The organism is Methanosarcina sp. DH2 (assembly GCF_020804225.1).
Taxonomy (GTDB): domain Archaea; phylum Halobacteriota; class Methanosarcinia; order Methanosarcinales; family Methanosarcinaceae; genus Methanosarcina.
Genome location: NZ_WJBI01000024.1, coordinates 1 through 48,012, shown reverse-complemented (window position 1 = coordinate 48,012; position 48,012 = coordinate 1). Strand labels below are relative to the sequence as shown.

The 48,012-nt window shown below is 41.4% G+C and carries 43 protein-coding genes and 3 pseudogenes; 27 read left to right on the top strand and 19 right to left on the bottom strand.

Going from position 1 to position 48,012, the window contains the following annotated elements; genetic code table 11:
* From FXV91_RS18810 to FXV91_RS18790, 5 genes are all read right to left on the bottom strand, one after another.
* On the bottom strand, positions 1–350 hold a 350-nt coding region (locus FXV91_RS18810), incomplete at its 3' end, for an IS5 family transposase (RefSeq protein WP_229392324.1).
* A 400-nt stretch (positions 351–750) separates the two neighbouring features.
* Positions 751–1,293, bottom strand: a complete 543-nt coding sequence (locus FXV91_RS18805; RefSeq protein ID WP_229392323.1) for a hypothetical protein — start codon at positions 1,291–1,293, stop codon at positions 751–753.
* 613 nt (positions 1,294–1,906) lie between these two features.
* Positions 1,907–2,743, bottom strand: coding sequence for a hypothetical protein (locus tag FXV91_RS18800; RefSeq protein ID WP_229392322.1), 837 nt, complete (start codon positions 2,741–2,743; stop codon positions 1,907–1,909).
* 258 nt (positions 2,744–3,001) lie between these two features.
* Complete coding sequence (locus FXV91_RS18795) at positions 3,002–4,237, bottom strand: MgtC/SapB family protein (protein ID WP_229392321.1); 1,236 nt, start codon at positions 4,235–4,237, stop codon at positions 3,002–3,004.
* A gap of 378 nt (positions 4,238–4,615) precedes the next feature.
* Entirely contained in the window at positions 4,616–5,272 is a 657-nt protein-coding gene (locus FXV91_RS18790) for a metallophosphoesterase (RefSeq protein WP_229392320.1), read from the bottom strand.
* Positions 5,273–5,534: 262 nt separating this feature from the next.
* On the opposite strand from FXV91_RS18790, the gene trmY reads away from it, so the two are divergent.
* From trmY to FXV91_RS18755, 7 genes are all read left to right on the top strand, one after another.
* Complete coding sequence (trmY, locus tag FXV91_RS18785) at positions 5,535–6,170, top strand: tRNA (pseudouridine(54)-N(1))-methyltransferase TrmY (RefSeq protein ID WP_229392319.1); 636 nt, start codon at positions 5,535–5,537, stop codon at positions 6,168–6,170.
* Between the two features lie 346 nt (positions 6,171–6,516).
* Positions 6,517–7,812 carry a tRNA pseudouridine(54/55) synthase Pus10 gene (locus FXV91_RS18780; RefSeq protein ID WP_229392318.1) on the top strand — a complete coding sequence of 432 codons (1,296 nt, stop codon included), beginning with the start codon at positions 6,517–6,519 and terminating at the stop codon, positions 7,810–7,812.
* Positions 7,813–8,115: 303 nt separating this feature from the next.
* Complete coding sequence (locus FXV91_RS18775) at positions 8,116–8,409, top strand: 50S ribosomal protein L21e (RefSeq protein WP_229392317.1); 294 nt, start codon at positions 8,116–8,118, stop codon at positions 8,407–8,409.
* 472 nt (positions 8,410–8,881) lie between these two features.
* Positions 8,882–9,235, top strand: a complete 354-nt coding sequence (locus tag FXV91_RS18770) for an RNA polymerase Rpb4 family protein (protein ID WP_229392316.1) — start codon at positions 8,882–8,884, stop codon at positions 9,233–9,235.
* 348 nt (positions 9,236–9,583) lie between these two features.
* Positions 9,584–10,321: a DUF655 domain-containing protein gene (locus FXV91_RS18765; protein WP_229392315.1), complete on the top strand. Its 738-nt coding sequence runs from the start codon at positions 9,584–9,586 to the stop codon at positions 10,319–10,321.
* Positions 10,322–10,642: 321 nt separating this feature from the next.
* Positions 10,643–11,500 carry a 16S rRNA (adenine(1518)-N(6)/adenine(1519)-N(6))-dimethyltransferase RsmA gene (gene rsmA, locus FXV91_RS18760; RefSeq protein ID WP_345945541.1) on the top strand — a complete coding sequence of 286 codons (858 nt, stop codon included), beginning with the start codon at positions 10,643–10,645 and terminating at the stop codon, positions 11,498–11,500.
* Positions 11,501–11,503: 3 nt separating this feature from the next.
* Positions 11,504–12,112 (top strand): HemK2/MTQ2 family protein methyltransferase, encoded by a 609-nt coding sequence (locus tag FXV91_RS18755; protein ID WP_229392314.1) that lies wholly within the window; start codon positions 11,504–11,506, stop codon positions 12,110–12,112.
* A gap of 149 nt (positions 12,113–12,261) precedes the next feature.
* On the opposite strand, the gene FXV91_RS18750 is transcribed toward FXV91_RS18755, so the two are convergent.
* A complete protein-coding gene (locus FXV91_RS18750; RefSeq protein WP_229392313.1) occupies positions 12,262–12,426 on the bottom strand; it encodes a hypothetical protein in 165 nt (54 codons plus the stop codon).
* Between the two features lies 1 nt (position 12,427).
* Between FXV91_RS18750 and nudC the strand changes: the two genes are divergently transcribed.
* The 5 genes from nudC to FXV91_RS18725 all read left to right on the top strand — a co-directional run bounded on the left by nudC (position 12,428) and on the right by FXV91_RS18725 (position 17,182).
* Positions 12,428–13,285, top strand: coding sequence for an NAD(+) diphosphatase (gene nudC / locus FXV91_RS18745; RefSeq protein WP_229392312.1), 858 nt, complete (start codon positions 12,428–12,430; stop codon positions 13,283–13,285).
* A gap of 332 nt (positions 13,286–13,617) precedes the next feature.
* The gene (locus tag FXV91_RS18740; RefSeq protein ID WP_229392311.1) at positions 13,618–14,058 is read left to right on the top strand and encodes a hypothetical protein; all 441 of its coding nucleotides are present in this window, start codon (positions 13,618–13,620) and stop codon (positions 14,056–14,058) included.
* A 732-nt stretch (positions 14,059–14,790) separates the two neighbouring features.
* A complete protein-coding gene (locus tag FXV91_RS18735; protein ID WP_229392310.1) occupies positions 14,791–15,699 on the top strand; it encodes a hypothetical protein in 909 nt (302 codons plus the stop codon).
* 16 nt (positions 15,700–15,715) lie between these two features.
* A complete protein-coding gene (locus FXV91_RS18730; RefSeq protein WP_229392309.1) occupies positions 15,716–16,174 on the top strand; it encodes a hypothetical protein in 459 nt (152 codons plus the stop codon).
* Positions 16,175–16,954: 780 nt separating this feature from the next.
* Positions 16,955–17,182: a hypothetical protein gene (locus tag FXV91_RS18725; RefSeq protein WP_229392308.1), complete on the top strand. Its 228-nt coding sequence runs from the start codon at positions 16,955–16,957 to the stop codon at positions 17,180–17,182.
* A gap of 54 nt (positions 17,183–17,236) precedes the next feature.
* On the opposite strand, the pseudogene FXV91_RS18720 reads toward FXV91_RS18725, so the two are convergent.
* Positions 17,237–18,670, bottom strand: a pseudogene (locus FXV91_RS18720) (IS66 family transposase).
* Between the two features lie 513 nt (positions 18,671–19,183).
* On the opposite strand from FXV91_RS18720, the pseudogene FXV91_RS18715 reads away from it, so the two are divergent.
* Positions 19,184–19,402: pseudogene (locus tag FXV91_RS18715) on the top strand (nucleotidyltransferase family protein); the annotation flags it as partial.
* Between the two features lie 36 nt (positions 19,403–19,438).
* Here the strand turns inward: FXV91_RS18715 and FXV91_RS18710 are convergent.
* A complete protein-coding gene (locus FXV91_RS18710) occupies positions 19,439–20,614 on the bottom strand; it encodes a DUF2117 domain-containing protein (protein WP_229392307.1) in 1,176 nt (391 codons plus the stop codon).
* A gap of 235 nt (positions 20,615–20,849) precedes the next feature.
* Between FXV91_RS18710 and FXV91_RS18705 the strand changes: the two genes are divergently transcribed.
* Positions 20,850–21,542, top strand: a complete 693-nt coding sequence (locus tag FXV91_RS18705; RefSeq protein WP_229392306.1) for a metal-dependent hydrolase — start codon at positions 20,850–20,852, stop codon at positions 21,540–21,542.
* Positions 21,543–21,616: 74 nt separating this feature from the next.
* Here the strand turns inward: FXV91_RS18705 and cooS are convergent, their stop codons facing one another.
* Both cooS and FXV91_RS18695 read right to left on the bottom strand, forming a co-directional pair.
* Positions 21,617–23,518 carry an anaerobic carbon-monoxide dehydrogenase catalytic subunit gene (gene cooS / locus FXV91_RS18700; protein ID WP_229392305.1) on the bottom strand — a complete coding sequence of 634 codons (1,902 nt, stop codon included), beginning with the start codon at positions 23,516–23,518 and terminating at the stop codon, positions 21,617–21,619.
* A 448-nt stretch (positions 23,519–23,966) separates the two neighbouring features.
* Complete coding sequence (locus FXV91_RS18695; RefSeq protein WP_229392304.1) at positions 23,967–25,712, bottom strand: hypothetical protein; 1,746 nt, start codon at positions 25,710–25,712, stop codon at positions 23,967–23,969.
* 765 nt (positions 25,713–26,477) lie between these two features.
* On the opposite strand from FXV91_RS18695, the gene larA (FXV91_RS18690) reads away from it, so the two are divergent.
* Entirely contained in the window at positions 26,478–27,740 is a 1,263-nt protein-coding gene (larA, locus tag FXV91_RS18690) for a nickel-dependent lactate racemase (RefSeq protein WP_229392303.1), read from the top strand.
* A 148-nt stretch (positions 27,741–27,888) separates the two neighbouring features.
* Positions 27,889–29,148 carry a nickel-dependent lactate racemase gene (larA, locus tag FXV91_RS18685; RefSeq protein WP_229392326.1) on the top strand — a complete coding sequence of 420 codons (1,260 nt, stop codon included), beginning with the start codon at positions 27,889–27,891 and terminating at the stop codon, positions 29,146–29,148.
* A gap of 149 nt (positions 29,149–29,297) precedes the next feature.
* Here larA (FXV91_RS18685) and FXV91_RS20085 read toward each other — a convergent pair whose 3' ends face one another.
* The 5 genes from FXV91_RS20085 to argH form a co-directional block, all read right to left on the bottom strand.
* Positions 29,298–29,429 carry a hypothetical protein gene (locus tag FXV91_RS20085; RefSeq protein WP_255680714.1) on the bottom strand — a complete coding sequence of 44 codons (132 nt, stop codon included), beginning with the start codon at positions 29,427–29,429 and terminating at the stop codon, positions 29,298–29,300.
* A gap of 172 nt (positions 29,430–29,601) precedes the next feature.
* Positions 29,602–31,257: a sodium:solute symporter family protein gene (locus FXV91_RS18680; protein WP_229392302.1), complete on the bottom strand. Its 1,656-nt coding sequence runs from the start codon at positions 31,255–31,257 to the stop codon at positions 29,602–29,604.
* Positions 31,258–31,350: 93 nt separating this feature from the next.
* Positions 31,351–31,515: a symporter small accessory protein gene (locus tag FXV91_RS18675; RefSeq protein ID WP_229392329.1), complete on the bottom strand. Its 165-nt coding sequence runs from the start codon at positions 31,513–31,515 to the stop codon at positions 31,351–31,353.
* Between the two features lie 516 nt (positions 31,516–32,031).
* Positions 32,032–33,309, bottom strand: a complete 1,278-nt coding sequence (gatD, locus tag FXV91_RS18670) for a Glu-tRNA(Gln) amidotransferase subunit GatD (protein ID WP_229392301.1) — start codon at positions 33,307–33,309, stop codon at positions 32,032–32,034.
* A gap of 228 nt (positions 33,310–33,537) precedes the next feature.
* Entirely contained in the window at positions 33,538–35,013 is a 1,476-nt protein-coding gene (argH, locus tag FXV91_RS18665) for an argininosuccinate lyase (protein ID WP_229392300.1), read from the bottom strand.
* 260 nt (positions 35,014–35,273) lie between these two features.
* Between argH and FXV91_RS18660 the strand changes: the two genes are divergently transcribed.
* From FXV91_RS18660 to FXV91_RS20310, 3 genes and pseudogenes are all read left to right on the top strand, one after another.
* Positions 35,274–35,873, top strand: a complete 600-nt coding sequence (locus FXV91_RS18660; protein WP_229392299.1) for a class I SAM-dependent methyltransferase — start codon at positions 35,274–35,276, stop codon at positions 35,871–35,873.
* A pseudogene (locus tag FXV91_RS20315) lies at positions 35,842–36,351 on the top strand (methyltransferase domain-containing protein). Before FXV91_RS18660 ends, FXV91_RS20315 begins: the two are co-directional and overlap by 32 nt.
* Positions 36,352–36,405: 54 nt before the next feature.
* A complete protein-coding gene (locus tag FXV91_RS20310) occupies positions 36,406–36,546 on the top strand; it encodes a hypothetical protein (protein WP_345945540.1) in 141 nt (46 codons plus the stop codon).
* A gap of 72 nt (positions 36,547–36,618) precedes the next feature.
* On the opposite strand, the gene FXV91_RS18650 is transcribed toward FXV91_RS20310, so the two are convergent.
* The gene (locus FXV91_RS18650; RefSeq protein ID WP_229392298.1) at positions 36,619–37,857 is read right to left on the bottom strand and encodes an AAA family ATPase; all 1,239 of its coding nucleotides are present in this window, start codon (positions 37,855–37,857) and stop codon (positions 36,619–36,621) included.
* Positions 37,858–38,415: 558 nt separating this feature from the next.
* Between FXV91_RS18650 and FXV91_RS18645 the strand changes: the two genes are divergently transcribed.
* The 4 genes from FXV91_RS18645 (at position 38,416) to FXV91_RS18630 (ending at position 40,107) form a co-directional block, all read left to right on the top strand.
* Entirely contained in the window at positions 38,416–38,658 is a 243-nt protein-coding gene (locus FXV91_RS18645; RefSeq protein ID WP_229392297.1) for a hypothetical protein, read from the top strand.
* Between the two features lie 102 nt (positions 38,659–38,760).
* On the top strand, positions 38,761–39,030 hold the full coding sequence (locus FXV91_RS18640; protein ID WP_229392296.1) for a carboxymuconolactone decarboxylase family protein: 270 nt from the start codon (positions 38,761–38,763) through the stop codon (positions 39,028–39,030).
* A gap of 338 nt (positions 39,031–39,368) precedes the next feature.
* Positions 39,369–39,677 (top strand): hypothetical protein, encoded by a 309-nt coding sequence (locus tag FXV91_RS18635; RefSeq protein ID WP_229392295.1) that lies wholly within the window; start codon positions 39,369–39,371, stop codon positions 39,675–39,677.
* Between the two features lie 61 nt (positions 39,678–39,738).
* Positions 39,739–40,107: a putative zinc-binding protein gene (locus tag FXV91_RS18630; protein WP_229392294.1), complete on the top strand. Its 369-nt coding sequence runs from the start codon at positions 39,739–39,741 to the stop codon at positions 40,105–40,107.
* 108 nt (positions 40,108–40,215) lie between these two features.
* Here the strand turns inward: FXV91_RS18630 and FXV91_RS18625 are convergent, their stop codons facing one another.
* Both FXV91_RS18625 and FXV91_RS18620 read right to left on the bottom strand, forming a co-directional pair.
* Entirely contained in the window at positions 40,216–40,992 is a 777-nt protein-coding gene (locus FXV91_RS18625) for an acyl-CoA dehydratase activase (RefSeq protein ID WP_229392293.1), read from the bottom strand.
* On the bottom strand, positions 40,989–42,146 hold the full coding sequence (locus tag FXV91_RS18620) for a double-cubane-cluster-containing anaerobic reductase (RefSeq protein ID WP_229392325.1): 1,158 nt from the start codon (positions 42,144–42,146) through the stop codon (positions 40,989–40,991). Before FXV91_RS18620 ends, FXV91_RS18625 begins: the two co-directional genes overlap by 4 nt.
* Before the next feature lie 617 nt (positions 42,147–42,763).
* Between FXV91_RS18620 and FXV91_RS18615 the strand changes: the two genes are divergently transcribed.
* Together FXV91_RS18615 and FXV91_RS18610 are read left to right on the top strand one after the other, a co-directional pair.
* Complete coding sequence (locus FXV91_RS18615; RefSeq protein ID WP_229392292.1) at positions 42,764–44,419, top strand: AarF/ABC1/UbiB kinase family protein; 1,656 nt, start codon at positions 42,764–42,766, stop codon at positions 44,417–44,419.
* 251 nt (positions 44,420–44,670) lie between these two features.
* On the top strand, positions 44,671–44,877 hold the full coding sequence (locus tag FXV91_RS18610) for a heavy-metal-associated domain-containing protein (RefSeq protein WP_229392291.1): 207 nt from the start codon (positions 44,671–44,673) through the stop codon (positions 44,875–44,877).
* An 87-nt stretch (positions 44,878–44,964) separates the two neighbouring features.
* Here the strand turns inward: FXV91_RS18610 and FXV91_RS18605 are convergent, their stop codons facing one another.
* Positions 44,965–45,522: a protein-S-isoprenylcysteine O-methyltransferase gene (locus FXV91_RS18605; protein WP_229392290.1), complete on the bottom strand. Its 558-nt coding sequence runs from the start codon at positions 45,520–45,522 to the stop codon at positions 44,965–44,967.
* A gap of 700 nt (positions 45,523–46,222) precedes the next feature.
* Between FXV91_RS18605 and FXV91_RS18600 the strand changes: the two genes are divergently transcribed.
* Together FXV91_RS18600 and FXV91_RS18595 are read left to right on the top strand one after the other, a co-directional pair.
* Positions 46,223–47,023, top strand: coding sequence for an EFR1 family ferrodoxin (locus FXV91_RS18600; RefSeq protein ID WP_229392289.1), 801 nt, complete (start codon positions 46,223–46,225; stop codon positions 47,021–47,023).
* A gap of 115 nt (positions 47,024–47,138) precedes the next feature.
* Positions 47,139–47,864 (top strand): TetR/AcrR family transcriptional regulator, encoded by a 726-nt coding sequence (locus FXV91_RS18595; protein ID WP_229392288.1) that lies wholly within the window; start codon positions 47,139–47,141, stop codon positions 47,862–47,864.
* The last annotated feature ends 148 nt before the right edge of the window (positions 47,865–48,012 follow it).

The following is a 48,012-nucleotide window of genomic DNA, read 5'->3' as shown; positions in this document are numbered from 1 at the left end:
CCTAATGGCGCTTTTGTCATAGCACCGTCAATTGCTTGCCATTCCCACTCTAATCCTTTTTTATTATCATACTCAAGAAGACCAGCTTTCCACATAGTCTCAAATAATCCAGCTTTTTGCCATTCCTGAAATCGATCATGGACAGTGCTTGGAGCTCCATAAAATCGTGGCAGAGATTTCCATTGGCAACCAGTACGAAGGAGATAAAAAATACCACTCAGTATTCTCTTATCATCTTTTCGAGGTCTTCCAGCCTTCTTTTTCGGTTTAGAGAGAGGTAATAATGCTTTTATTTTATTCCAAAATTCGTCAGAAATCTCATAGTCTTGTACGTTTTTTCGTCTTACCACTAATCAATATTACCCTAAAATCTAGTTAGTCTACTTTTCGGATAGGCTCTTAATCGGACTATTGATCGGATTATTAATCGGACTATTGATCGGATTATTAATCGGATTATTAATTGGATTATTAATCAGATTAAATCAGATTATTAGCTGGTTTTTTGCATGCCTGTTTATTCAGAATGTGGATGTAGAGAGCTATCAGAAATGGAAAATGAGTGCAAAGTTTAAAATCCAAAAAAGTAAATTTACTGGAAAGTTTTGCTGCCTTTCCAGATAAAGCTGTATATAATTTGTAAGTACTTTGTTCATTAATCCTTTGAATAATCCCTTAAGTGAACCCTTCAGGATTTTTTTGGAAATTCCTTTAGAGAACTTTTTCCGGAAGCTTGTTCGGAGAATTCATTCAGGGCTCGGTCACAGTGATATTAACATTCATTCTGGGCTGCCCGACAACGGTGAAGTTGTAAGCTCCGGTTTCATTGAAAGTATAGGCAAATGAACGCCTGTACACGAGACCTGTGTTCTCAAATAGTTCCTGTTCACTGGTTAAGGTAAAGACTCTCCTCGGGCTGTCCTGATAGTTTATCCAGGCTACTGTTTCGCCTTGTTTAATATCAAGGCTTGAGGGATATGCCCTGTAGTTGTCCAGTCTTATAGTATAGGGAGTTTTCCTTATACTGGACGTGTTAATTGTCGGTCCTTCTTCGGTCTCATTTTCTCCCGTAGTTACTTCTTCTTCAGTTTCAGTTACTACCGGAGTTTCAACTTCCTCAGGAGTTTCAGTTTCTATCGGTGTTTCCGTTTCTTCCGGAGTTTCAATTTCCTCCGGGGTTACTGTTTCTTCAGGTGTCGTGTTTTCTTCCGGGGAGGGCTGATCATTCCCGGTGCATCCCGAGAACAAAACGACTCCTAAGACTAGAAGTAGAACAATAATCTTTGTTTTCATTTTATTCCCCACGTCTTTTTGGTTATGGAGTTAGGAAGTCTATAGAAATAAGTTAAAGTCCAAATAATTTTATTTTAATTTTATTTATGGTATTTTGACTCTCAGATATCTAAATATTTCGAATATTAACTCTTCATTCTTGTTTATTTAATAGCTAATGTTATTTAATCTTAAGTTCTAACTTTAATGGACTTTTTTCTTTTTTAAGCTTTGAAATCTTCATGCATACTTACGTACCTATAAATATATTTTTGTACATTTCTTTTAGTTACCTGCCTGTCAAAGCAAAATTATTAATGAAATTTAAGTGTTTTACTTGCATATAAAGATGTTTTAGACCAGTATAAACACATTTCCAGATAGAATAAAACAGTCCTTTCCTTTAAAATTTTTAATGGCTCTAAACAACCTGCGCAATACCTTCAGGAGAGATAACATCTTCGAATATATTGATTAAGGTAGTTAATATAAAAAAGTAAAGGCTGCCTAAAAATAGCCTATTCTATAAAGGCTTATTCTTCATTTTTACCCGAATTGGCTTTAGTTTGAGCTAGCTTACCAGCAGGAATCGTATTTGCCGTATTTGCCGTATTTGCTCCCCCTGCTGATTCTCTTACTCTACTGTTAGAACTAACTCTGAACCAGGAACCTCTTCCAGCTTAAAAGTGTAGTCTCCGGCTTCATCAAAGGTATATGAAAAGCTTTTCCCGTAACCCAGAACCGGGTCTTCGAAAAGTCCCTCTTCACTTACCAGCGTGAATGAGCGCTTGGGCCTGTTCAGGTTTTTCCAGGTTATAGTTTCCCCAGTGTTAAGCACAAGAGTTTTCGGGTAAAAGTCAGATTCACGTATAAATACTGAATTTTCGGAACTTTGTACTTCTTCTGCCGGCTGCCCGGGAGTTGCTTCCTCAGTCGGTGTAGAAGTTACCTCTTCTTTATCCTGCTGTTCTCTTTCATCCTGTTGTCCTCTTTCTTCCTGCTGTATCTGAGGTTGAGTTTCTCTTTCCGACACCGGAGCTTCTCCTGCAGTTTCCCCGGATTCTCTCACCATAACCGTACCTTCAAGGCCACTTTCCCCCTCTATGCTGAAACCAAAGGTTCCGGTTTCAGTAAAGATATACTCAAAAGACTTACCATAGCCAAGAGAAAAGTCTTCCCATAGATCTTCCTCGCTTACAAGGACAAAAGTCCTTTTCGGCCTGTTCAGGTTACGCCATACAACTGTATCATACTGGTTTACTTCTATTGTTTCAGGACTGAAGGCATTATTTACTAAAACAATATTATGCATCCGAGAAACAGATTCATCCTCTTTAGAGGTGCTGCTCTGATTCATTTTACTGGTTTCGGTAGTTTCCTCCTGAGCCAGGGCCAAAGTTGTCAGGCCCGTAAGCAGGATAAAAATAAGAACTCCCAGTATCCCTAATTTAAATTCCTTATAGGCTACCATCTTTTCCCCCCAATCTGCCATGCTGACGGATAGATATCCGTTTAATGAGTAATATGTGTGGCTTTTTATAAATATCGTATTATTAGAAATCCATTATTTTGCAGAGAGGCAATATCCGACCCGCATTTTGCATAATCACTTCATACACGAAGTACTACACTTATGTTTTTTGCAATCATTTTGCTTTTACAATCATTTTGCTTTTACAATCATTTTGCTTTTACAATCATTTTGCTTTTACAATCGTCCTGTTCTTTCTCACAGGATGTTCCATAAAAGTAAAGCGGCAGTCCCAATGGATGCAATTATACCGAAATTATTTAATGCGAGGGAGAAAAGACTGGCAGAGCCTGAGATTTTTGAAAGCAGTATTTTATTTACAGTACTTATGAGACTTGCAAGCACAGCGGTATTTGCCGCGGTTGCATAAGAGATAGTCCCATCATTCACTGCAAGGAGGGTTACGGAAACTATCACTCCCGAACTGCTGACAAGAGCTCCCAGTGCAGTAACATAAATTCCGACAGTTCCTACGGTGCTATAGGCAAAGTTTCCTATAACGAGGATCAGGGTAAACGCAATGCCGAATTTAAATGCCTGTCCGAGTGAAAAAGGAGACTCAATTTTGAGATCTCCTCCGCCTGTAGGGCATATTTTCTTATTGCGCCTGAGAATTATCACAGCGGATACAAGGATAATTACAAGCTGGGGAGGAAGCATGAGAAGGGTCGTCTGGCCTGTAGGATCAACTATCAGGGCTAGTATAAGGTTCCTGATGAGCATGGAAACATTACAGAGCAGAATCCCCATAAGGATGGGGTCAGCAATACCTTCTGCTCTTTTTGAAAGTCCGGCAAGAGCCCCTGTTGTGGCTTCACTGTTAACGAAACCCCCAAGAAAACCTGAATAGCAGAGACCGCGTTCTGTCCCGAATTTTCTCAGAAGCACATAACTTAAGAAACTGATAAGTGAAACAAGGACTACAATAAGGATCGCTGTCCTCAGGTTTATAAGCCCGAAAAACTGCTTATCCGGCATTACCGGATAGAGAATAAAAGCTATCGCAAGAAACTGAACTGCATTATACAGTTCTTCTTTTGTCAGGTTTCCTGCAAACTGATGGAGAGGCTGTTTCTGAATCAGGAGGAACGATATAACTATGGATGAGACAATTGCATACAGGCCGTAGTCATAGCCGACAAGGACGCCCATAACGAAGATAAAAAAGAGAGTAACCGGGCTTGTTACTCCGATGCGTCGGTAGAGAAATATCTTGGCATAGGTGATTATGCAGCAGATGGCTGCAAAGAAAAGCGTTGCTACGTAAACGAAGCCCTGTCCTGTTGACTCACTCACGAGAGCAACGAGCATACCCGTTATGCAGGTTATGCTGTAAGTTCTTACACCTGCGAAGATCTCATGCTCAATGCCCCTGTGTTCCCTTTCCACGCCTACCATGATACCTATCAGAAAGGCAATGGCAAGTTTTGCCAAGAAATCGACTAAAACCGGATCAAAACCGAACTCGTCAACAACGTTCGTAGCTCAACCTCTCAGATTTCTTTATCTGTACTTCTGCATGCCAGTAGAATAACATCGTTAAATAAATAACAATGTTGATGTAAATTCTATAATACAGGTCAAGACATAATGGAAGAATGCGAAGCAAAAATATAATTCTATAGTAAGGATGTTCTTGCTAATGAATATGCTCCTTAAAGGAGAAAAAGGTTCAGAGTGCATGGAAATTTCAAAAATCTATGCCGATGACTCCGAAAACCTGATCAAACCTGGCTAATAAACAATGGGACAGTTGAAATCTGGCTGATCAAATATGGATAAAGTTTGGGTTAAATCTGGATAAAGCTTACTTTATACTTCCACGAATTCAACCTCGATTGGTTTGTTTTCGGTCTCTTCAATAGTTATAAGAGCGCAAGACCCTTTGCAGGCTTCCCCAGGGTTTACAATAACTGTTTTTCCTACTTTTTCAGTGCCTTTTGCTTCATGGATGTGCCCGCAGACAATGAGGTCAACTCTATCCAGGAACTTCCGGATGGCTTTGCTTCCCACATGCCCGAAGGGGAGTTCGTCTCTGGCTCCATGAGGAGGAGCGTGAGTCAGGAGCACTATTGTCCCGCATTCCTCTGAGTTTTCGGCTGAGCAGACCATCCCTTCGAGGGCGGTTTCGATTTCTTCTTCGGAAAGCTCAAAAGGAGTGTTAAAAGGAGTGGGGTTTGAACCTCCAAGCCCTATAAACCGGATTTTTCCAATCTGCTCGGCTTTTCCATGAAGGCTTACGGCTTTTGACTTCTCAAGGGCTTTGAGAATGCTCCTCTGGTCACAGTTTCCGGGAATTGCAAGCACGGGCTTATCAAACATTTCAGCCAGCTCTTCTACCTTCTCATCGGGTCCGAAATTGGTAATGTCTCCAACTACCACGGCAAGGTCAAAGTCCCCGGCTTTCTCTATGATGTTTTTTATCTTCGAATAGTCCCCATGGGGGTCGGAAATTGCGAGTATCTTCATCCGTATCCCATCCTTATCGTGATCATCTAACTTTATTAACTTTTAATTCCAGGATATTTAACTCTACGATCTTTTAATCTATGATCATTAATTATGATCTTTTAATCTATGATCATTAATTATGACCTTTTAATCTATGATTATTAATTATGATTTTTTAATTTCGGTTGAATTTTTCATACAATATTTTTACATTTTATGTTATGCGTTTTTCTGTGAACATGCACACATGTTTTATATCCCTTACGTAATATACTGCCCCATGCGTGATATCGTTATCATAGGGCACAAAGCAAAGACAAGCGGAGATTTTTCTTTAAATGACCTCCCGGGGTCTGCAGGAAGAATGGATATACTCTGCCGCTGTGTAAGCTCTGCCCTTTTTCTCTCTTTCGGAATGCGCAGGGATGTAAATGTTCACCTGCTTCTTCTGGGGGAACCTGAACCAGGAAAAATTATCAGATTTGAAGGGCTCCACTTGAGATACCTGAACCCCGACGAAAGAAGCAGTGGTTCACTTATCAATAAAGCCCTTCTGAAAAATGCAACCGAACAGGATACCCGGTCCACTCCTGGTGTATGGATCCGCAACGGAGACTTTAAGTCCCTTATAGCTTCTTTTGAAGGGCGTACCCTACTTTATCTCAGAGAAGACGGCGAGGATATCAGGGGACTTGCCAGGGAAATACAGGACCCTGTATTTATTCTGGGCGACCATACAGGCGTTACAGAAGAAGAAGAACAACAACTCCTTGAAGCAGGAGCCAGGATTATCTCGGTTGGTCCCATTTCCCTTCACTCCAATCACTGCATAACCCTTATTCACAACGAACTGGACAGGGTTGAAGCGGAAAGAGGGGAAATTCCGGGAGGAGCCAGCTCTGAAGCTGAAGACTGAGCTGTAGCTTTGTCGTGTTTTAATCCAAAAAGTTATATCTCACTTGCCTGTATCAGGATAGAAACTCATCCTGATGCACCTTTTAGGGCACATGCCTTAAATTTACGCATCTCCTGCAAGACTGCATTTCAGTACTTTCAAATAATCTGTCAATTATCTTCCCTCAAATAATCTGTCAATATTATCTTCCAAAATACTTTCGACACACTCTGTCAATAACTCTTTCAATATAATCTCTCAATACCGTTTTCAACATCACCTTTCAATACAATCTCTTAACATCACCTTTCAATTATCCACTCCAGGTCTATTCCCCGAATAAAGAGCTTAGAGAAAGTGAAACAAAATGGACGTACTTGAAATTTCAAAAAAGATTCTGCACGAAGGCCCTATATGTGACCACTGCATGGGCCGTCAGTTTGCAAAATTATCTACAGGCCTCAGCAACAGAGAACGCGGGCAGGCAATAAAACTCGCCCTTGTCCTGGAAGGGGACCGCATTTACAAAAGTGAGAATGAAGATTCTCTCTTAAAGGAACTTGTTCCCTGCAGCGCCCATGCAAGGAAAACTCTCAGAATTGAGGGTGAGGATGAGCAGTGCTGGGTCTGCCTTGACCAGTTCAAGAAACTGGATTTCTGGGCGGACGAAGCCGTAAAGGCTCTTGAAGGTCTTGAGTACTCAACCTTCCTTGTCGGCACAAAGGTCAGCGGGCTTTTAAGTGAAAACGAAGAGATATTGTGGGCTGAGGCAGGGACTGCCTATGCCGAGCAATTGAAGTCCGAACTTAACCGGGAAGTAGGCAAGAGAATTGCAGAAAAGGTTGGAAAAGAGGTGGATTTTGAAAACCCGGATATTGTAATCACCCTTGACCTTGCAGTAAACAAATTCGAGCTTCAGGTCCGTTCGGTATATGTTTACGGGCGCTACCTGAAAAAGGTCCGAGGAATCCCCCAGACCCGCTGGCCCTGCAGGAAATGCAAGGGTAGAGGTTGCGAGAGCTGCGGGTTTACCGGCAAACAATATCCTGAATCCGTAGATGAGCTTATCAAGGGTCCTGTTATTGAAGCATTTGAGGCTGTTGATACGGCTTTCCATGGTTCGGGCAGGGAAGATATAGATGCCCTTATGCTCGGAAGCGGCAGGCCCTTCGTAGTAGAAGCAAAATCCCCTTTAAAGCGCCAGGCTGATCTTGAAGCACTCACTGCGAAAATTAATGAAAATGCTGCAGGAAAAGTTGAGGTAAGAGACCTTCGCTTTGTTGAAAAAGGCATGATTGAGACCCTGAAAAGCTCAAAGGCGGATAAAACTTATAAGCTTAAAGTTACATTTAAAGAGCCTGTTTCAGAGGAAAAGCTTAAATCCTGCCTTGAGTCTTTGAGTGGCACAGAGATCGCCCAGCAAACCCCAAAGCGTGTGGTTCACAGGCGGGCAGACCTCGTCCGGAAAAGGTACGTGCACAGCATCACGCTTGACAGGTTGACAGATGAAGGTTATGCATATATAACTGTAAACTGTGAAGGCGGACTATACGTTAAAGAACTGATTTCCGGGGATGAAGACCGGACAAACCCGAGCCTGACAGGGCTTTTAGGAGTCCCTGCGCTTGTGGAAGATCTTGATGTGGTTAACGTCGAAATTTAAGCCCCAAAAATCTGAATCCCAGATAGCTAAATCTGCCTTAAATAACTAAATAGATCTAAAAATAGATTTAAAAATAAATCTAAAAATAAATCTGAAAATAGACATTAAAAAGTTTAATCGATCTAATCTAAATCAATCTGGATCAATCTGAATCAGTTTCATTAGCCGGTCGAGCCACAGGGAAAGAGTGGCTTAATGAACGGTTCATTTAAATAACATCCATCTTATTTAGAGGAAAATCAATTATTAAACAGAAACTTTATTAAAGAGAAATTAATCGAGCATCTAACGGAGGAACATGCGATGACAAATTCCCACGGTGAAAAACGCTGCACAAGGTACAAATTACAGAAGACGGTTCGTGAAAGAGGAATTTCCCCTGTAGTCAGGGCAATCCAGGAATTCGAAGCAGGGCAGATGGTCCACATTGACATCGACCCAAGCATCCAGAGAGGTATGCCAAATCCTAAATTCCAGGGTTCTACAGGAAAAGTCATAGGACAGCGCGGCCGTTCATATGTGCTCGCAGTCCGCAGCGGAAACGCAATGAAGGAAGTATTTTCTCTTCCTCAGCACCTGAAACCTCAGAAGTACTGATTCCGAGCAAGGCAATTAGGTTTTTACAACCTAATCTTCCCTTTTATTACGGAGTTTAAGGTATGCAGGTCTCCAGCCGGAGGTTTGAAACCCTAACAAAATATTCCGATAAGTGACAGCCTGAGTAACTGCCCGGTAAAGGATTGAACGTAACAGAACTGATATCCCGTAATAACCTTCTAAAAGGGCACGCTTAAAAGGGGATCTGAAATAACTGCTTTTTAAAAATTAGTTTCTTATCCTGGTAAATGAACATCTATAATTATATATCATTTGTATACCATATAGCTGAGATAGTTCAGGATAACGTTATTCAAAACAGTTCCGGCTTACCGGGCGCATGCCGGGTACTTGTACTTAAAGGCAGAAAACACTGGCGTCAGGAATCAGAGTTTACAATAAAACATTAAACAGGTTGCTCTGTAAGGAAATACAACTACCTGAAACTTTTAATTTGAAAGAGTGTATTCCAATGATAATTAAGGAAGTCCTCAACGAAGAGTTATTGACATTGGCCGAGGTCAAGGATATACTTTCCGGGATCGCTGACGAGCGCAGAGAGCAGGGGCTCGAGGTTGCATACAGTTTCAGAAAAGCCCTGCACCATGCGGAACAGTTCTCAAAAATTAGCGGGGAAAAGTCAAGAGAACTTGTTAATAAGTTACTTGAACTTGAAAAAATGAGGCCCGTTATTGCAATCAGGATAGCGGATATCCTGCCTCAATCCAGAGATGAACTCAGGTCAATCTATGCGAAAGAAAAGTACACCCTGAGCAATGAAGAGCTGGATCAGATTCTGGACTATGTATTCGCGGCTATGGAATAATTAAAAAGTAAAGAGAATAAGCTATATAGCAGTTTATCTTGTTATTCATGAGGGAAGTGTCCGAAATCTGGTTAGAGTACTTTAGAGTATCAGGGAGTATCCTGACCTGAAGAATTTAGCTCAGAAGATTCTCATAGTTCTCCAGATTCCCGAACCTGAGAATACTGAGGTACAGGTCAGTCTCCAGTTTCCGGAAGCTGATGCTCGGGGAATGGTTCACAGGTCTGGTATCCATAGAAGGTCCCGAACCAGATAGAAGAGCTGAAAGAAGCTATGTACATCCAGGTTGAGCCCTGGACATGAATAAGATTTAATGGGGTTTCATATTTATCGATAGGATGGGTGCTGATGAAAGTAGAGAAGTCGCAATCAGGTGGACCGTACACTGGCAGATCGTCTGCCGAAAGACCTTCTTCTGGCGGCAGACGGCCGACAGGCAGACCGCAATCTGAAAGGCAGTCAGAAAGAGCTCCGCGCTCATCCGGAAAATCTATGGAAAGTTCGCAGGACAGGGAGGAATATGTATGGGTGCTCGATTATCTTCCCTACGGGAAATCCGTTGACGGTACGACAGCATTCCAGAAAAAACCTCTTGTGCAGGCTGTAGGGGATAAAAAGTTTACTCTTATGGAACTGGTCCCCAAAGCCGGCGTAGTTCCTGAAATCCAGTCCAGGGTTTACATAGGGCCCGGGGACAGGAATGAAATAGACCATGTAAAGCAGAGGATCGGGTATTCTGACCTTACCACAGGAGCCAATCTGGAACTGCCCTTCATCCTCGAAGCCTGTGTCAGGCACACAGAAGAAAGGTTCGTAAAGTTCTTCAACGATGCCCACTCCATCACAACCCGCCTGCATATGCTTGAACTCCTTCCCGGGATTGGAAAAAAACTCATGTGGTCTATCATTGATGAACGCAAGAAAGGAGAGTTTAAGAGCTTTCAGGATATCCGCGAGAGAATCCCGAGCCTTCATGACCCTGCTAAAGTAATTTCTCACAGGATAGAAGAAGAACTCAAGGATGATTTCATCAAGTACAGGCTGTTCACCACTCCTCCCCGCCGCCAGGGCCCGAATGATCGGTGAATCCCTTTTCTTTCTATTTTTTTCTATATCTTCTGCCTGTCTGGCTTCTTAACTTTCGGCTTTTGAAAATTCATCTGCGGAGTCTACCTATCTACAGTTTACTAACTTTAACTAAATCGGTTTATTTACTTTAATTTATGTTCCTTAATTTAATTCAAACAAAAAATTTTACAGGATATTATAAAATATTATACAAAACTACAAAGTGCTCTGCAAAATTCTTAAATTCACTTTTAAAGCAATTGTAACGTGAATTAAAGTACCTAGATAACACTTACAAAGAAATGTAGCAATTTATACAGTGGTTAAAAAATATTATAAATATATAAAAACCTTAAAAACGCTTACTTTATTCAGGAGGTTTCAGCCCTGGTTCGTTCTATTCTTAAAAAGTACAATATAAAAGGAGGCACCTTTGACCAGCACTTCCTCATTGACACAGGCTACCTGGACAGGATAGTTGCTGCTGCTGAGCTAACTGCTCAGGATACGGTTCTTGAGATCGGTGCAGGAATCGGAAATCTTACCGAAAGGCTTGCAAGGAGCGCAAAAAAGGTGATTGCAGTCGAGCTTGACCCTCCCCTTATTTCAGTCCTGCACGACCGTTTTGATGCTGTAGAGAATATAGAGATTATAGAAGGTGACGCCCTGAAAGTCGATTTCCCTGAGTTTGACAAGGTCGTTTCAAATCTCCCTTATTCCATCTCCTCGGAAATTACCTTCAAGCTCCTGCGCTATAAATTCGAACTTGGGATTCTTATGTACCAGTATGAGTTTGCAGCACGCATGGTATCTCCTCCGGGCTGCAAAGACTACTCCCGCCTCACGGTCGATACATATTATTTTGCCGATGCTTCCATTCTCATGAAAGTCCCAAAAGGCGTTTTCCAGCCAGCGCCTGAAGTCGATTCCGCAGTCGTCAAACTGATCCCGCGCCCTGCCCCCTTCGAGGTTCGCGACGAAGCCTTCTTCCTCGAATTTGTTACTGCAGTTTTCAGCCAGCGCCGGAAAAAGCTGAGGAATTCAATCCTGAACACAAATTATAAGCTCAAAATCCCGGATGTCAAAGAAGTTGTAAACCAGCTTCCTGAGGATTTCATGAACAAAAGAGCTGAAAACCTTACTCCTGAAGAGCTTGCCAGCGTTGCAAACATGATTTATGACCTTAAATCCCGATAAATTATGGTTGAAATAGAGTATAAAAATACCCGGGTCAAACTCGGAGCCTCAGACCTTGTCTACGAGCCAGCAGAAGACTCCTTTTTGCTTGCCGACGCCGCCCTTGAAGAAGCAGAGCCAGGCATGCGCATCCTTGAAATCGGGGCAGGCTCAGGCTTTGTATCTGCTGTTCTTAAGGCAAATGTTAAAGGCATCCGCGTACTTGCAACCGAGATCAACCCCCATGCTGCCAGATGTGCAAAAGCAAATGAGGTTGAAGTAATCCGTACCGACCTCTTCAGGGGACTGAAGCCAGGGAGCCAGAAAGCCTCTTTTGACCTTATCCTCTTCAACCCACCCTACCTTCCCACTTCCGAAGAAGAGAAAGTCCCTGGCTGGTTAAATTATGCTTTTGACGGTGGAACCAGCGGAAGGGAAACCCTTGATAGATTTTTCGATGCTGTCAGGAACTACCTGAAACCCGGAGGGAAAATTCTGGTGCTAATCTCTTCCATTACAGGGCTTGAAGCTGTAAAAGAAAGGATGATAAAAATGGGCCTTGAGGTCGATGTTGTACTAAGAAAAAAAGTTTCATTTGAGGAATTAATGGTAGTCCGAGGAAAACTTCTGTAATCCACCTTTGACCCCTGAAATCGTTTTTAACCTCTTATTACAGTAATGCCTCCTCCAGCCAGTCTAACAGGCCTTCAATCTCCTTCACCGGGTGGCTGTACCAGGATATTAGATTTGCAATTTTGTTAATAAGTCATCATGAGCGCAGTTCATTGCTTAAACCCGTCAATTAGTCTGCTTGAGCGAGCGAAGCGAGTGAAACAGACCTCGTGCTCCCGAAGCGAAACGCGGGAAGCGAAACGCGGGAAGCGAATCCGGATATAACCGGGCGTCCCTGTAATCATATATAGAACAAAACCCAATAGTATGAGCATTATGACCCCCATAAACAGGGAAAAACCCATTTACCCGAAATTTATCGTAGGTATAGAACCACCAGCCGGAAGAACCGAAAAGGCTCTCTGGTTCATTTTCCGGGGCCGTGACATTCTTCTTAAAACTCATAAAAACCCCGGAGCAATTCCCAGGCTGCTGGACGTCAGGGAACTTGGGCTTCCTGCGGTAAGGGAACAGTATCTCGGTGTGCTTGAGGGAACGCACTGTTTTTCTATTGAACTTCCCGCGGATGCGAAAACTCCTGAGGGGATGGAATTTGTTGATCTCAGGCAAGCACACTCCGAAATCAGTGAGGGATGCTTTGAGCTTGTAAACAAAGCAGTGCAGGTAATGGAATGGGACAGGACAAACCAGTTCTGCAGCAGGTGCGGAACAAAAACTATGCAGAAGCCGGGAGAAAGGGGTAAGGAATGCCCAGAGTGCGGAGAGCTTTTCTATCCAAGAATTTCACCCGCTATAATTGTGCTCATAAGAAATGGAAATAAAGTCCTGCTCGCACGGTCTCCGGGCTTCCCTTCTGGAATGTACAGCCTGATAGCCGGCTTTGTCGAGCCAGGAGAATCGGCTGAAGCAGCGGTTGCCAGAGAAGTCTGGGAGGAAGTCGGCATAAGAATAAAAAACATTACTTACTTCGGGACGCAGGCATGGCCTTTTCCTAATTCTCTCATGATCGGTTTTACAGCAGAATATGATTCAGGAGATATCAAGCCTGACGGGTTTGAAATTGAGGACGCAAAATGGTTCTCAGCAGATGAACTGCCTGTACTTCCCGGAAAGATCAGTATTTCAAGAAAACTGATTGACCATTATCTCAAAGAAGAGGGGCTGGAAGTTTAAGAGCTGTATTGATAATTTTTTCAAATTTTATTCATCCTGCTGATCTTTTTTTATTCTTTTTTATCGTTTCTATCTTTTTTTCTGCGGAGGCATTTGCAAGAGGACAGCTACGCCTCCGGACATTACGGCAGTAGATTTTAGAGCTACTGATTTAACTTTTGTTCTGGAAAACTTTTCTTTATATTTGGGAATCATAAAAGATAATAAATTAATATGGTCATAAAAAGAAATATAAATAAGTGAAATAAGATAGACAAGTAATTTTATTTAAGAATATAGAATAAAAGAAGTATGTTACTAACTGACAGAAAGCGTAATGGAGTAAAAATATAGTGATCAAAAAGAATGCAAAGTTTATACTGCAAATTGCTATTTCAACTGCTATTACAACTATAATTCTATTAGTATATTTTTATTTTGCACATGGTTTACCTGCTGCTCACGAACTGGAAATAGCAAATGTCGTATCTGTGCAAATTATGCAGGGAAATGAAACCATTACTCTCACTGATGGTGAAGATATTGAGCAAGCTGTCAATGTTGTAAAAATATTAAGTTTTAGATTTGGAGAAGCTAATGGCGGACCTGCAGATATGATGTGCACATTTTATCTTGGAGATGGTTCAAAAATGGAAATAGGAGCAAATAATGATACCATTTTTAAGAATGGCAGGCAATATGCTGGTGTGAATGATTCATGTCGACTTTTTGGAAACTTAATGCAAGGTATTTTCTTCCCCGAAACACTGCAGGATGAGAAACTGTATAATTAACGAATGAGCTAATCCCAAAACTTGATTTAACCGCATTATTTATTGGGGTAGGCTTATTATAAAGAAAATCCCCATGCTATCAATTGTTTTTAATGTCCATTAATTCATCATCTGAAAAAGCGAGATCATGATGATGTCTCATACTGGTTAATGAATCGTGACCTGCCATAAACATACAGTTGACTCAAGAACCCGGAAGCAATTAACCACGACTTCAACGTTTTTCTACTTGACTTAGAAAGACCGTCAGGGTTTATGCCTGCAGATATAGCCCACCTCTTAAGGTTCTTTTATTCTAGGTACTTCCTAAGGGAGGTTTACGGGCCTGCCAGAAGTCCTTTAATAGATAATGGAACATGGAAAAGGAAGAAGGTGAATAGTTCTTTCTAACTGCCTTCTTTTATGTTTCTTTTATGCTTCCTCTAGCAAATGGATGATGTTTCTTTTTTCTTCAATAGCGAGCCCGTAAAGAGTTCTAAAGAGTCTATTATATGGATGCCCTAAAAACAGTAATAGACGAAGCTATACCCTCTAAAAAGTATTTCTTTTCATATTTTTAGTTTTCATTGATGCATAGATTTTATAGCAAAACCTGTGCGTTTTATAAATTTTAGCTTCGAATGTAATTTTACAGAAAATTAGGGACACTGCCTCAAAAAAATAGATTTTTTAATTTCTTTGGTAAATATCTACAAAAAATATTAATAGATTTAAGAATTCTACCTTTGATAAATGTCTAATCCAAACATCTTAAATGATATAGCAAGTAGAAATATAAAAGAAAAAAATGAAAATTGTTTTCTCTCCAATCAGGAAGAAGTTCACTATGATTCAATTATATTATTAGAAATGTTTTACATCGAAGACTTTAATCTTCTTTTCGATGGATTGGATCTATTATATGCAAATTTGAATGGTTACGAGAAGTCTAAATTGAATTATAGAGATATACTTCAAGCTGATGAAAAAAATGCATTTCGAGGATATTTATATCTTCCACCTATTGTTAATTCAAATCTAAAAGATCATCGGTTTTTTCCAAAGCCTGCTTTTCTAGATTTGGGCGACGACATTGATGGAATCAACATAACTCTACAAGCTACTCTTCCATCTACAGTTACTTTACAAATACAGGTGAGTTTAAATCCGAATATTTCTGACAAAATAAATAGTATAATATATACTTACCATGAGGAAATCAAAGAAAAAAACACAGTTTTTAATTCCGAAATTACCATTCATCATTTACCTTATCTCATCAAAAAGAAAGAAATAATTGGCATTAAAGAAGATCTCAAAAATCAAATTATAATATTTTTATCAGCATATTTTAAAGGTATTTTTTTCACACAAGCTAAGAAACACATTTCATATGTCCCATCTATTGATTTATTTTCTCTAAACTATCCTGAAAAATCAGAAGACACTCTTAAGTGGTTATCGGATAATCACTATTTTTTTAGTTGTCTCGATATTTCAGTCCCTTGTATAAATGCATACAAATATGAAAATTATCTTTTTCTACCGACCTCTTTAAACGACTGTGCACTTTTTCCGAGTTATTCAATAATCGCGGATCGCCAAACAGCAAATGCTGATAATATGTATTTTGACATAAAAACTTCGATTCAACATCCTTGATAATTACTCATTTGAGTTGTTAGCTTTTAAAAGATGGTTAGAGATTGAGGAAAGAACAGGTACAGAATTAAATTTGTTAATATCTAAAGAATCAGAATACGTTGCTAATAATCAGTTTAAAAAAGCAATTATAAATAGAGAAGAGATTACTAAATACCTTTTTTATTTCGAAAGGTTTAAAATAGAAATTAATATGTTTGATTCTATGCTTGTTGATGATTGTCCGGCATTTGAATCATTGGACAAAAAAAATAGATTTTTATTTAGAAACGTTATGACAAAAATTAAGCGTCATATAAATTATATTGATGAATTTGTCAATACCTTGAATCGCCACTCTGATAATATATTAGCATTGAAAAATATCGAGTACAATAAAAATGTACAAAATTCTGTATTAAGATTAACCTATTTAATAATTATTATTAGTATTGTACAAATTATTTTATCAATAATCCAAATGAAGTCTAACTGATATATCAATTAAAGAACAAAAAAGTCATAGAGAATTTCGATTTACCTCCAATTTCAACAAATTGATTATATACCCTTTATGAGCAATCTGCCAAAAAACGAGGTTTAGCGAAGTCCTCCATAATATGTTCTTCCCTAATATCTTTCTGATCTCCTTCGCATTCATATTAAATTCTCCTTCTCTCACCCTATCTTATTAAAAGGAGCAACAGGTTTTACCTACTCATAAATTTTATGCGAGAGGTGGAACTCAACCCATAAAATCTTTAGATTACAGTTTCAGGGAATTCGCATGCTACCAGAATTTATAATTTTTTCAAAAACTCATCTCTGCATCAAAGTTGCGCTGGCGCACCCCGCTGCAAGCAACGGGGTATGTTCGCGCCACCGCTCCAAATTCCGTTAAAGGAGATAATATCCCTAAACAATTTAGTTTGAGCAGAAGTTAACAACCAAAAAATGGGATTGATAAATCATATTATCATTAACGGTTACCGGGGAAGTTTTCCATCCCCGCAGCAAGCTAGCGGGGTATGTTCGCGCCACCGCTCCAAATTCCGTTAAAGGAGATAATATCCCTAAACAATTTAGTTTGAGCAGAAGTTAACAACCAAAAAATGGGATTGATAAATCATATTATCATTAACGGTTACCGGGGAAGTTTTCCATCCCCGCAGCAAGCTAGCGGGGTATTCGACTGAAATAAATAACTCAGATGCCCGTCTAAAGTCCATAGCTTTTCTTTTTCCTTCGGCTTATCATTTGGTATAGAGTCTGATTCTTGCAGACTCTCCGGAGAGTCCCCGAAAAAAACGCTTTCGCGGTTTCTTTCTGGAAAATTCTTTTACCTTCTTTTGTAACTACACTGACCCGAACCCAGACCCCCCGCGGTTCATACCTCTCCGAAGCCTGCCCGCCTGCATCCCTGGGGAATAACAGATTCAAGTTTACTGTGAACATGCCGGAACTCGCCTGTCTCGCATGGAGCAGGCGGGAATCAAGAATATAAATTCAATAGAGGTGAAAAAATTCAACTTCAAAATCCTAAAAAATTTGTAACTATTCAGATTATAGTTAACGGCGCTCCCTTGAGCGCCGCTATAATACCCTCCAAAACAGGTAATCCGTTCTTTCTAATTGTAGAGATGTAAGCTCTAATTCTGCAGAAAGCTTCCGCTCCTTGTGTTGTTCTGAAAGTTCCTGATATCTTCTGCTGTAGTTTCATCATCCTGATATCTCTTTCTGCTTGATTATTCTCAAACGGAACTTTCAAATCTRTCAGGAATCTCAGGATCTTTTCTTTATGTTCTATAAACCTATCCAGCAGATTCCTTGCTTTAGTTTTTGGATTATTTCCACGTTTTCCTTGCTTTTCAGGATTTAGAGATTGTGGATTTTCTTCAATTCCTTTAATTATGATAGCATCGAACCTTTCTTCCAATGCTTTAATTTGCTCAAAATCCAGTTCTTTGACTTGCTCCTTGCATTCGTCGGTATACTTTTTCATCTCAGTGAGCAGTTCATTCATTTCTTTAGCCCACTGCTGTTTATAGTTTTCTTCAATTCCAGCAAGTTCTCTCTGTAAATGAGCATTACAGAGARCATGATCACAGTCATAAATGTTGTAAGGTTTCCATCCGTCGTGAACTGCTACTCCCTTRAACTCCAGAAGAATTCCCATAGCATTTATYGCCTCTGCTCCTCTTTTTGAGTGAGGAAAATAACATGTGTATTTATCATTAGAAGCTACATGAAGCCAGTGCCTTTTTCCTTCGATCTTCATACCAGTTTCATCAAAATGGACAACAGGAGAAATCATTAATTTCTCCCGAATAACGCTTTCAAATTCCTCTAAATTCTGAAAACATTCTCTTTCTGCTCGAATTATCGTAGCAGGACAGATTTTTATTCCCATAATATCCTCAAAAAATTCAGAAATCCTTTCATAGGGGATAAAATGGTGATTTTTACAGTAAATAGCTGAAGCTAAGATATTAGGACCATATTGAACTGGATATTTTACTGATTCAGGAAAAACAGCTTTATTTATTCTTCCACAGTAAGGACAGGTCTTAATCTGACTTTTGTGTTCTGTAACAATTAGATTTACAGGAGGAATATCAAAGACCTGTCTTTTCTCWTGGGCTTCAACTTCAACATTCTCAAGAGTATGGCCACATTCTTTGCAGCAACTCAAAGAATGTTCTATTACCTACTCAGGATCATCAACCATATCAAGAGTTGTTCCTGGGTGACCATCTTGACCTCCAGGTTTCTTCCCGCTCTTTTTACGGAGACTCTTAGGATTAGGTTTCTCCTTGACAAAAAAATCAGTGGAAGGAGGGCGGCTGCTGTTATAACTGTTTTGGTTTAAACGAGATTCTAAGACTATCAACCTTTCAGTAAGTTCTTTAATTTGAGTTTCAAGACTCACAATGTAAGCAATAACTTCAGGGTTTGAAGCACACAAAGCAAGAATCTCTTCACGTGTAAGCATGATAACGAAACAAAATAGAATTCAATTTATATCCAATTTTTCCTCGAAAAGAGGAAAAATTGTAGCCTTTAAAAGGCTGCCTGAATAGTTACGCTCATTCTAATGTTTCATGTATACTTCTCCCTATCCTTGGAAGCCACATTTTAATCCACAATTAATAGGACGCTTCAGACAGCTTTTCTGGTGGCCCATCAAAAGAATGAACTAAATGTGAATACGAGACTTGAAAATGAGTGGTGTGAATGCGTATTTAATTCCATTTTGCGTTTACGCATACAGTTTTTTATGTCACTTTTACTTTCTGACTTTTATTTTTGGCTTTTTCTTTTTCTTCTTCTTTCTTCTTTTTGGGAAAGGCCGCTCTCCTGCGTCGAGCGTGACAAGAACGACATAAAATAGCGAATAATGTTACACGGCCTAGAGAGATCCATAAATTAGTCTGCTTAAGCGAGTGAAGCGAGTGAAACGAACTGCAGGCTCCCGAACTGCGATTCGGGTGGGGCAACTAAAGCATCTATTTTTGGGTCTTACTTTAGGGGGGAAGAGATACCAGAAAGTGACATTGACGTCCTGGTCAAGTTTGCAGAACGGAAAAGCCTGCTCACTCTGGTGAATATAGAACTGGAGCTTTCTGAGTACCTGGGCATAAAATTCATCTTGCTTACTGGAAAATCGATAAGTCCTTACCTGATTGATGGAATTAAAAAAGAAGCCAGAGTGATCTCTAAATGAAAAAGAGCCACCCGTTGCTTTCTTATTCGTTTATTCTCAATATTCAAAAACAGCTTCAATCGACGATTCTGCCAGTTTCAGAACATCTTCTTTAAAGGCAAACAGATTCTCAAAAACAGCTGAGTTTTGACCCTTCAAGAGTTCCTGCTTTACCCTCTCACCCACGATATCATCGCTTCCTGGCACAAGCCTGAGAATAACCGATCCCGGAAAGGTTTTTGGTTCGCAGGTAACATTATCGCAGTCTCCGTCAGTGATTCCAATAATCGGGATCCCAAGCCTGTAGAGGATATCTCCTGCAATAGCTGTGGTGTCGTCTCCGACTGTAACCGCAAGTTCAGCCCCGGAAACCAGTTCATAGGTATTTTCGGCGGTGTGGTCTATAAGCACAACTTTTCCTGGCACAACTCTTCCTGTCCCGACTCTGGAGGTGGAACCTGATTTTCGGGCAACAGCGTTTTGTTTTTTGGCATCCGGGAGTGAAGAGTCGTTTCTTCGAATATCCCCGCTTTTTATCCAGGCTCCGACGAGGTCAACAGGATTCCTTTTTTCGTAATTATGGAGTTTTTCGAGCCCGTGGTCCTTTATTTCTCCGCCTTCGATTGCGGTAATGAAGCCGTTTTCGGAGATTATTCTTATTTCTGAGGACAGGGCTTTTCCGATTACAATCCCGTTTACAAAGATATTCTCCCCGGGAAGAACTCCTGAGATTTCGCGGTTGACTCGGGTTTTTCCGTCATTCGAGCAGGTTTCTATGGAAATCGGATTGTAAAAAGGCAGGGGTTTTTCGGCAGGGATCTCAAGGGCTTCTGAGAGTTTTTCAATGCATCTGCCGGCTTTTTTGTTCAGGGGAATGAGTTTTCCGGAAGGGAAGCCAGGGCTTTCGATATGGACCAGTGGCTTCTTGTCAGGTTCTTTCAGGCGGGAAGCGACCTTTGACCCGAAAACCCTGCCGGTTTCGAAAGTTTTTCCTCTGTTAAGCAGGCAAACAAGGTCTGAAGTTTCAAAAAAGAATTCAATGCAGGCGCTCGGCTTCAGGTGCCGGCTTATATCTATAACATTTTCAAGCCCTGCATCTAGAATAGCTGTCTTTCCCATGGTCCCGCAAAGTTCTGCTTTTACTTTGCCAAGGCTGGAAAGCTTTTCCAGAACTATTTCCGCTTCTCCCGAATCGATTACTTCGGGCCCGTGGATTACCAGGCTGATCTTCATTTCTTACTTGCTTTTAATTGAGAGGTACATATTAATGTGACCCTTTAATTAATGTGACCCTTTTACTACACAGGTATGCTTCGGCGTTACTCCTTTTAAAGTCCTCCTCTTCGGATTTACTCTTTTTATTATACCTGTCTTAGCTGGTATCTATGTTACTCCCTGATCATTATCGAAAATTACATTACGCATTGTTACGTTTTGAAAAAAACATAAGTGGACACGAGGTAAAAAGATGGCTGATGTAAAAATTACCTGGCTTGGGCATGCTGCTTTTTTGCTCGAAGCCGAAAAGAAACTGCTGATTGACCCTTTTATTTCCGGAAACCCGAAAGCTCCTTGCAGCCCTGAAGATCTTGACCCGGATATAATAGCCGTAACGCATGGGCACAGAGATCACCTGGGAGATACTATCGCGATTGGCACCCGGACAGGCTGCAGGATCATTTCGATCCATGAGGTTGCAAACTACATAAAATCAAAAGGAGTCTTTGCCGAAGGCATGAATAAGGGAGGCACAATGGAAGTTGAAGGTGTGACCCTTACCATGACCCATGCACTTCACTCTTCCTCAATCGATGCTTCAGGCTTCAGTTTCGACGGAGGCAGCCCGGCAGGGTTTGTGATAGGTATTGGCGGACGTTCCATTTATCATGCCGGGGATACGGGTGTTTTCGGGGACATGCAGCTTATCGGAGAACTCTACAAGCCCGAAATAGCCCTGCTGCCCATAGGGAACAGATTTACCATGGGTATAAAGGAAGCCGTAAAAGCCGTAGAATTAATAGAACCTGAGGTTGTCGTGCCGATGCACTATAATACCTTTGATGTTATCAGGCAGGACCCTGAAGAGTTCAGAAAAGCTGTAGAAGCAAAAGTTGACACGAAGGTAATTATCATGAAACCCGGGGAATCGATCGAGCTCTGATTTGGTCGGGCTTTGATTTTCAGGGATTTTTTTCTCAATAAAAATGAAGTGGAAAAAAGTAGAAATCCGGGGTTTCAGATCCCCAGTTTCGTTCTCTTTTCCATTATGTGCTGTTCTATCCCGTCAACTGCCTTTACGGTGTCTGTTTCCACATTCAGGACTCCACCTGTAACTTTCCGGCAGTCTTCTGTCAGCAGTTTGACCAGGTTCGGTGCCCCGGTAATGGTCGGGACAGGGTTCACATAAGTGTAGAGCCCGAGAGCCAGGGCAAAGATAGCATCTATTGTGGCTTTCTGCTCCATGTATTCGGGAGCTGCTGCAGCTACCGGCAGGTCAGGGACAGGAGCGCCCAGGACTGCGGAAATAGCTCCGAGAAGGTCGGCAAGCCTGCCAGTATCCGTACATGTCCCGTAGCTGAGCACAGGTGGGACTCCAAGGACTTCACAAACTGCCTTCAGGCTATCTCCTGCATACTCCCTGGCTTCGGGACTGCAGAGGCCTGCCACCTGCATAGCTCCGTTCCCGCAACCCATGGACAGGACAAGGATATTCCTTTTGATCAGTTCTTTTACCATGGCAACGCTATGCACGTCCTGCCCGTAGTCCCTTAATGTTGTGCAGGAGACCATCCCGACCACACCTTTGATTGCACCGCTTTTTATGGCGTCGAGCAGGGGGTCCAGGGTGCCTCCGAGGGCATCAAGGATGCTTTCGGTTGAAAAGCCGACGACTGCTTCTTTTACCGGAAGATTGGGCACAGGTTCCCCTGAACTTTCTCGGTTTTTGAAGTTTTCAATTGCCATATTCAGAAGTTTTGCTGCCTGCTTATCGGCTTCTACCGGGTTGTAGTTCAGGCGCTCGTTGATGCCTTCAAAGGCCACGAGTTCGCTTACGGGCATGAGTTTGAACCCGTATTTTTCGGCGTAGAGAGGGGCTACCGGGAGCGAGCAGTTCATGTCTGCAGCAAAAAGGTCCACACTTCCGCTTGCGAGCACCGCTTCCTGGGAAATCCAGTTGCCGGTAAAACCATAGAAGACATCGTCCTCCTCCCACCTCTGGATCATTTCCTGCCCGGTTTCGATGCTGGCAATGACCCTCAGTCCTTTTGCCCCGGATGCTTTTGCTTTTTCCTGCCACTCGGATTTTCTGGCGAGCTGGACCATGGAAAAGCCAAGGAAAGGCTCATGCCCGTTCGGGAGCACATTTATGTATTCAGGGTCCAGCACCCCCAGGTCTACCCTCATATTGTGGGGCTTTGGAATTCTGAAAAGGATGTCCTGGCAGTACTCGTTTACAAGCTGGCTCTGGTATGCCATTGCAACTCCCAGGCGCATCGCTTTCAGTGCAAGGCTTACGTAATACCCGTCTACATTTGTCAGGCAGGAACTTGTGGAGAGCATCATTTCCCCGTATATCCCGCCCGGGAATATTCCCAGTTCTTCCCACCTTTTCTTTCTTTCCGGAGGGGCAAGAACCTCGACAATCCTGCTTGGCTCGTATGAGGGCCTGTTAAAGTCCTTTTCCACAAAATCACAGAGGCGAAGAGCAATTTCGGAATCATTTCCAAGGGTCTCTATCCCAAGCCTGCCTGCAAATGTCCTCAGTTTCTCAGGTTCCCTGATGCTGTAGGGGGTTTTGCGCTTTGCGGTTTCCCTCAAAGTCCGGATGGTCTGGTCTGTATGGTAGTGATAGGTCGAAGCCCCCATTACGTTCCTGAGCAGCATCATCCTCATTGCCATCCCGTCGGCAGTGATCCCGCATACTCCCCTCTTGTCCTTTTCAGCGTCCGAACGACAGGGACCATTTGAACACAGGTCACAACGGGCTCCTGCCATACAGAAAGTGCATCTCCTGTCCGGGACTCCCCCTATTCCCTGAGCCTCATAACGGTCCCATACATTTGTTATATTATCTTTCTTTATCCGCTCATACATCTTTTGAACGGACTCGTGATAGGAAATCCTTTCTTTGTCCATAGTTATTACTCCCGGGTTAACTGCAATTCCTTTCTTCTTATCTCACAGATAAGTAGGTCCCCCCCAGGCATTACATTTATAAACATTTTCTTATGAAGCAGATATTCATCAGTAAGCCTGTTTGCAGTTATCAGTATATAAGCGCAGGAATTATTTACAATTAATTAAAAGCAGGATGGCTGCCAGGGCTGAAAGTGTGCTGACTGTTAGAATTAGAAGTGTGTTGACTGTCATACTGCATTATACCGAATCTGAGAAAAGGTAATGAAAAATAAGCTAACCCCGGAAGATACAGAAAAAAAGACTAACCTTGGAAGGACAGAAAATAAGCTAATAACGGAAGGCACAATAAGAACGGACTAGGCTGTGCCCGCGTTCATTTTTTGTGCCTTCCATGGTTGTGGAACTTATGCCTTACTCAAAGTTCTACCTTACTCAAAGTTCTACCTTACTCAATATTGTTTATATATACCTTATAATTGTGGCCGTCCTCAACCCGGAAAGTAATTGATTTGTCCTGTTCCGTTTCATAGTCGAGGAACACGTCGAGTGTAGTATCGTAGACCTGTGTACTGTTTCCTACGGTTATATTTACGTTTACAAGAGCGGGAGCACCATTTGTATGTGAGTCGAATGCAAGAAGTTCCTCGCTGTATTGCAGGTTTTCAAAACTTGCATCATATGTATTGCGGCTTATCTGGTTGTATTCGTAAAACGACACTATGGTCATGTTGTTTGCGTAGTAGTTATCTACCCAGTCCCGGAACATTGAGCGGCTTATTGAGTATTTTATTGCAGGTTCGATGTCAAGTTGATGGGTGAATACCGGATAGGACATGCCTGCTTTTGATGCAGGCTCCCACCATTCCCATGTATCATCGTACAGGTTTCCTACATCCCTTTCCGCATGAATTGCTGCGTCCCCGTTTCTCCAGGTCATTCCCAGGTTCTCATATGCATAAATCGCATGCGTAAGGTTATCGCGGTTTCTCAGACAGCACCAGCTTGTTGGTTTCTGGCCGATTTTTTCATACACATATAAGTATTCTTCATCCATCACCCTGTATGCTTCTTCAAGTGGAAGGCTGTTTAATTCTTTTGTATAGTGTATGCCAACTTCCCAGGAATCGTTAGCTACAAGGCCGCGCAGATAATCTACGTATGTTTCGTTTGATTTTTCAAACATTCCCTTATCAAACCACATTGTACCTCTATACCCTTTATCATTCAGGTAGTCAATTCCTTCCCCTGTTGTATTCATTGGTAGAGGTCCGTCAAGTCCGAACGGGATCATCTTACTATCCCCGACTGCAGTTATGAGTTTTCTGTCCGCTGTCTGGTTTATATTGTATATATCAACATTAAGGCAGGTACCTTCTCCAATGATGAAAGATGTGAACTTGATATATCCACTTGAAAAATCGATGTACGGCAGCTGCTGCCTGTCAAGGTCATAGAATGGAGTAATTATGGAACTGCCATCCTGTGCGTAAATTATGTTTGTTTTATTGTAACCGTCAAATATTATTTTGAAATTTGCTTTTTCCGAAGCATCACCAAGAATAACTTTTTCGTATTCGGTTTCTCCAGAAGAGTCTCTGTAGTAACTTTTAAGTATAACCTGTCCTTCGATTTCCTGAATTATCAGTCTTGAGCCCGGACTATCCAGTTCGATAAAGCTCTGCGGGTCATCCGCATTTATATCCATTGATATTTCATAGGCGCACTTAACCATCGGTGTAAGGTTGCATATGTACAGAGCCCCTGCCTGCCTTGGTTCCTCAAGATAGTGAATTATCGGGACAGAGGTACATTTACAGAAAGTAAAAATATCCAGATTGCTTTTAAAGCGTCCCATGTATTCATTGATTCCAAAACAAGAGATAATATCCACACCTGGGAGTAAACTGCATGGGATTAGAGGAGAGTTTCTTACATTCGTATACTTCAACCCGTCTGAAGTGTTATTAAAACATACTTCTGATTCTTGCGTTGCGTATATACTAGAATATAATTTATCGTAAATCTCTTCTCTGCGAACCTTCGCGATAAAAACATTCGCTGGAAGGTCATCTGTCTCGGAATAGTTCTGCGAAAACAGGATGATGGTGCCCTGATTAGTATTCTCAACTATTTTTGAGCCATCTGCATCCGGGGATGCGTACGCTCCTCCAATCCACAGGTAATTTAACATAATCAGTATGAAAATAGACACTTTTAGACGATTGAAGCTCCTCACTAAATCACCAAAATTAATTTATAGTTATCTCTACACTCACCTTGAAGTTTTATAACTTTTGACTCAACAGTGTTATTAAATATCTTAAGGAAGTTCTCTGTTTAATGTTTTAAGGGATTATTTCGTATACCTGGACCTTTCTGAGGCATATAAATCCTTTTATTGTCCAAAATTCTCATTTTCCAGTACAAATTTCACTCTATTTACTATCTAATCTAAATGAATGTTTTCTTTTTGTATTAAATTCTTAAAAGCCTTTGTTTTACTGTTAAAAATCACAGGAATTACTTCTGAATTTAACAGCATGCTTAAAAAAAGATATGTGTTAAACTCGAACCTTTAGAATATTTCTACTTTTTATAGTTAACATTATTTTACTATTCGGAGGACTCCCTCTTGTTACAAAATTTCAATTAATTTCATTTATAGAGAAAGATTTTTAATAAATTTTTCAGGAATATCTCAGGCTCTTTTTCAAGCTCATTGATTTTTCATAATGATGCTTTTCTCTATGGTGAAAGTATGGGATAAATCATGGGAAAAATAAGGGAATCATAAGGTTATTGGGGCGACTAATGAAAGTTAAGGATATATCTTCTAAATTTCTCAATAACGGTCTGAGTCCGGGATTGAAGCGCATATTTAAATTGCATTTAAAGCATACCTTTATTGTTTACCTATAATATTTTATATTACCAATACGAAATCACCGGCATGAACATGACGGCAAATATAAAAAAGATTCCACTCGCTTTCGGAAGCGGGATTTTTGAGCTGAATATCCCTGAGAAAAATATATCCAGCCTGATCCTGCCTTCCGAACCCGAAAAAAAGGAGGATGGAGCCAGCTTAGTCCGGAAAGCGCTCGAAAACCCTGTGAAAAGCAAGAGACTCTCCGAGATTGTAAACCCTGAGATCAGGATTGCGATTATCGTAAGTGATGTTACCAGGCCCACCCCTACAGCAAAGGTTCTCCCTCCTTTACTCGAAGAGCTCCACCTTGGGGGGGCAAAGGATGAGAATATCACTATTGTCTTTGCTCTCGGACTTCACCGCCAGCAGACTGAAGAGGAGTGTAGAAAGCTCCTGGGTGAGAATATTTCCAAAAGTATCAGATTTGTCCAGCACGATAAAGACAGGTGCAGGCACATAGGGGAAACGAGTTTTGGGACCCCTATTGAAGTCTTTGAAGAAGTTCTGGATGCAGACCTGATTATCAGCACCGGGACAATAGAGTTCCATTATTATGCAGGTTATGGCGGAGGAGGAAAGTCCATCCTCCCAGGGGTCAGTTCGGAAAAAGCCGTACTCTCATTCCACAGTCATTATAGCAAACTCTTCGAAGGCGAACCTCTTTCGGGTAAAGTCGATAGTCCTGCAAGGAAAGATATTGAAGAAGCTGCAGGAACTGCAGGCCTTGGTTTTATCCTGAACGTGGTGATCAATAGCAAAAAAGAAATTATTGCCGCCGTTGCCGGGGATTTTATCCTGGCTCACAGGAAAGGGACAGAATATGTAGATACAATGTATAAAGTGCCCGTAGAGCCTGCTGATGCAGTAATTGTTTCCTGTGGGGGCTATCCCAAGGATATCAACCTCTACCAGGCAACAAAAGCCCTGGAAAATGCTGTCCCTGCCGTAAAAACAGGAGGCTCGATTGTACTTGTAGCTGAGTGTGCAGAAGGAATAGGAAACCAGGTCTACGAATGCTGGAATAGGGAATGCAGAAGCCCGGATGATGCTATAGAACGCTTCAAGCAGTTCTTCGAGTTTGGAGGACATAAAAGCGCAATCGTTGCAAAAGCCGCAAAACAGTTCAAGCTCTATATTGTTTCGAAACTTTCCGAGGAGGAAAGCAGAAAAGCTTTCTTCATTCCTTCAAAAAGCGTACAGGAAGCCTTTGAAAATATTCTTGCAGAAAATCCCGACGCAAAAGTTCACATAATACCCGATGGAGGGTGGACTCTGCCTGTCCGAAAATGAAAGAAAAGGTCAGTAGTAAAGCCGCAAAAATAAATAGATCGCAAAACTCGAACTGTTTGTTCGACTTAAGTTAAAAGTGTAATTTTAATCCTGAATATTGTTTACCTATATAGTTTTATATAATCAATACGAAATCATCGACATGAACATGACGACAAATATGAAAAAGATTCCACTTGCTTTCGGAAATGGGACTTCTGAGCTGAATATCCCTGAGAAGAATATTTCCAGCCTGATCCTGCCTTCGGAGCCTGAAAATAAAGAGGATGAGGCTCTTTTAATCAGGAAAGCGCTCGAGAATCCTATCAAGAGCAGGAGACTCTCGGAGATTGTAAACCCTGAGATCAGGATTGCGATTATCGTAAGCGATGTTACCAGGCCTACTCCTACGGCAAAGATCCTTCCTCCTTTACTTAAAGAGCTTTATCTTGGGGGGGCAAAGGATGAGAATATCACAATTGTCTTTGCTCTCGGGCTTCACCGCCAGCAGACTGAAGAGGAATCAAAACAACTGGTTGGAGACGATATCTACAAAAAAATCCGGTGCATCCAGCACAACACTTCCAGGTGCAGAAGGATCGGGGTAACCAGCCGCGGGACTCCTATTGATGTCTTTGAAGAAGTGCTCGGTGCTGATTTCGTTATTGGGGCCGGAGGAATTGAGTTCCATTACTACGCAGGGTACAGTGGTGGGGCAAAGTCCGTACTTCCCGGTGTAAGCTCTGAAGAGGCAGTGCTTACCAACCACAAAATGATGATAGAGGAAAATGCGGTTTCCGGAAGGGTAGACAGTCCTGTCAGGCAGGATATGGAAGAAGCTGCAAAGATCTTCGGGCTTAAGTTTATTCTTAATGTTATCCTTGATAGCAAAAAAGGAATTGTCGCTGCCGTTGCAGGCGATTTTATCGAAGCCCACAGGAAAGGGGTCGAGATTGTGGATGCCATGTATAAAGTGCCCGTAGAACCTGCAGATGCTGTGGTCGTTTCCTGCGGAGGCTATCCCAAGGATATCAACCTCTATCAGGCAAACAAAGCTCTGGACAACGCAACTCAGGCTGTAAAGGATGGCGGCTCTATTATCCTTGTAGCGGAATGTGCCGAAGGGATAGGAAACCAGGTATACGAATGCTGGAACAGGGAGTGTAAAACACCAGAGGATGCAATAGAGCGCTTCAAGCATTGCTTCGAGTTTGGAGGACACAAGAGTGCGATCGTTGCAAAAGCTTCAAAGAAATTCAAGCTCTACCTTGTCTCGAAGCTCCCGGAAGAAAAAGCCAGAAGTGCCTTTTTTACTCCAATGACAAGTGTGCAGGACGCCCTGTCTGCAGTTATCTCGGAAAATCCCGACGCAAAAGTTCACCTGATGCCTCACGGGGGGCAGACCCTGCCTGTCAGAAAAGAAAATTGAAAGCTTCTGCAAAATCTGAAGTAAATAGATCCATCAAAAAGAGCTATCAAAACAGGATCTTTTTATTTTCCTATTTTTCTGTCTCTTCTTCATTATCATCTTCTTTTCATTTCTTCACTTTCCTTCATTTTTTTCATTTTCCTTCATTATCATCTTCTTTTCATTCCTTCACTTTCCTTCATTTTTTTCATTTTTTCATTTTCCTTCATTTTCTCTTTTTCTTCACTTCGCTTCTTGTTTTCTGAATAAATTTCTATTATTCCTGATAACTCGTATGCCACTTCATCCCGCCTTCCCTTAATGAGTATAAAGATACATCAGTTACTCCGAAAACTTTAATCCACAATATAAATCATATAGTAAGTATACCTGCTTTTGTTTATTGCGAAAACAAGGTGAAATGGAAAAATAGATAGCGCATAAAAATGCGCCTGATTTTTTAAAGGAGCAGGCTTAAACGCCTGTTGATTCGACTGCCTTGTGTGACGCTGACTCTGACACTTCCTCTTCATCTTCAAATCTGAGCCTGAAAGCCTTCTTCAGGAATTCAGGTGAAAATTGGGGTGTCATAAGGCTTATCACTACAAGGGCAAGGAGAGAGAGAGGAGTCGCGATCAGGATCGGGTCTACAACGGTCCAGGTGCCTGAAAGTAAAGTTGCCTTTCCGAAAATTGCCTGGCAGATCCCGAGAGGAACTGCTTCTTTTGCATGGACAAAAGTCAGCCAGAAGAGGCTACTTAAAGACCCGATTACAAGGCTTGCAGTTGCTCCGGCTTTTGTTGTACGCTTCCAGAAAAGTGCTCCAATAAACAAGGGCAGGAAAGCAGCCGTACACAGACCCATGAACATGGCAGTAGCTCTGGCAATAATACTTATGGGCAGGATATATGCCAGAACGACTGCGACAAGGATGGTAAAGGCAATACCTAATCTTGTAACATGAACTGTCGCTGTGGACTTGCCTTTCATAATGCTCTGCTGGTAGACGTCATACCCTATGGCTGTACCCATCGTATGGAACTGGGCAGCTGCGGTAGACATTGCAGCTGAGAGCAGGCTGAGCATGAAGAGCGCTACAAACATTTCAGGCATGGAATGGTTCAGGAATGTAGGCATTATAAGATCGGTGTTTCCATCCTTCACGACCTGAAGGGCAATCATGCCTGTAGTCTTGAAGAAATATACATTGGAGAGAGCTCCTACAAGATAAGCGACTCCTGCCATCATCAGGATGAAAGGGCCTCCAATAGCGACTGCTCTTTTCAGGGAACGGTCATCTTTTACAGTCATGAACCTGACTGCAAGTTGCGGTTGTGCAAGTACTCCTATTCCCACACCCATTATGATTGTGGAAAACATTGTCCACCATATAGGAGAGCCAAGTGCAGGCATTGAAGTCCAGCCCCTGTGTCCCTGGTCTACAAGAGCCTGAGGAACAAGGCTTGCCATGCTGGTAAGAGCCTGATGGGCTTCAACAACTCCTCCAAGCTTACTGTAAGTAAAGACAAGCAGAAAACCCATTCCCAGCAGCATCAGGACAGCTTGCATGGCATCCACATACATTACTGAGAGAAGGCCGCCCTTAAGCACATAAGAAGCGATTATGATGGTGAAGATTATAAGAGCAATATTGTAGTTGACCCCGAGAGTTGTCTCAAGGAATCTTCCGGCTCCTATGATAACGCTTGCAGCGTAAAGAGGCATGAAAATGCCGATCAGGAGCCCGGAAAAACCCTGAATAAACTTTGATTGGAAGCGTTTTCCTATAAATTCAGGGTAAGTTATGGCTCCCAGATTTAGCCCCATACGCCGTGTAGGGGGACCAAAAATAACGAAAGCAATGAATATCCCAAAAAATATATTCATAAACACAAGCCACAGAAGCCCCATTCCTAAAGAAGCGGCTACTCCTCCGAACCCTATTATTGCAGAAGTGCTGATAAACGCAGCTCCGTAGGAAAGAGCCATAATTGCAGGATGGACACCTCTACCGGCGAGCATATACCCTTCGGTCTGGGAATTCTTCTTGTATCCCAGGTAGGCAACATAGAAAGTGGCCGTAAGATAAATAATAACAAACAGGATAAGAGTTGAAGTACTGACTGCCATAAAAATCATTCCAGAATAGTATTAACTGCTGTTTTGCACAGGCGTATTTAAAAATCGCCTTAAATAAGAGTCAAACTTAACCCAGGATCGGTTTTACTGATCCTGAACTGTTGTTCTCTGAGCCCCACTCTTAACTGCCTGTTCTTCTTCCCCGCCTTTCCAGTTCAATACCCCGTAAATCATGCATCCGAGTGCGCTTAATACGCAAAATACATATGCAAGCCAGATCTGTGGGTCCTCAATTCCTAACACTAACATTTACTACACACCTGCCTAGAATTTTCCTGCTATTGGCTAACATGACACCTGTTAGCACAGTACATTATAGCTTTTTGTTATTTAAATATGTTGAGCGGGGTAAATTTCGCATTGAAGTGAACTTTAAAATACGAGAGGTTAGTTCCGGAAACTCCTGATTTCTTTCTCTTCCTGCAGCCGGACTTGATCCATGACTTATCCTGCCTCTTATGAACTGTATTCGACATGCTGGCAGGAAATAACAACAGATGAGCTTACCATAGTATTAAAAGAATCATAAGAACCGGACTAATAAAAGAATACTCCCAGGCTCGGGAAGTAATTCATTTTACTCAGGAGATCTTTTTAGATCCTCAAAATGTAAAATACCTCAGCGAGCCTGTCAAGCAGCCTGTCAAAAAATAAAAAAAGTAAAAAAGATTTCTGCTTTTTTTACTTACACAGATTTTCAGGTTATTTTTCAGGTTATTTTTCAGGTTATTTTTCAGGTTATTTTACTACAGTTTCTCAGAGTTTTTATTTATGCGTACACTCAGTAATTTCCCCACTGAGGTCTTCCCTGAGCATACTGACAGCTTTTTCAAAATCCTCTGTCTGGCCGAGCACCCACATCAGTTTGACGAGGGACGTTTCGGGCAGAGTATCTTCTCCTTCGATTGCACCAGCTTTCAGCATATCACGGCCCGTATCATAAACACGGTCGCAGATCCTGCCATTAAGACACTGTGATGTGACTATTACAGGCATTTTTGCGTCCCCAGCTTTCTGGAGAAGGGGAATCCATTTTGTGGAAACATGACCGAGACCTGTACCCTCAATAACAAGCCCTCTATAGCCATTACTTATATAATAGTCAAGGACTGTCGGATCTGCTCCCGGAGTGAACTTTACAATGGCACACTTTGGTTCCATACCCGGCTTAAATTTCAGGGCTTTTTCTCCGCGCCTGGTATAGTCAATAAAAGTCTTTATTTCTCCTGTACTGTAGTCTACAGTCCCTATCGGAAGGGAGTTTACGGACTTGAAAGCATCCCTGCGGGAGGTGTGCATTTTCCTGACTTTAGTCCCCCGGTGGATCTCACAGAAATCGTCAGAGGTTGTGCCGTGCATAACCACCACGACTTCGGCAATATCGCTTATAGCAACTCTGGCTGCGCAGATTGCGTTCATGGCATTGTCGCTGCTCGGGCGGTCTGCGCTTCTCTGGGAACCTACGAACACGATAGGTACGGGAGTTTCGATCATAAAGGAGAGGGCTACGGCAGAGTACATCATTGTGTCTGTCCCGTGAGTAACGATTATTCCCTCAGCCCCCGCTTCTATTTCTTCAACAACAGCTTTCGCGAGGTTTTGCCAGGAGTCCGAGTCCATATTTTCTGAAAGGATACTTGAAATTACCCTGCCTTTAAAGTCTGCAATTTCCTTCAGTTCCGGAATTGCAGCAAGGATATCGTCAGCAGTAAACTGGGATGTGACTGCACCTGTGCGGTAGTCGATTTTGCTGGCAATCGTTCCACCCGTAGAAAGAATTGCGATTTTTGGGAGTCCGGGCTTTGAAATCTTTTCCGTTACATTTTTAGACTCTTTTACGCCGTTTCTGCCTCCATTGCTTCCGTTTGCAATTTCCCCGTTATTTTCCAGAAGAGTTATCCTGACCTTATCAATAGAAAAACCGGCGTTATACCCGCTTTTCATTTTTATTGTGATATACCCTTCCATGGAAGGCATCACTTTGCCTTCATAGACAGTACCGTTCTTTTCAATACGTACCCAATCGCCCTGTTTGAATTCCATGAATGATCCCTTTCTGCTGAATTTTTAAAGTGCTATAATTCTGTATAAGTGCTGTAATTCTGTAAAAGTGCTGTAATGCAGATAGATATTGCAGATAGACATTGCAGATAGACGTTGCAGTAGATGTATAATGCAGTATAATCTGTACGATACTAAGAATGTGTGATACTAAGAGGTCTAAATAATATTAAAATTAAACGTGTTTTTTCGTGCTTAAAACCGCCGAATTCAGCTTTTCCTGTACTCCTCAACTACTGCGAGCAGGTTTTCAAAAGCCAAGTCTATTATATCTTTCAAGGTTGCAATTTCCTGCTCATTCAATTCAAGCTCAGCCTGCCTCTTTGATAGATAATGCTGCATTTCTTCCGGAGCAGGACCTCCTGTAACTTTCCTTCTTTTGATATTCGAGACCGGGTTGAGAGCTTCTTTTACCATCTTTTCTGTCAATCCCCTGCTTGAAAGCGACTCTCCAAGCACAACCTCAGCAGCAGAATCAATTTTTTCCATTGTGGGCTTTTCCCTTTCCTTTGCAAGCATCCCGACAATCTGGTGGGCAGTTCTGAAGGGAATTCCCGTTTCCCGAACAAAAGTATCTGCAAGTTCGGTAGCTGTCGTAAAACCAGTGACTGATTCCGCCGCAAGCACTTCGGAATGAACCCTCATAGTTCTGACCATCCCATCCATTACCCTGACAGAAGCCCTTACGGTTTCAACCGAGCGCCAGATATTGGGTGTTGCTTCCTGCAGGTCGCGGTTATAACTCAGGGGCAGTCCTTTACAGATTGTGAGCAGGGACATAAGAGCTCCCACAGCCACTCCTGTTTTTCCGCGCATTAATTCTGCAGTATCCGGATTTTTCTTCTGGGGCATAATCGAGGAGGTAGAGGCGTATGTGTCATCCAGTTCGATGAAATTAAACTCGGACGAAGACCAGATTACAAGTTCCTCAGCCATCCGGCTCAGATTTATCATGAGATTTGAAAAAACGGAAGCACATTCAATAAGGAAATCCCTGCTGCTGACCGCGTCCATTGAATTTTCCAGCAGGCCTTCAAATCCCAGGAGTTCCTGCGTACGTTTCCTGTTCAGATTAAAGCCTGTAGAAGCAAATGCAGCAGCTCCGAGCGGGCAAAGGTTAACCCTGGAAAAAGCGTCCTGCACTCTGTCAAAGTCTCTTCCGAGAGCGGCCTCGTGAGCACAGAGGTGGTGGGCAAGCGTGGTCGGCTGGGCATGCTGAAGGTGAGTAAAGCCGGGCATCAGGGTTTCAATGTGTTTTCCTGCAAGCGTGACAAGAGTTTTCCTGAGTGTAAAGAGTTCTTCTAGCAGTCCAATAAGCTCTTCTCGTAGGGTCAGCCTGATGCAGGTTGCAACCTCATCGTTCCTGGAACGCCCTGAATGCATCCTACCTCCGATGTCTTCTCCGACCATATCGATGAGCCTGGATTCAAGAGAGATGTGTATGTCTTCATAGCTGAAGTCGAGCTTTTCCATGCCTTCTTCCCTTATCTTTAAAAGCCCGCTGAGGATTTTGCCACAGTCTTCTTCTTTTATAATCCCCTGCTCTTTCAGCATCACCGTATGGGCAAGGTCCACCACTATATCAGCATTAAAAATCCACCTGTCAGCCTCCATAGAGGAGGTGTAACGTAAAATTTCCTCATCCTGGGCAGCTTCAAGCCTGCCTCTGCGTAATATATTGCTCATCGGTTTTCCTCTGTGTAATTGTAAATGTATAACTGTGAAATAGATCTGTATTGTGAGAGTCTTTATGTAATAATGATTCCTGTGAGATAAATGATATTATGAATGTAAGCTCGCCTTAGATCTCGACTTATCTTTATCGGGTCTTTGTTAATCATTAACCTAAATCCGAAGCGTGGTATTATTTCAAACACTTAAATATGAATCGGTTTTCGGGAGTTTTCCCAGGCAATATATCAGGTATGAAAGCGTAAATTCATTTGATGTCCGTAGTCTCAAAGTATGACCGAATCTCAGCCATTTATGACCTGCTGGAACTCCCGGTAGAGGTTTTTTTATACGGAGGGTGGAGAGACGAAGCACTTTCAAAACTCAAAGGCAGAGTCTTGGAAGTAGGAGTGGGGACCGGAAGGAACTTGAAATATTACTCTTCGGGAGCTCTGGTTACAGGAATCGATAACAGTGAAGGGATGCTTGAAAAAGCCCGAAAAAAAGCAGAGGACATGCAAAATGTCACTCTTTTCCTTATGGATGCTGAGCACATGGAATTTCCGGACAATACCTTCGATTATGTTGTTACAACCTTTGTCCTCTGTTCAATTCCTGATCCCGTAAAGGCTTTAAAAGAAATTAGACGCGTCCTTAAGCCTTCGGGGGAGCTGGTATCCCTTGAACACATGCGCAGCAAAAACTCTTTTATCGCCCGGATTGAGGACTTAATCAACCCGATTATGTTTTTCTTTATCGGGGACGATATGACCCGAAATACAGTGGAGAATCTCAAAAAAGCTGGGTTCACTATAACGGAAGAAAAAAATCTGGCTTTTAAGGATGTTTTCAAAAAGATCAGGGCAAAACCGTAAAAATTTAATTCAGAGAGTTTTGACTCTAAAACCTATATTCACATCCATATCCGCAAAGATGCCTAAAGTGTACACAATGTCCGCAGCTCCAAAATATAACCGAATAGCACACATTTATGAAGCGATAGACCTGTCGCTGGAACTTTTCTTTTTTCGAAAATGTAGAAAAGAGGCACTTTCAGGCCTTAGCGGAAAAGTTCTGGAAGTCGGAATGGGGAGCGGAAGAAATCTGAAATACTACCCTTCAAATGCTCAGGTTACAGGAATTGACAACAGTGAAGGGATGCTCGAAGAAGCTAGAAAAAAGCTAGGGAAATGAAAAATATTAATTTTTTCTTTATGGACGCAGAGCATCTTGAATTTCCGAATAATAGCTTTGATTATGTGGTTACGACTTTTGTTCTCTGTACAATCCCAGATCCTGCGAAAGCTCTTAAAGAAATGAGGCGTGTCCTGAAACCCTCGGGAAAGCTGGTAGCCCTTGAGCATATACGCAGCAGCAACCCTTTTATTGTCAAGTTTGAAGAATTAATTGATCCTTTTCTGTTTTCCTCTTGGAGACCATACAACCCGGAATATGCTGAAGAATATAGAAGAAGCCGGATTTATTATTCAGGAAGCAAAAAATCTGGCTTTTAAGAATGTTTTCAGGAAAATAATAGCAAAGACGTGAAAAGCTTCATTGTCCTATTGAGTTGTGTAATTCTTAATAACTTTATAAGTCCCTGTGATGGGTTGACAGTAATTATTTTACATTGGGAACATAATTATAATACCTAACGAATTTACAGTCTTGATAAATTGCTTCCTCTATAAAGTCAGGGTTGTTTATGAATATTATCTCACTTGTTTGCCCGCCCCTGCCTCTGCTTGTAACTGTAGCATTTAGAATCCCCATCATATTGAATTTGGTTATTTTCTGAGATAACGCCCCCAGAGAAGTAGGCTTTATGTTCGCTTTTTTGCACATGTCAACATAGACCTTATAAACGTTACCTGTTATTACAAATTTGTCGGGTTTCAGGTATTTCTCAGTTTTTATTAATGCTAAAGTTACCAGTTTTTCTCCATAAGACATGTTAGATACAAACCGATAGCTGACGTCCTTGTTTATTTTATCCACTGCCATTGGTACATGACCGGATTGCACTCTGTTACACTCCGTTTTAATTGCCATATCACCGGCTGCTTGTAACAGGAGTATTGCTCTCCGAGCATCTCCTCCCTCATCTGCTGCTAATTGAGCACATAATTCTATAATCTTTTTATTTATTGCATTAGGACAGAATGCAAGAGGAATACGATTGTTCAGGATGTCTATAATTTGTTTTTCATTGTATGGCGGGAATACGATTGTATCTGGCTGGAAAAAAGAGGCTACAATAGGGCCAAGAGAGTTGATAAACTGATCTGTGTTTGAAATGCCGATTATGTGAATGTACTGCCTTCCGTTTACCTCTTTAAACTCCTCTGCCCTTATGAGATTGTAAATAATACTATCATCCTTTATCTTGTCAATTTCATCGAAAATCAATGTCAGAGAATAATCTTTCTGTCGAAGAAGCTCATAAAAAAGATCATAGAAAAAGCCAGATGCGACCCCTCTTAATGGCAAGTCTTTCTCATAGCCTAAACCTTTAATTAAAAAAATAAGAATTTTTACAATTGTATTATGTTCACCGCATGGAATAATAATATCTCTTATATTCACATCAGGAAGCTCTGAACATAACCGGTTTAGAATATGCCTTATAGTAACGGTTTTTCCGCTTCCGGGAGGTCCGTAAATCAAGGTATTTTTAGGTTTTTCTTTATCGCCTAAAGGATAATAGATTTCTGCAATGCTTTGTATTTGTTTGTCTCTTCCAACAAGAGATTCAGGCACATAATCAATTTCCAAAATAGACCTTTCTTTATAGATTTCTTTATAGGCTTTAGATTCAGTGAAGTTAAAAAGCTTTTTTTGTTCAGAGGGAGAATCCATAATAACATTTCCATTTTAAGTGAAATATATAAACATATAGAAGAGTTGTAATTACTTTAGGTTATATAAAGGGTTCGTAATTCAAATGCAGGAGACTAAGTGCGAAATTAACGAAAAGAAGTTGGCAAAGAAAATTTCTTTGCATTTCTCTAAAGTAGAAGAACGGAAGATTAAATTGAGTACTGAAATATAAGCAAAGATTCTACTAAAAAAGCAAAAGACAAGAATATTTTTTTGTAATCACTAGTATAAATAGGTATCCAATCATAAGAATAATTTTAAAAAAGATTCCCTTTCAGGATAATTCTTCTTACCCTATTCCACTTTAGATAAATGTCAATAGTATCATAAAATTTTTTATTTTTTATTTTTACAAAAAAGGAATCTACTAACAAATATCAAGTCTAGATTCATTTTTCCACTTTAGATAAAAGCTTCGCAAATGCGTTTTATTTAAATCATTATGAAGCCAATTTTTGATATAGTATCATTATCCTTTTAAACCTACATTCTAATAATTAAACGTGATTAAATAAAATACGTGAGATCCTTTAAAAAATGAGAAAAAGAGAAAGAGGTGAGAAGGTAGAGGTGAGAATGTTGTCAGACGAGGAGTTAAAGGATAAACAGTCATCAGAAGAAAATGATACTAAATATACTGTAGATGATGAAGAGGATCTTCTGGATACTCATCCTCCACCACCGAGGAGTATGAGCGCCAGCTTTGTAATTAACTCTGCTTTTGGAAAAAGCGGTGCTGACGTTCGATATAGTCCTTCAAAAAAGGATGAGAAGAAGTAACGCTGGGATGCAATACAATTCTGCTTTTGGCAAAAAGCAAAGCCATGAGCAGGTTGAAAATCAGTTGAATATAGATATCAATAGGATTCGGGAGGGTATTAAATGCCGCTTTTAAAAGAGACATTGCCTGAAACTGCTAAAGCTTACAAACAGATGACAGATACTGTGTTATCCACAGACAATTTCCTTGACCTTAAAACAAAAGAGTTGATTGCTGTTGTCGCTGCAGTACTCGTGCGCTGTCAGGCCTGCGTTGATCTTTATTTGCCGAAAGCATATGAAGCAGGATGCACAAGAGAAGAGATAGCAGAAGCACTAGCAGTAGCAGCGTGCATTAGTGCCGGCTCACAGGTAGAGTGGACTAAAATATAATATGGGACAAAAATTTTGGAAAAATGCAATAGGAGATATCCGGCATTATTTGCTTTAAGGATTAAAAGCACTTCTATCTTCATTTTACTTTTTTCCAAATTTTAGTAATATGACTGAACAGTCTTTTTAAGTGCTCCAAGTAACTTGAAATTCAGAAGTGACTCTACAAATGAGTACAAATTGAAATTTCAATGTTTAAAAATCTGATTTGCTATAGCTTAAAAAGAATTTCAAAATATACTTAAAATAGAGATGCCATAATATAATTACTAATATAATTACTAAATCCTCTCAGAACTTTGAAAAAAGCTTTTTGCTTCAAAAAATGGAGTTTTGACATGACTGAAGATATAGACGAAGTTGACATTTATTTCAACCAGAAAGGAGAATCAACTGAAGCTGAGAATGTCAAACAGGGACATTGGGCAATGGAAAAAGCTTCTATAAATCCAGCAAGAAGAAAACTTCTCAGGTTAGTTGGGGTTTTCGGGAAGCCTGAAGGACAGTTAAAGGAGGAATCCGGGTTAAATGATTTCTTCTTTAAGTTCCATATGGATTTTCTGTTAAATGACGGATTCTTGAAATTAGAAAATGGAATGTACCGCCTTACAGACACCGGAATTTCTCTACACGACTCAGTATGCTAAACAAATGAACAAATGAATAGATGAATCAATATCCAGAATAGAAACAAGTAAAGGTGTAAATGTGCAAGAAAATAAAGAAACTCAAAAACAGCTTCCCTGGATATTCCAGTGCTCAGGGTCTTCAAATGTAGGGCAGGCAACGAATGATGCTTGCAAGCTTCTTTATTGGGAAGAAAAAGCAAAGATCGGATGTGTCGCTGCAATAGGTGCTCATATTGAGAACTTTGTAGTTCCTAACAGGTCAGGACGGAAGGTTATTTGCGTCGACGGGTGTTCGAATAATTGTGCCTCCAGAACACTGGACGAAGCAGGGATAAAGCCAGAGGTTTGCCTGGTCGTCACCGATCTGGGCATCAAGAAGAATATGGATATGAAGTATGGGCAGGAAGAAGTACAAAAAGTGAAAACAGAGTTGGAAAAATACCTCTAATCTTGCAGTTGCAATGCATTAACGACATCTTTTTCCACACGGGATTCTCACTCAGTAATATCCGTGGCTTCTCTTTTCATTTAATTTACTCCCTCTTTCAAGTATTTTTTAAACTATACTGTTCTTACCGATTCCATACAGCGCAGCTCCGAGCGCTCCCGTGACCTGCGGCTCGGGAGGTACGTAAAGCGAGATTCCCAGTTCTTTTTCCAGAAATACCTTAATGCCTGCGTTTTTTGCCACACCGCCTACGAAAGCTACGTTCTGTTTTAACCCGACCTGTCGGACCATAACCGCAACCCTTCTGGCGATACTTTCAATGAGTCCCGCCGCGATATCCTCTTTTTTAAAGCCTCTCGCCCGGAGAGATATAACTTCTGACTCGGCAAATACGGTACACATGCTTGTTATGCTGGCAGGTTCTTTTGAAACAAGAGCCAGATTCCCCAGTTCTTCTATCGGCACTTCAAGCGCCTTTGCCGTGTACTCTAGGAATTTACCCGTGCCAGCCGCACATTTATCGTTCATTAAGAAATCGGTTACCCTGCCGTCATTTACTGAAATAATCTTGCTGTCCTGGCCTCCAATGTCAATAATCCCGTTGACAGCCGGGTAAAGGTAATAAACACCCATTGTGTGAGCTGTGATCTCACTTACTGCTCTATCGGCAAACTTTATGCTATTCCTGCCGTATCCGGTTGCGTATATGCCGGTCACATCTTTTTTATCGATTCCGGCATTAGAGAGTACATCTTCACACACGCTTTTTGCAGCTGATAAAAAATCGAACCCTGTTGGACGTATGTTGCGAGTGATCATCTGACCGTCAATTACTAGGACGGCTTTTGTAGTGGCCGAGCCCGAATCTATCCCGACTGAGATCATGAAAGCATCTCCATGAAAGCATCCACTCGAAGTCCGATCTGCTCAACGTCCGAATCGCTATAATCCGTCTCTATCGAAAGCACAGGTATCCCGGCATTCCTCAGCGCCTGTTGCACCTTATACCGCTCGATGTTATAGCCGTGGCAGAATTGCAGGGTATAATTCACCACACCATCGACTTTAAACTCTCTTGCAAGTTCCAGAATGTTGTCAATACGCCTGTCGTTCGGAGTCATGCAGGAACAGGGTATTTTGATATAACGTTCTGCCAGTGCAGTCATAGGGTCTTTGCTCTCGTCGACAAGGTCCCAGAATGACCTTGTGCCAGTACAGCTTTCCTCCACAACGATGATACCACCCCTATTCTCTATGATCTCAGGTACTTTGGTGTTCCCGCCAGGCATCGGGCAGCCTGAGATCATTATTCTGGGCTTGCGAGTAAAATCAGTCTTAAAATCAGCCTTAATCTTCTCCGCTTCGTCGATGAGACTGCGAAGGGCTTTTTTAAAATCTTCTGCCGATAAAACATACTGCTTTTGCATGACCTTTATCACATCCACACCGCTGATTGGCGGAGAGTCCGTTTTTCTCAGGTCATAAAGCCTGTGAAGTAGCTTTCTCGTCTCGTTCGACGAGATTATTTCCTTCTTTAATTGTTCGACGGTGACCTTATTACCCGTCAGCTGTTCCATGACGCCTTTGAATTTGTTAAGTTCCTCCAGGAAATATTTTACGGCAGCAAGGCTATCGGGTTTCTGCGGAAGATCGAGCACATAGGTCGGGACATAGTCCCCCAGTAATTCATACATCTTTTTTTTACTATCGCAGGTATTTTCGGCGACGACAATATCTACCAGGCCAAAGTGAGAGCAGGATTTTACACCAGAACGGCCGTTATTAACGACCGAGCCAAAGGAAGACTTGACAAGCGGACAGATATTCCTGGGTAGATACTGCTCAGCTATAGATATAGTATCATTTTTACCCCCACACAGTATAACACGATCAGCATCTGCCGCAAAAATGATTTCGTCAGGCACGAAAAGGCATAAAGTGCCAACTATTTTCTTTCCGGCTTTCTTTTCCTCTGTTAGCTGGCAAATCCGCGAACTATATGAGTTTTTAATATACTCAAGAGTTTTAAAGTGTGTCATTCTCTCCACAAAATGCTTTGTGATGAAATATATTAAATCGTTTTCCATTCCTGCAACACAGTTTCGATTTTTTGCAGTTACGAATACCTGCTCCCGGCCGTTTTCTATTTTTCTTCAATAGTCCCCGGAAAATCTCAAGAAAGCCATGAAATCTTAGATATAATAATTAGGACTTACGCACTTGAGGTGCAAAATGAGCACAAAGAAATTGTGACCTGAACATCTATTTTATACTTTCATAGATTTGATGCTATTGACTTTTCAGTTCAGCTGCGTAAGTCCTAATAATAACATCCTGAACTGTGCACTACTATATTCAGCCAGATTCAAGCTTTCAGCAAATTCAAACTTTCAGCCAAATTCAAGCTTGCTTCTTTTTGATATCTTTGCAAGCTGCAGGGTTAAGAGATATACAAAAAAACACTCTCATAAAGAAACACACTCATAAAGACACATTCCCGTATTGAAAACAATAACTTTTGCTTCCTCCATTTTGCAGGTTCCAGGGAAGGTTTGTTAAAAATAGTTCTACATCTCAAAAAATTAGCGTTAGAGCTCATTTTCCTTTATTTATTGTAAAGAAACTCTATTAAACAATAACGTCCAATCCATAGTGGATGCTGGGGAAAACAAAGCGTTACCTTGAGGTCACACGGGTCCTTTTCAAGTACAATCTTATTCCTGAGCTCTATCACGACCTGCGTACCAATTATATCTCAAATCCTGATTGTACCTGTGCTTTTGATGTTGAGAACAGGCAGACAGCGGTAAAACTCAGGCAGGCTTTTGAAGAGCTCGGACCTACTTTTATCAAGATGGGGCAGACTATGAGCAAGCGGCCTGACCTTGTTCCCCAGCCCTATGTCATTGAAATGGCGAATTTGCAGGATAAGGTTAAGCCCGTACCTTTTGAGGAAATGGCTGAGTCCCTGGACCTTGCGTGTGTATGTGAGTATCAGACGCGTGAGGAGAGGAACAGGAAAAAAAGTGAAGATGAACTGAAAGCGGCAAGGGAGAGAAAAGCTAAAGCCTTCATTAATATTTTTGACAGCTTTGACCCTGATCCGATTGCTTGCGGTTCAATTGCTCAGGTCTATGAAGGTATCCTTGACGGCAAACCCGTAGCTGTAAAAATCCTTCGCCCGAACCTTATTGACATTATAAATATTGATCTTTCAATCCTGGATGATTTCAAGCCTGTTATGAAAAAGATTCTGAAAGTAGGACGGAACTTTGATATTGACGCTTTTTTACTTGAGATCCGGGAGATGCTTACACGGGAAGTTGACCTCAGGATTGAAGCCGTAAGTATTCGCCGCTTCGAAGACAACTTCAAGAATGTGAAAAATGTTGCTGTGCCTAAAATTTATTCGGATTATTCTTCTGCGAACGTCCTTACAATGGAATTTATTCAGGGAACCCAGGTCAAAGATATAATTGACATGCCTGTGCCGCAAAGCAAAAAATCCGAATACACACGTACGATCACCAAGAGCTACCTGAAACAGGTCTATATCGACGGTTTTTACCATGCAGATCCACACGGTGGGAATATGCTGGTCCAGGAGAACGATACCATTGCTTTCATTGATTTCGGGGCTGTCGGCAGTATAGATGACGAGCTCAAGAAGAACATGCTGGAATTCTATTATGCTATCAATAACAGGGATGTCGAAGGGGCAACCCAGGGTTTCCTGAAAATCGGGGGCGCGGATGCGAGAGATGTGGATGTCCGCAGGCTCAGGAAGGATATGGATGAGCTGATTGCAAACCAGAACTACGGGCTTGAAGGCAGGCAGAGCGATAACTACGCAAAACTCGGCATGAAGTACGATATCCGGCTTCCAGGGGAATTTTCAACCCTGCAAAGAGCGATCCTGCTTATAGAAGGAGTTTGCCTTGAACTAGACCCGAGGTACAATATTAAAAGCATTGCAATTCCTGTTCTCATGGATGCCTATAAAAAACTCAATGCTCCAAAGGGGGCTGCCCTTCATATCGAGTTTTCCGCCGAGCCAGTAGACGAAAAAGCCGAGATGAGGGCTGCAATCAGGGAGGTTGCCAACAAAATGCAATACATGGGGGACAGACTCTTTGAAGTGAGACAAAAAGATAATAAACACAGTCTTTTTTCAAAGGAATTTTTCCTTGTTGTCCTGCTCGTTGTCTCAGCCTTTATATTGCTAAACGGAAATGCTTTTTCCTGGGTCGGGTTGGTTGGGTTTGCAGGAGCGATCCTCATAGCCGTTATCACTTCGCTGCATGGAGAGTGAAGAAGAGTTTAAGAGTATTAAGAGTATCAAGAGTATCAAGAGTATTAAGAGTATTAAGAGTATTAAGAGTATTAAGAGTATTAAGAGTATTGAATCTTCAATACAAAAGCTCTAATAAATCGGAATCTAAAATAATACTGTACAGAATAATATCAGAATAATATTTGTAATACCATTCTGCTTTTATAAGACTTGGCAAAATCGGGTGAATCAAAACCCGGAATCTGTTAGTAGGGAAGGGGGCGATTTCTATGGTACAGAAGATCATAAGGATTGAAGGTTTGGAATGCAACCACTGTGTTGTTAGAGTAGGAAGAGCTATTGCTTCCGTGAAAGGGGTAGTAGAGGTGGATGTAAACCTGGAGAATAGGGAAGCAGTTGTGAACTTTGAAGAAGTCAGGACAGACCTTAGGAAAATAAAGGACGCAATCCGGGAAGCCGGATACAAGCCAATATAATTCAGATTCTTCGTGATGTTTTCCTATCCCATTTAGATAGTTCTAAATTTGAAGATCTCATTTGCTCCTAAATTTTACTTTTATTTCTCAAGCTCTCAGCTTTGGCACCAAACTTCCAGTACTCCTAATGTATTTCCGATAGTCGTTTCCGAATTGCTCTATCATCATTCTTTCTTCGTCACATATCCTGACCAAATACATGCAGATTACAGGCAACATATAAGATAGGGCAACTATCCAGTTGGAAGAAAGAAGTGTGATCCCTATTCCTACTATAAAAATAGCTGCATACATGGGATGTCTGATGAATTTGTAAGGACCATTGGTTACAAGGGTATGTTCTTTCCTGATTTCAAGGATGGGTGACCAGTTACTGCCTAAAGCTCTATGAGACCAGATAAAAAGAAAATCGCCCGTAAAAACTATGCCTGCTCCTAACCAGCGGACCCGGGTAGGGAAGGGCAGGCGAAAAGTGTCTATCCTGGAGGTAAGTAAATAGTAGAATATGGGAATAATACCCATTCCAACCAGGTAATAGAAGAATTTCTCTCTTTTTTCGTGTTTTACTGCTACTCTTTCGAACTTTCTGCGGCCCTTCTGGTAGTATAACCTGACGCTCACGTCTACCAGAAGCAAGATTGTCAAAGCTATCTTAAACCGATTTTCACGCACAGAATTTAATTTATCACAAAACTATTTAGAGCCTATCCGAAAAGTGGTTACCTGCTGTAACTTTTACATTAGGTAATATGCAAAACCGCAACTGGTACTCTGATATCATAGACCTATTATGGCTTTCCAGCATGCATTACTGACTTTTCGGATAGGCACTTAGTAAAGAATCTAAACTGCTTTTGTTTTACAGTAGCGTACAAAAGTTCGTAATATTAATTCAAACGAATGTATAGAAAAATTTATATTTTAAGTAAGGTTACTTCCTAAAGGTCAGTTGTGCATAGAACATGCAAAACAGCGTACAAAAAATTCAAGATAACTATATCCCCGCACTAAATTTATGGGTTATAAGTATCCCAAAAAAATGCCACTCTTGTAAAATCGTTTCTCCCAATAGCAACGTCTCCCTGACTGCGGTCATCTGATATTTTTCCCTGGGAAATATTTCGAAGTAACTAACAGTTACTTACTAACCAATAGTTATTTAATGACCAATAGTAATAAGATTACTTGGAGTCATACATCTCTAGCGAGACTGTCTCTAGACACAATATTGGGGATTATACCTTCCTATGAGAGGGATGAATCACATAAACACTCAACAAAAAAGTGGGAATCCCGTAAAAACAGGTAGCGATACAATTCATACACAACTAATGGAGTAAATGAAATGGAAATAGAATCTGTAAAATTAGTTTATTTTTCACCTACCGGAACAACAAAAGCGGTTGTTCAGGGCATTGCGCATGGTATTAACCCAGGTACCGTGGAATTAATTGATATTACCAGACCAGATGCGAGAAAACAACCGTTACAGACATTGGAAAAAGAACTACTCATTCTTGGTGTGCCGGTGTATATGGGAAGGGTGCCGGCACTAATACTTGAATGGCTGAATGCAATTCAAGCTCATAGCACCCCCACGGTCTGTGTTGTCGTCTATGGCAACCGTGTGTATGAGGACGCACTCATCGAGCTAAAAGATATTCTGACTCAGTGTGGATGTAAACCGATCGCCGGTGGGGCCTATATTGGGGAACATTCATTTTCCAGCGACGAAACACCAACGGCCAAAGATCGTCCGGATGCAAGCGACTTATACCACGCAGAGTCATTTGGACGAAAAATACAGGAAAAACTCAACACCATTCCATCAGTTGACCAGATCTCTGATGTAAATATACCCGGCTGCCATCCCTACCGGGGGGATTCGAAGCTGTGGAATGTTGATTTTATTGAGGTCAGTGATGCGTGTACCCAGTGTGGGACCTGTGCAGAGGGATGCCCTACTGGTGCTATCGATCCGGAAAATAGTAATTTGATTGATACAGGAAAGTGCATTACCTGCTGTGCGTGTATCAAGAGCTGTCCTCAAAACGCCAGATCGATGAAACCCGGGCTGGTTAAAGACGCATCAGTGCGTCTCCATACGCTCTATAGCCAGCGAAAGGAGCCTGAATGTTTTATCTAATGAATATCTCCAATCGGTAAAACTGGAAGTAAAAGTAGAAAATTGGAATACATTCATTTCTTAAATCGTATAACTAACAGTCATAATATAAATATGGGTTAGCTGGAGTAGCAATATGGGAATCGCCGATAGAAGACAGCGAGAAAAGGAACAGCGAAAAACCGAGATCATCGATGCAGCCGAGCGTCTCTTTTTCTCTCGAAGTTATGAAGATGTTTCCATGGAAGACATCGCCCGCGAGGTCGAACTGAATAAGGCTACTATTTATCTGTATTTTAAAAATAAGGAGACACTTTTCGCAACCATTGTACTCCGTGGTATCCAGATCCTTAAAGAAAAATATACGGAATGCATGGAGAAACAGGTTCCAGGAATTGTCAAGGTAGTCCTGATGGGCCAAGCTTATTACCAATATTCGCAGGAATACCCCGATTATCTTCGAATGATCCATTTTTACGGTTCTGAGCGTTTTTCAAAAGAGAACCCGTGTACCGCAGAGATTGGAAAGGGATATGGTACCTGCCGTTTGATCCTGCGGGATGCGATCCAGGAGGGCATCGATGACGGTACAATCCGGGCAGATCTCGATCCATTCCTGACCTCAATGTACCTTATGATCTCCTTCATGGGTATCCTGTCAATGGAAAATAAATGGAAACTGGTGATCGAGGCGGAGGGGTTCAGCTACGAGCAGTTTGCCAGTGAGTTTTTCCGGTTCATCACTCCTGCTATCTCTTCCGGTGAGAAATCTCACAAAATGGATGTCAAAGATTTCGCATCATCTGGATTCTTTTTAACCGAGCCTGTGGCACCTGAGAAGGAAAAGAGAAAAAAATCTTAAATTTTTGTAACTATTCAGGCAGCCTTTTAAAGGCTACAATTTTTCCTCTTTTCGAGGAAAAATTGGATATAAATTGAATTCTATTTTGTTTCGTTATCATGCTTACACGTGAAGAGATTCTTGCTTTGTGTGCTTCAAACCCTGAAGT

Excerpts from the sequence above, each read along its gene's own strand:
- FXV91_RS18650 (WP_229392298.1), bottom strand. The coding sequence starts at position 37,857 with ATGGATTCTCCCTCTGAACAAAAAAAGCTTTTTAACTTCACTGAATCT.
- trmY (WP_229392319.1), top strand. The coding sequence starts at position 5,535 with ATGCGTGATATCGTTATCATAGGGCACAAAGCAAAGACAAGCGGAGAT.
- FXV91_RS18625 (WP_229392293.1), bottom strand. The coding sequence starts at position 40,992 with ATGATCTCAGTCGGGATAGATTCGGGCTCGGCCACTACAAAAGCCGTC.
- FXV91_RS18635 (WP_229392295.1), top strand. The coding sequence starts at position 39,369 with ATGACTGAAGATATAGACGAAGTTGACATTTATTTCAACCAGAAAGGA.
- FXV91_RS18600 (WP_229392289.1), top strand. The coding sequence starts at position 46,223 with ATGGAAATAGAATCTGTAAAATTAGTTTATTTTTCACCTACCGGAACA.
- FXV91_RS18695 (WP_229392304.1), bottom strand. The coding sequence starts at position 25,712 with ATGTTAAATTACCTGTGGATTGGAGGAGCGTACGCATCCCCGGATGCA.
- FXV91_RS18770 (WP_229392316.1), top strand. The coding sequence starts at position 8,882 with ATGATAATTAAGGAAGTCCTCAACGAAGAGTTATTGACATTGGCCGAG.
- cooS (WP_229392305.1), bottom strand. The coding sequence starts at position 23,518 with ATGGACAAAGAAAGGATTTCCTATCACGAGTCCGTTCAAAAGATGTAT.
- nudC (WP_229392312.1), top strand. The coding sequence starts at position 12,428 with ATGACCCCCATAAACAGGGAAAAACCCATTTACCCGAAATTTATCGTA.
- FXV91_RS18750 (WP_229392313.1), bottom strand. The coding sequence starts at position 12,426 with ATGCTCATACTATTGGGTTTTGTTCTATATATGATTACAGGGACGCCC.
- FXV91_RS18775 (WP_229392317.1), top strand. The coding sequence starts at position 8,116 with ATGACAAATTCCCACGGTGAAAAACGCTGCACAAGGTACAAATTACAG.
- FXV91_RS18710 (WP_229392307.1), bottom strand. The coding sequence starts at position 20,614 with ATGAAGATCAGCCTGGTAATCCACGGGCCCGAAGTAATCGATTCGGGA.
- FXV91_RS18615 (WP_229392292.1), top strand. The coding sequence starts at position 42,764 with ATGCTGGGGAAAACAAAGCGTTACCTTGAGGTCACACGGGTCCTTTTC.
- FXV91_RS18675 (WP_229392329.1), bottom strand. The coding sequence starts at position 31,515 with ATGTTAGTGTTAGGAATTGAGGACCCACAGATCTGGCTTGCATATGTA.
- larA (WP_229392326.1), top strand. The coding sequence starts at position 27,889 with ATGACGACAAATATGAAAAAGATTCCACTTGCTTTCGGAAATGGGACT.
- FXV91_RS18660 (WP_229392299.1), top strand. The coding sequence starts at position 35,274 with ATGTCCGTAGTCTCAAAGTATGACCGAATCTCAGCCATTTATGACCTG.
- FXV91_RS18765 (WP_229392315.1), top strand. The coding sequence starts at position 9,584 with ATGAAAGTAGAGAAGTCGCAATCAGGTGGACCGTACACTGGCAGATCG.
- FXV91_RS18680 (WP_229392302.1), bottom strand. The coding sequence starts at position 31,257 with ATGGCAGTCAGTACTTCAACTCTTATCCTGTTTGTTATTATTTATCTT.
- FXV91_RS18595 (WP_229392288.1), top strand. The coding sequence starts at position 47,139 with ATGGGAATCGCCGATAGAAGACAGCGAGAAAAGGAACAGCGAAAAACC.
- FXV91_RS18620 (WP_229392325.1), bottom strand. The coding sequence starts at position 42,146 with ATGACACACTTTAAAACTCTTGAGTATATTAAAAACTCATATAGTTCG.
- FXV91_RS18735 (WP_229392310.1), top strand. The coding sequence starts at position 14,791 with ATGTCTAATCCAAACATCTTAAATGATATAGCAAGTAGAAATATAAAA.
- FXV91_RS18645 (WP_229392297.1), top strand. The coding sequence starts at position 38,416 with ATGAGAAAAAGAGAAAGAGGTGAGAAGGTAGAGGTGAGAATGTTGTCA.
- larA (WP_229392303.1), top strand. The coding sequence starts at position 26,478 with ATGACGGCAAATATAAAAAAGATTCCACTCGCTTTCGGAAGCGGGATT.
- argH (WP_229392300.1), bottom strand. The coding sequence starts at position 35,013 with ATGAGCAATATATTACGCAGAGGCAGGCTTGAAGCTGCCCAGGATGAG.
- FXV91_RS18790 (WP_229392320.1), bottom strand. The coding sequence starts at position 5,272 with ATGAAGATACTCGCAATTTCCGACCCCCATGGGGACTATTCGAAGATA.
- FXV91_RS18805 (WP_229392323.1), bottom strand. The coding sequence starts at position 1,293 with ATGAAAACAAAGATTATTGTTCTACTTCTAGTCTTAGGAGTCGTTTTG.
- FXV91_RS18755 (WP_229392314.1), top strand. The coding sequence starts at position 11,504 with ATGGTTGAAATAGAGTATAAAAATACCCGGGTCAAACTCGGAGCCTCA.
- FXV91_RS18705 (WP_229392306.1), top strand. The coding sequence starts at position 20,850 with ATGGCTGATGTAAAAATTACCTGGCTTGGGCATGCTGCTTTTTTGCTC.
- FXV91_RS18640 (WP_229392296.1), top strand. The coding sequence starts at position 38,761 with ATGCCGCTTTTAAAAGAGACATTGCCTGAAACTGCTAAAGCTTACAAA.
- FXV91_RS18610 (WP_229392291.1), top strand. The coding sequence starts at position 44,671 with ATGGTACAGAAGATCATAAGGATTGAAGGTTTGGAATGCAACCACTGT.
- FXV91_RS18800 (WP_229392322.1), bottom strand. The coding sequence starts at position 2,743 with ATGGTAGCCTATAAGGAATTTAAATTAGGGATACTGGGAGTTCTTATT.
- gatD (WP_229392301.1), bottom strand. The coding sequence starts at position 33,309 with ATGGAATTCAAACAGGGCGATTGGGTACGTATTGAAAAGAACGGTACT.
- FXV91_RS18780 (WP_229392318.1), top strand. The coding sequence starts at position 6,517 with ATGGACGTACTTGAAATTTCAAAAAAGATTCTGCACGAAGGCCCTATA.